This is a genomic window from Psychrobacter sp. APC 3279, from assembly GCF_030407795.1.
In the GTDB taxonomy this organism is placed as follows: domain Bacteria; phylum Pseudomonadota; class Gammaproteobacteria; order Pseudomonadales; family Moraxellaceae; genus Psychrobacter.
Window position 1 is genome coordinate 57,534 of sequence record NZ_JASDCR010000008.1, and the last position, 57,671, is coordinate 115,204.

A 57,671-nucleotide genomic window follows, 5' to 3' on the forward strand; every position below is an offset into this window, starting at 1 on the left:
ATTATCTACCGAAATATCATAGCGATAATTAGACGTATCATTCCAACTGTTTTGAAGCAGCTTTAAGTACGCATCTTTATCTAAACTGGTAGATTTACCTTTTCTAGATAAAGAAATAAGCGCGTCATCTGAAACAAGGCGCGATACCTGATTGATGCTCTGGCTATTCGCTGATGCTTTCATTGCGGCGGCATAGTTCTGTACCAAATCTTCGGTCATAGTTGCCGCTTGTGCATTGATACTGATAGTGCTGGCTACTGCTACGATTGCAGTGATGCTGGCGCTTTTCACCAATAGAGCTAATAGCCTATTTCCCAATAATTTTTTCATGATAATCCTTAGCGATATTTTTTTCGTTAGTGTCATATAGTGACGATTAACGCTCTTTTATCATTTATTTTGGCAGTGTATCTGTATAGATATATCTATATAAGTATACTCATATCCTATGCCGAGCCTATCATCGAATTCTCACAGCCATGTGACACCCTGTGTAATTATTGCGAATAAAAACCCAAGCTATCAAATCAAATAATCTTAAGATTTTATGCTGCAGATTCTAGCCATAATAACTATATGCTTTGTGATACTTTGTAGATCTAGCTTGATAGTCAGCCCATAATGAGCTGACCATTTTTAAACCATCAATCTTTAGAACCATCAATACTTATGGTTAAACTGTCAACGTTAGAGTTTGGCTTCGTTAGGACTTAGGTTCGCTGTTACTGTCTTCATACTGCTCATCATCGCTGAGCTTCATGCCCAAACGCTCTACCCGTCTATCCATCATCTGACGTGCTAACGCTTGCATGTCTTCAACACGGTCAATTTCATCGACAATCTCAAGACCCAACAATGTCTCAAACACATCTTCTAACGTGACAAGCCCTTTAACTTCACCATATTCACCCACTGTAATCGCAATATGAATACGATTTTTTAGCATCAACTCTAACAAGTCAAACAGCTTCATTTTAGAGAAAACAAAAGTGATGTCTCGTTGAAACTGCGTTAACGGCTTGTGCATAGCATGGTTAACTTTAGCCAGTAACATGTCCGTTTTTAGGACAAAGCCTGTAATGTTATCTAGGTCACCATCATAGATTGGCAAGCGAGAAAACGTCAGCTTTGGACGATCAACCAATAGCTCAGCAACAGTTTTGTTCTCTTCGAATGCGAGCATCACTGAGCGCGGGGTCATGATATCTTCGACTTTAATAGCGCCAAACGCGAGCAAGTTACGAATGATACGCGACTCTAGTGGGTCAATTTGTCCTGACTCTTCACCGATACTAGCAAGAGCAGCAAACTCGCGGCGGCTAAATGTTTGCGGCTCTTTACCGCGTACCAATAGTTTTGTCAGACGCTCTGAGAACCAGATTAACGGGTATAGTAGCATGATGATGCCACGAACGAAGTACGCAACCAAACCACTTAGTTGACGCCAGTAAACCGTACCCAAAGTTTTTGGGATAATCTCAGACAAGAACAAGATAGCAAGCGTCATGAGGGCGGAAAACAGACCAAACCACGCACTACCAAAGACGATTGTGGCCTGTGCACCCGCACCGATAGAGCCGAGTGTATGAGCAACGGTATTTAACGTTAAAATAGCAGCTAGTGACTGGTCGATATTGTCTACTTTTAGGCTTTTAAGCATTTCTGCTTTTTTGGGACTGGTCTCTTGCACATCTGCAATAAACGATGGCGTCATGCTCAGCAAAACAGACTCTGCTAATGAACAGACAAAAGAGACGCCAATAGCGAGTAAGACAAAAAATATCAATAAAGAAACGCTAAGCGCAGTTGGTGCTGCCGCCTCACTGGATGTTGATACAGCACCAGCTGCCCACACTGCCTGCGGTAGCATAAATATTGCTAATGCAGATAGTGCCGAAAAAGAAGTATAACCAAATCGAGAACTAGTAGTCATTCTCGGGGGAGGTTCTGCAGATGCGTCTTTACGATGGGCGCGCGGACGACATAAACGAGGTACAAACATAAAAGTGGTGAACAAGTTAGGTAACCTAAAAAGAGTAAAAGGAAGATAATGTCATGAGCAATTTATATCGATTTTCAGAGTACTGTTAATAAAGCAATAGAATGCATCTGTCTATCGTATAAATAGTTACTCAAAGCTGATTTAATCGCTATTTCAAAGCTATACTAAGCTTCAAAAAGCCGTAATATGGTTGAATATATAGCATACTAAATACAGGCAATTATTGCCATTTGATAGTAGCATTGATGATACCATTTCACAATAAGTCACCATTTTTAAGTTTTTGTTTTTTGATGACTTTTATTGCCCTACTATTAACGGTTGTATGACGACATCTTTACTAGCCAATTCATGACAGCTATTTAGCCTGACGCTTTATATAGGTTATCTGAATGTAGTAAAAACATTGTTGTCCTATCCGTTGGCTGATAGTATGCCTTGCGCTAAGAAAAACACGCTCAGCCTATGATTAACAGTTACCAAGTCTGGGATTTTTTGTTACTATGCGTCTAATTTTATTATTGTCTATGACTTACTGAGAGATATTATGAGCTTATTTATTCAAGCTGCCCATGCTGCACCAGAGACTGCAGGTGCTGCAGGTCTATTCGGTCAGATTTTACTGCCTGTTGCGTTTTTTGCGATTTTTTACTTCTTGGTCATTCGCCCGCAGTCTAAGCGTACCAAAGAGCACCGTGCCATGGTTAACGCATTGACCGTTGGTAGTGAAATCATTTTTGCTGGTGGTTTAATGGGTCGTATCAAAGCAATCGAAGGCGATTACGCCGTCGTGAGCCTAAACAACAATACTGACGTCAAAGTACAACGTGCTTCTGTTATTTCAGTATTGCCTGCTGGCACGATCGAAAGCGTCTAATTAGAATGTTCACTCGCTTTTATTAGTGAATACTCAATAGTCGTCACATTAACGAATGTAATGACTAAAAAATGACCGTATATGATTTACGGTCATTTTTCGCTATTAGCGCAGTAAGGTAAAATTGCTATATAAATTAAGCTTACTGTTTAGATGTCCTATCTTTATCCAAGTCAGCCATATGATTTTTGGTGACCAGATAAACAGACATCTGTATTATTTGCTTTACTGTTTTATGCGTTACTATCATCGCGGATGATCGCAATGGTGCATGATGACGGCTGCTGAACATAGCACTCGACCGTTGCTATCGCTAACTTCCCATCTGCTAACTTGTGGCCTACGTCGCCAGTCGTTTATCAACTTAAAGAAGTGATTATGCAATATCCCGCTTGGAAATACTTACTAATTGCCGTCGTGCTACTCGTTGCCGGTCTATATGCTGCCCCCAACCTTTACCCTGACGAACCTGCTGTGCAGATTACGAGCGCAGCCGCAGGAACTCAGCTATCTGAAGGCATCTTAACCGAGTCTCAAAGCTTACTCGAAGAGGCAGGTCTAGATAACCACGATGGTACGTTTGAGGGCAACAGCGCGCTGGTACGCCTCAATAACCCAGTCGATCAGCTAAAAGCGCAAGAAGTGCTACGTCAAAACTTGGGCGAAGACTATGTCGTTGCCCTTAACCTAGCACAGACTACCCCGCAGTGGCTACGCGATATCGGTGCAAGACCGATGAAGCTTGGTCTCGATTTGCGTGGTGGTGTACGCTTTGTACTCGAAGTCGATATGGACAAGGCGCTTGAACAGCGTTTGACCAGCGCCAGTCGTGATATGCGACGTGAGCTACGTGCTGAGCGAGTAGCAATCAAAGGTATCAAAACCGAAGATCGCGGCGTGGTATTGCATTTTGCTGATACTGATACTCGTAACCGTGCCCAAAACGTATTACAAGGCTCGATGAGCAATACGTTTAACTTGCAGTCTTCTATTGATGATCAAGGTCCTGCATTGGTCTTATCGTATAACGATGCGACACTTGACGAAATCAATAGCTACGCGGTCAACCAGAACTTGACGACTCTACGTAACCGTATTGCTGAGCTGGGTGTTACCGAAGCTTTGGTACAGTCGCAAGGCGCTAGCCGTATCGTCGTTGAGCTACCTGGTGTACAAGATACTGCTGAAGCAAAACGTGTACTTGGTCGTACTGCAAACCTTGAGTTCCGTATGGTGGCAGAAGATGCTGACACTTATACTGGTGGCATACCTCCAGCGGGCACAGAAGCATTCCCATTCGAAACACTTGATGGTCCTCCTGTATTGTTAGATCGTCAAGCGATCGTCACCGGGGACAAAGTAACCAACGCACAAACTGGCTTGGATGAAAGTGGTCTACCTGAAGTAAGTATTACCTTGGACAGTGCGGGCGGCAAGCTCATGCAGAACGCTACACGTACAGCGGTTGGTCAACAGATGGCTGTATTGTTCATTGAAAACAAACAAAGAATCACTTACGAAGAAGATCCAGCGACTGGTGAGACAACTGAAGTACGCACACCTTACGCTGAAACAAAGGTTATCAACCGCGCCAACATTCAAGCGGTATTGGGTTCATCATTCCGTATTACTGGTCTAGATAGTAGTGCTGAAGCAGCTGAGCTTGCGCTATTGCTACGCTCGGGCGCACTTGCTGCACCGATGTACTTCGTAGAAGAGCGCACTATTGGTCCATCACTCGGTCAAGAAAACATTGATAAAGGATTGTTCTCTACGCAGGTCGGCTATCTATTAGTCTTCGCGTTTATGATTATCTTCTATCGTTTGTTTGGTGTGATTGCCAACGTTGCGCTAGCTGTTAACGTTATTATTATCATTGCCATTATGTCAATTTTGGGTTCATCACTTACCCTACCTGGTATCGCAGGTATCGTTTTGACCATTGGTATGGCAGTTGATGCCAACGTACTGATTTTTGAGCGAATACGAGAAGAGATTGCCAATGGTGTCCGGCCAAAATCAGCCATCGTGGCAGGTTTTGACCGAGCATTTAGTAGTATCTTTGATGCCAACATTACAACCTTATTGGTCGCGTTTATCCTATTTGCGATTGGTACTGGTCCGATTAAAGGCTTTGCGATTACGCTAGCTATTGGTATTGTCAGCTCGCTATTCACTGCAATTTTGGTGACACGTGCACTGGTACAAATTGCTTATGGTAAGCGTAAATCCATCAAAAGTCTGAGCATCGGTTAGGAGAATATTATGGCGATCGATAATAACAACCCTTTAGAACAGCAGAATAATCCTGATCGAAATGGCTCAAACGGTGACACGACCAATGCAAGTACGCGTCGCCGTAACAAACCGCGTCGTGATGGTAAAGGTAGCAATACTAAAACCAATAATCCTACTACTGCAAAGTCAGGTAAAAGCCCTAGTCATCGCGGAGGTAAAGGTCAAAATGCCAAGGACAGTCAAGCGCTGTCTACCGCTGTTGATTCTGACGTAATATCAGGTGACGCCGCTGATGATGCCGCAGCTGTCGCTGAAGGTGGCATCAAAGCGGTTGGCAACCAGCGTATCATTCCATTTATGAAGATAGAAAAGCCGATGGCACTACTATCTTTATTTATGGTGATCGGTAGTATCATTGCTATCGCGGTAAATGGTCTGAACTTAGGACTTGATTTTACTGGTGGTGTCTCAGCAGACGTTCGCTATGAGCAGCCTGTTGAGCAAGTTGCTGTTGTACAAGCACTAGCAGACAATGGCTTTGATGATGCGGTTGTACAGTATCTAGGTACTCGTGAAGAGCTATTGGTACGTCTACCTCCTCAGTCTGATAACGTCGATGGGCTAAGCGCAAATCTAACGCAAGCATTGGCATTACCTAGCAACACCGCTACGATTAGCAACGTAAATATCATCGGTAGCCAAGTTGGTAATGAGGTTTATCTAAATTCAGTCATGGCATTGGTATTGGCACTGGTATGTATGCTTGGCTATGTTGCCCTACGCTTTCAGTTCAAACTGTCTCTAGGTGCCGTACTGTCACTGTTCCATGATGCTGTCGTAACCATCGGTGTATTTGCACTATTCGGCTTTCCGTTTGATTTGACGGTATTGGCTGCTGTATTGGCATTGATTGGTTATTCATTGAACGATACCATCGTTGTCTATGACCGTATTCGTGAAAACTTCCGCCGTGTTCGCGGAATTACGCCAGAACAGACGATTGATTTATCATTGACCGAGACGCTACGCCGTACGATTATGACCATCTCAACTGTTCTATTGGTCGTACTAGCCATGCTCTTCTTGGGCGGTGATGGATTATACTGGTTCTCAGTAGCTCTATTCATCGGTTTGCTTGCGGGTACTTACTCATCGACTTATATCGCCAGCTCGATTCCGCTGCGCATGGGTCTGTCGCGTGATGACTTTATCGTAAAGGTAAAACCAGAGTTTGAAGAAGAAATCGTTACTTTCAACGATCCAAAAATGTTTGAGCAAGACAACGTCTAGTAAGGTATATTAGATAGATTGATACGTTGAACTAGCGTGTTATCAATCTTTATAGAACTACTAAGTGCACAGCTACAACGTTTAAATAAGAGCACCTGACTCATGAATAATGAGTCTAGGTGCTTTTGTCTTTATAGCTATTTTGTCTCTTATATTAAATGTACTTCCTTATCATTTTACGAATACACCTCTTTATCGTTCACGTATAAACGAGTCACCCATGTCAGCTAATTCCGCAACTTCTCACGCGATGCCACCTATTGATACAAGCTATAAGCGTATTGTCGCGATTGCATTGCCTGTGCTACTGGCCAATTTGGCCATGCCATTGCAGAGCGTTATTGATACGGCCATTGTAGGTAATATGAATGACACGGCGAAACTTGCTGGCATGGGTTTGGCCATACAACTGCTGTCGCTATTGCTTGTTAGCTTTAACTTTTTGCAGTATGCATCATCTGGGCTTGCTGCGCAGGCGTTGGGACAATTAGCTAATAACAGCAATACATCGGCCGTATCAGTGCCCACGCCTTTGCTGTCTATCTTGCAACGCGCGTTACTATTGGCGTTTGTTATTGGAGCAATATTGCTACTCGCAAAACCATGGCTGATTGATTTTGGCTTACAAACATTGTCAGCCAATCCTGAGAGTGGACGCGCGGCGAAAACCTACTTAGATGTACGCTTTTGGGGCGTGATCGCAGAGCTGATGAATTTTGCATTTATTGGTTGGTTTGCAGGACAAGGTAAGACCCGTTATATGCTGTATCAGCAGGGTTTTATTGCCGTACTTAATATCGTACTGACTCTGTTTTTTGTATTTGCAATGCAGATGGGATTGGCTGGTGTCGCACTGGGAACCACTATTGCATTTTGGTTTGGAATACTGATGGCACTGTGGTTGAGCCGTCAACATTTAAAAATATCGTGGTCTGTATTATTCAAAGCGGATCGACAGTATTTTACGAAAGAAAAAATGCTTAGGCTATTTTCTTTAAACAAAGATATCTTTGTACGTACGCTTATCTTAACGCTAAGCTTTGCTTGGATTACTCGACTGTCTGCCCAAAGCGGTGATGTCATACTGGCTGCTAACGCTATTTTATTGCAAGTATTAAGTATATCTGCCTTCGCTTTAGATGGTGTCGCTGTCTCTGCTGAAACATTGAGTGGACAAGCTGCAGGAAGGCGCGATTGGCCACGTTTTCGTATTATCATAAAGCGTACAGGCGTGGTTAGTTATGGCCTTGCTATCATGTTGAGCGCCATTTGGTGGCTTGCAATGCCTACATATTTAGGATTTATGACCAATATTGAGTCAGTGTTTGCCCTTGCCTATGATTACCATTTATATGCTGTATTATTGCCTCTTGTCGGCGTTGGTGCCTATTGGCTAGATGGGATATTTTTTGGTTTAACGGCTGGTAGCGTGATCCGTAATGCGGCGCTGATACTGGCTGCTATTTTCTTCCCGTTAAGCTGGTTGCTCTATCAGCAATGGGATATGACTGGTATTTGGCTTAGCGTGTGGTGTCTATTACTATTAAGACTAGTCATTCTAGGCGGGTTTTTGTACCGTGCCAATCAGACTGGCAGTTATGAGAAACTACAACCTGAAGCTTAGTTAATTTTATATTATATTTTTTCTATCAATTTTTACTTTTTAATTTTGCAGCAATACCGTTTGAATCAATAATTTTTATATCAATAGATTTATAAAAATATCATAAGAAAAATTTAGGATATCGTGTGAATACTCATTCAAATGAACTAAGTCATCAACCTGAAAGTCACTATCAATGGACTGAAGGCTTTAAGAAAAGCTTGCCAGTTGCTATGGGCTATCTGCCTGCCGGTATTGCCTTTGGTGTACTCGCACAGGTAGCAGGTATCCCGATATGGGCAACGATTATGCTCAGTATCGTTCTCTATGCTGGTGCAGCTCAGTACGCTTGTCTGCCTATGCTGAGCGCTGGCCTACCGATTGGCAGTATCGCCACCAATATTGCCGCGATTAATCTACGCCACGTATTCTATGGTATGCCGTTATTACAGTATCTACCAAAAAATAAGCTGGCCAAGACGTATTGTCTGTTCGCTTTGACTGATGAGACTTTTTCGATCATGACAAGCTTACCAAATGAGTCACGACGAGCCCTGATACTTCCTATCAGCCTATTTAACCAAAGCTGGTGGGTACTGGCGAGTACGGTTGGCGTAATGATTGGCAGTACGCTCAGTGATTTGGTGCCAAATTTAGATTTTGCGTTGGTTTGTCTGTTTGCAATTCTCGCTTATGAGCAATTTCAAAGTATCAAACGCTACTTCCCGATTGGTATTGCCGTGCTTGGCTTAATCATTGCTTCGCTATTTACCAGTGACTGGTTGCTACTAGTAGCCATCACTATCTGTATGTTTATGATCTTGGTACGGGGGTTTTTGATAGAGCGTCAAAAGACGGGAGACTCTTATGACCAGTAGTTATCTTATTTTTGCCACGCTTGCCATGGCAGCAGTGACCTTTATCACTCGTGCATTGCCAGCACTGATACCTAGAAAGCTGCTAGATACACCTTGGCTACATCGATTAAATGAGAGTTTGCCATTATCAGTGATGGTGCTGCTTATTTTGACTAGCCTCTCCTATCAAGACCTATCGACGACTGTTGCTTTAAGCGACACTGAATTACATCTATTAATGGCACAAGTCGGTGCACTTATTTTGGTATTGTTTATCTATCATATCAGCCGTCAGCTTTTGGTCAGTATGGTTGTCGGTATTGCAGCAATCAATGGTCTGTTTTGGTTATTTAACAGTTTTTTGGGCTAAAACTGTTTCGCCCATTCATATAAACGCCAGTACCCTTAGCGATATTTTAAACATAAAGAAGCTAGATTCTATTTAGAATCTAGCTTTTTATTATCTGAAAATAATTGCTTTAATTTAGCTTAAAGCTCTTCTACACCCATCATATCAACTGGGGTATCAGCAACTATCTGTACGCCTTTTTTACCAGTTTTGGCAGTATCATTACGCTGCTCTTGCAGGTGATCAAGATACGCTTCATTGATCTGACCAGTGATGTAACAGCCGTTAAATACCGCACAATCAAAGCCTTCTACTCGGCTGTGTTTGGTATCTTTTACCGCATCAATCAAATCATCCAAATCTTGGAAAATCAAACGATCAGCGCCGATGATATCACGTACTTCTTCAACGCTATTGCCTGAGGCAATAAGCTCGCTACGTACTGGCATATCGATGCCATATACGTTTGGAAATTTCACTGGTGGCGCAGCACTAGCAAAAAACACCTTGTTAGCACCAGCATCTCGTGCCATTTGAATAATTTCATGACAGGTCGTACCACGAACGATAGAATCATCAACCAACAGTACGTTTTTGCCTTTGAACTCTAGCGGCACAGCACTTAGTTTCTGGCGAACTGATTTCTTGCGCTGTTGCTGACCTGGCATAATAAACGTACGACCGATGTAGCGGTTTTTCATAAACCCTTCACGGTACTTGACGTTCATTTTTAGCGCCAGCTCCATCGCTGAAGTACGCGAGGTATCTGGAATTGGAATGACCACGTCGATATCATGATCCTCACCCCATTCAGCAAGGATTTTATCTGCCAGTTTCTCACCCATGCGTAGGCGTGATTTATAAACTGAGATATTGTCCATAATCGAATCTGGACGAGCAAAGTACACATATTCAAAAATACAAGGCGTGTATTCTTTTTGCTCGACGCACTGATGCGTATGTAGCTTATGGTTTAAATCAATAAAGATCGCTTCGCCTGGTTTTACATCACGAACGATAGTAAAACCAGAACCTGTCAATGCAACTGATTCAGAAGCAACCATATATTCAGTGCCGCCATTCGGTGCCATACGCTTACCAAAGATAAGTGGACGGATACCATTTGGATCGCGGAATGCAAGTAAGCCATGACCAGTGATCAAAGCGACAACGCCATAAGCGCCTTCACAGCGTTTATAGACAGCTTTTACTGCTTCAAAGATATCATCAGCCGTTGGATGTGTTTTGCCTAGATTCTGCATCTCATGTGCCAGTACGTTTAACAGTACTTCAGAATCTGAGTCAGTATTAAGGTGGCGGCGATCTTCGATGTACAAAGATTTGGCCAAACTCTCAGCATTGGTCAAGTTACCATTATGAGCAAGGGTAATACCATACGGTGAGTTGACATAGAATGGCTGAGCTTCAGCGCTGCTAGAAGTACCAGCTGTCGGGTAACGAACGTGACCAATACCGAACTTACCAACCAGTTTCATCATATGACGATTCATAAATACGTCACGTACCATGCCATTTTCTTTACGTAGATAGAGTCGCCCATCTTGCAAAGTGACAATACCTGCTGCATCTTGCCCGCGATGCTGTAGCATCGTCAAACCGTCATAAAGAATCTGATTGACTGGTTCGTGAGCTGCAACTCCAATGACTCCACACATAATAGCTATATCCTATTTTGACTCATACATTAGTACGACAATAACGGCAAACTTAACGACAGTATATTGCTAAAACCATTCACTGTCGCACGCCGCTAACCTGATGATATTGTAAGAAACTTAACGAGATTTTTCGATAATCTATGTTTGATTATCAGTGACACGTGCAAACATTTAGAAGTATAAAAAGAAGTAAAATAATAGACAGTTAGATAAAATAATAGGCAATTAAACAGTTACGACTGATTGACCTGATCCCAAGCCATGCCTAATACGTCCGATACTAGAGCCTTGCCCATCGGTGCATATGGCATCAGCTCAGGCGCTAGTACTGAGGTTTGCCACTGCGGCATCTGTACTAGCAATGGCGCACTGACGCTCAATACAACCAAGACCATTAGTACGTTTTTGGCAGCACCCAGTACGCCGCCCGCCATTTTGTCCAAGACGCCCAAACGTAAGGTTTTAAGCACGCCTGAGAATACAAACGCCATCAGATGCATGATTGCTAATATGGCAATCACTACCAATAAAAAGGCCATAGCCATCTGTAACACAGGGTTTTGTACGATACCCGTTAATTGAGGCGACACTACTCCTGCCAGCCTAGTAGCAGCGATAAGAGCGATAAACCAACCTACCAAGCCTATTGCTGTTTTAATCAGTCCTACTTGAAAGCCGCGCCATAAGCCAATCAAGACAACGATAGCAATCACAATATCTAAACCACTCATGCTCTACGCCTTATTACCTTATTTATTGGGTTAGCTTTCCATGGCATCGTAATAGCCACCGATTGCCTGAATGCAAGACTGCACCAGTCCAGGACCACGATAGATAAGCCCTGTGTAGAGCTGTACCATGTCTGCGCCTGCTTCGATTTTTTTGACGGCTTTGGCACCACTATCGATACCGCCTACGCCTATCAAAGCGACTTTACCATCTAATTGATCAGAGAACTGTTGCAAAATCTGGGTACTAATATGACTCACAGGACGACCAGATAAGCCGCCCATTTGGTCGCCATCACGCAAGTCTTCGACACCTACGCGGCTCAATGTCGTATTAGTGGCAATCAAACCATCAATTTCAAAGTCTATTAATTGCTGTGAGATATAATCAACTTGCAATGGCTCTAAATCTGGAGCAACTTTAAGCACTAATGGAACATAGAAACCATATTCAGTAGCTAACTGACTGTGACGATTTTTAATTGTATCCATCAGCTGAGTCAGCGCTTCACCACTTTGCAAATCACGTAAGTTTTTGGTGTTTGGGGATGAGATGTTGACCGTGATGTATGAGGCGTGCGGATACACACGTTCTAAGCAATACACATAATCATCGGCGGCTTGCTCTACCGGCGTATCAGCATTTTTACCAATATTGATACCGATATTGCCTTTGTATTTGCAGCGTTTGACATTGTCGATTAGATAATCAACGCCTTCATTGTTAAAGCCCATACGATTGATAATCGCGTCTGCTTGCTTGATTCTAAACAGCCTTGGCTTGTCGTTGCCTACTTGCGGTCTTGGCGTGACGGTTCCTACTTCTATAAAACCAAATCCTAGCTCAGCCAGCGCGTCAATATAATCGCCGTTTTTGTCCATGCCTGCTGCCAGACCAACTGGGTTAGAGAACTGCAAACCCATACAGTCTGTTGGTTGCATTGACTGACCATACGCCAAGCCTAAAACACGCGCTTTATGCGCTTTATCCAATAAAGATAGTGTCATCTCATGGGCGTGTTCGGGATCCATATTAAACAAAAAAGGACGAAGTAAGGCATAAGACATAGTGATGGCAAACCCTGCTTGGAAGAAATAGTGAATAAAAAATGCGAATGAAATCGGGCGCAGCGATTATATCAGCTTAACAGAAATAAGAGCAAAGTTTCAGTCGCTAAATTTCTACATTTAAGCAGTAACCAATACTAATGAATCTCTGCTACATAACGATAAATTGTCGTTTTCTAAGCTAAAAACATAGCACGAAGGTACTCTTAAACATCTACGGTACTGGACGCCCATCAGTCAACGCAATCCAACCACGTATAATGCGATATAAATGCCAGATAAAGGTAAAGGTCATAATCAGCAAACCAAGCCCGGCCAATAATATTGAGCCAATAGCGATATTGCCACTATCCGCCAGTACGCTAACGCCAAAGCCGCCCAATGCAAAGGTAATCAAAATGATGCCAATAACGAACCAAACAATACTGTACCAAAAGGTCTTGATTTGCCAGTCAAAATGCGTGGCTAACCATGACCCGTTAGCATCATGGCGCTTGGCATAATTCATGACAATCGGCACAATCCATAGTAAACCCGCAGTAAAGTAGCTGATCACATATAAGAAATAAGTGATATGGTTATAAGTAATTAAAGAACGGCGCTTATCGTTGCTCATACTGTCCCGCATTATGTGAGGTTTTCCTTACTGGTAATATTTTTATTCAATAGTCATATGATTAACTATTTAATGGAGCCAGATAAATGGCTTTTCAATGATACCAACGATAAAGCATTATTTTGCTGTCGAGGTTTGAGTGTTGAATACTAGACACACAGTGTTATAAGTATCTAAAATTTCTATCACAGTCTGACGCGTTTTAAGAAGTGACCGTTGCTTGTACCTGAATAGCTTTATTGGTCAGATCTTGCTGCATAGATAGCTGTGTAAATTGCCAACCTTGCTGTTCAAGCTTACCCAGTGCAGTGCTGACAACCGCTTGACTAGGATGCGTAAAGCTCAGTTGCACTGCATCACCAGTCGCAACCACCTGAGCACCTGCTATACCTGAGTTATTGAGCAGCGCGTTAATACGACTAGCAGGAGGCATATCAACCTCTCCAGTAGCGTTGTTACCAGAATTCAATGCACTACTATCAATATTACCTGCTTGAGCACGCAACCAAAAATAATCCGCCACTTGTTCCTGATAGTCACTCTTACTATCGCTCGCTGCTTGATGAACGCTATAGCCACCATAGCCGCCAATAAACAACAGTAGAAATACGGACAATATAGCTAATGCTAGCTGATCACGGGGAGGTAATGCTTGCCAACGCGTCGTTAGTACATTTTGATAATTGTTCATACGCTCTGAGAATACATGAGCCTTAGTACTGGTTGCAGAGACAGCTGCATTACGTTTGGTACGGCGTTGTAATCGTTTCATGTTTTGACCTTTATTACCAATACCTTGATGAGTTACGACGCTGCCGCATTATTTGCCATGTCGCTACTTTCTACAATATTGTTTTCTACCACATTGACGGTGACTTGACCACTAAACTGACCTTGCTCATTACTATTCACTTGCGCAAGTTTGGCATTTAAGCCTTGTGCTACCAGTGTACTCGTAAATTTATCAAGACTACCGCGATCTGGGGCAATCAAGGTGAAACTGAGCGCTGATGGCTGCATGACCAGTGACTGTGCATGCAATGAGGACTGTTTAATCAATGGTGATATGCGCGACAGTGCGGCCATATGTGATGCAGGCGCTTGGCTATCACTACGCAGTTTTGGTTGCAGCTGTACTTGCAGTTTGGTGCGCGTACTCAGTGGCTCATCGGCGAACCAAGATTGATACTGTGCCGCAATTGCAGTCTTGGTTGCTGCGGTCGCTTCATTATACTTATACCACTGCACACCATCGGTTGCCATTTGCAGCACTAACGCTGATAGCGCAACCATCATCGCCACTCGCAAATATGGTGATAGTTGTGAGTCAGTAGATTTCATAAAGAAATTAAGCGCGTGACGTTCAGGACTGTCAATTGGCTTAGGTACTGTAGGCAGGGTCGTCAGCAATAGCTGATGATCAGCGATCAGCGCTTTAGTTTGTGGCACTGAATCTGTGGATGATGAGGAATCTAGTGAGTCAACAGATCGGTCAATAGGTGTCTCAATAGAAGGCAAGACCATTACCTCACTTAAATGCGGAAAACGCTCAAACATTAGCGGTAAATAGCTAACGGCCATACCCTGACGCAATGATTGGCGCAGCAGCATAGTCTGCGAATCTTGATAAAGGGTTACTTGTTGACCTGCGCCCTCTTCTGGCGGTGGCAACAATAAAAAATCTGGCAGTAACGCTACTATATTCATACCGGCTAGCTGCGCGCTTTGTTGCCAGGACTCAATGTCGTTTTGTGCCAGTGCATACAGTTGCGTCGTATCAGCATGGCTCAATTGGCGGATGTTTAATTGCTCAATAGGTGTTAATGACGTTTCTTCAAATAAGTACTGCTTGCCGCTATTACCCAGCTGTTTAAGCTGAGCAGCATTGAGCGCCGTGTCTACTTGCAACGCATGACTTGAGGGAAAATATAGACAAAGCGTCTTTTGGCTATTGGACTTATAGTTACCATAGATTGTCTGTAGCTGTTGCCAACCGTCAACCATTTGCCATTGCTGTACATCTTCGTGCCAGACAGCTAGCGGGCTATGCTGCGCTCGTAACCAAACATGTAACACTAAACGTGTCCTCAATTATTGCTGCAGTTATCAAAATATCGTTAATGATTAATGCGGTTTTTGAAATGACTGGATGACTTTATACAATTAATAATTGGCATGCTTCTCGCCAATACCATTTCAAATCCGTTATATTCAATCAACTATGGTCTAGCAAGTTACATATAAACAAAATATTAGAATATCTAGTCTAGTACGGCTGGTCAGGAACAAAACGAGCAACTTCCGTTGCCATGCCAGTCATCACAAACTCCATATCAAACACTCTGGCTTCCGCTAGAGAGAACGACTCTGGATAATCGCCTGTCAGCAATCCCGCGATATAGGCGACGATAGACATATGACAAACAACGACCAAACACTCAGCTTCAATATTGGCAATATCTATCAGAGCTTGGCGAGCATCATCCGAGGGCGTTATATTGTCCTGCACAGATGAGACTACTTGCGGCGCTCGCGACTGGAACGCAGATAAAGTCTGCTGCGCTCTAATATAAGGGCTAACCACAAAACGATCTGGACTATAGTGAGTGGTCACATACTCTGCCGTTTGCGCTGCTTGCTGCTGACCAAAGTCCGTCAGCTGACGCGCGCTATCTGGACGTGTTTCGTCTTCTGCTTGACCATGACGTACTAATATAATTTTCATAACCTTCCTTGGAGCGCTAAGTTCGACTTTCTTAATACTGCCTTCTAATAATATATCTTACTTATCAGTATCGCCGTCTTTGCTCTTAGTATTACTACTAGAGGTTTTCATATGAGCGGTAAGTGCTGCATTACTATGATCATGCGCCATGACAAACTCAACATCGCTACGGAACCCAGCTTCCATCAGATGTAGCGCAACGCCTAAAGCAGCTTTGTCTTCATAAATAACTGCATAGAGCGCATGGGTAATTGGCATATAGATACCCGCTTTGGTCGCCTTTTCATGAACTTGTTGAATGGTATTTACCCCTTCAGCAGTTTGGCCAAGCTTTTTGACCGCAGCATCAATACTCATACCGCGTCCAAGCATATTACCAATACGATAGTTACGACTCAGCTCTGAGCTACAAGTAGCATATAAATCGCCTACGCCAGATAAGCCCAAGAAGGTGAGCGGATTGGCGCCTTCTTCAACGCCGAAACGACTCATTTCTGCCAAAGCACGAGTAAGAATCATCGCTTTAGTATTCTCACCTACTTTGTAAGCTGCCGCCATACCCATGGCAATTGCGTAGATGTTTTTTAGCGCGCCGCCAAGCTCGACGCCGCGTATATCATCACTAGCAAATACTCTAAAGAAGGCACTATGTAATGCTGCTTGCACGGCATGACGCAATGGTTCCGACTCACTTGCGATAACCGTAGCAGACGGCATATTTTTCATGATTTCTATAGCAAGGTTCGGCCCTGACATGACGCCAAAGTTCACTTCTGGCAACACTTCTTTGATGATATCACTCATCATCGCAAAGGTGTCTTTTTCCATACCTTTAGTCAACGACACAATGGACTGACCACTGATAAAAGGCGCGATGTTTTTTAGCGTTTCGCGAAAGGCCAAACCTGGCACAGCAATAAAAATAATGTCTTTGTCTTTGACACTTGCCGCCAAATCATGGCTGTATTTCAATCGATCATCAAGCTTATAGCCCGGTAGATACTTTTTATTGGTCTGTGTTTTAGCCATCGCTTTTACCGTACGCTTATTACGTACCCACAGCGTAGTATCACAGCCATTACGTGCAGCTAAATTTGCCATTGCTGTACCGAAGCTACCACCACCTAAAAACGCCAAACGCAGCTTGGTTGGATTGCTATGAATGTCTGCCATATCCTTTGCCACAGCTGATTCAACAGAACTAGGATTTGACTTTTTACGGCCGAGACCTGACTTGGTTGCCCGCTCAAAAATACCGGCAAGCATACCATTCTGCTTTTCAGACGACTCTTTGTCCGTTTCATTATTAGCACTGGTGTTGTTTTTATTACTATTATTAGGGCTTGTCATGTTCTTTTATCCGTGTTGACTGACGTATTATCAATAGAATCTATCGTGCTCAGCTATTGGCCTTATTATCTTTGAATTACAACTTTGTGAAATTATAATCTTATTAATCGACAGTACTGAGCTACATTACGACTCGAAGCGAACTAGCGGCTCGATATCAATAGGCTTGCGTTTGGACTCATCTTTGGGACTTGTGCCAGTATAAACAAAAGCGGTCACATAATCATCTGCGCCTACACCGAAATACGCTTTTACTGCAGGCTCATTACATAACAGCCCAGTGCGCCAAACGGTACTAAATCCTTGAGCTTTTAATGCCAAAATTAGATTTTGTACAGCAGCACCCACACTTAACATCTGCTCAAAAGGCGGTACTTTTTTGTGCTCTTGCATTTGAGTCACAGCCGTTATGATTAGCGGCGCTCGCAGCGGCATATTTTTAGTTTTAGTGATGGTTTTTTCAGACAACTCTTCGCCATCTTGTAGCGCTTTTGCTTGGGCAGCTTCGAGCAAGGCACGGCCTAATTCATGGCGCGCCTCACCTTGCGTCACGATAAACCGCCACGGACGTAATTTTTTATGATCTGGCGCAGTTGCCGCACACTCAATGGCAGATTCAATCTGTGCACGCGTCGGTGCTGGCTCATCTAGATTGCCCATACTGCGTCTTGAATTGATCCAACCTATCAGCTCATCACTGGTAGATGAGATATCATTCGCTGCTACGTTCTTCACAGACAGTTTGTTGTCTTCTATTTCTTGGCTTTCATTATCAGTATTGTCAGTTGTAGTCATTGTTTTATCCTTATTTATTATTATCTATCACTACTTAATATTTATAATATCATTTTCTTATTTTTTAACAGTTATAGAGCCGTTGATAGCGACACATAGGCAGCCTCAACTCAGCGATAAACTACGCAACATCTTCGACTCGATGATCCATGCGTAGATAGTCTTCTGACTGCATCTCAAGCAGACGTGAGCGAGTACGTTCAATCTCAAACGCCAACTTCTCTCCTTGGTACAAGTCTAGAATCGGCTGCTCTGCCCGTACCAATAATTTCACACGGCGATCATAAAATTCATCGACGAGATAAATAAAGCGGCGCGTTGGATCACGCAAGTCGTCATCTAGTGCTGGTACAGAGTCAACTAAAACAGTACTAAAACGTTTGGCAAGCTCAATAAAATCAGCGGCTGATCGCGGCGCCATACAAAGATGACGGAAGTCACAGAATAAGATATCTTCGGTACAAGCGTTGATTTTCACTTCTCGTCCATTGATAGTAATGGGCTCTTTACTAATTTTCTGATTATTTGACAAGCTCGCAAAACGGTTGGCTAACCAATGGTAGTTCGCCTTAGTAAGCGGCGCTTCGTATAGCTCAGCTTGTTGCAATACGCGCAGACGATAATCAATTCCCGAGTCGATATTCATTACCGTCGTATGACGCTCAACTTCCGCAATGGCAGGCATAAAACGGTCACGATGTAAGCCATCTTTATATAGTCCAGCTGGCTCAATGTTTGAAGTGGCAACCAAAGTAATACCGCGATTGAACAGCATAGTGAACAAATCACCCAATATCATGGCATCAGAGACATTAGAAACAAAAAACTCATCAAAACAGATGATAACCGCTTCTTTATAAATAATATCGGCGACTTTTTCGAGTGGATCGCTCTCACCTTGTAGTTTGTTAAGCTCTCTATGGACACGCTGCATAAAATGATGAAAATGCAGACGCATTTTGCGCTCGATGGTCAACGAGTCATAAAACATGTCCATCATCCACGTTTTACCGCGGCCAACACCGCCCCACATATAAAGACCCGTTGGCGCGACAGGCTTAGATTTTAAAAAGCCAAAAAAACCTTTCTTTTGCGGTGCACTATTGATGAGCTGATGGTATATCTCATCAAGATAGCTCATGGCCTGAAATTGCTGCTCATCCCGAGTAAACTCATCTGTACTGACGGCTTTCTCGTAACGTTGCAATGGAGATAAACTCATAATACGACTCATCGTTGGATTAAATAAATATCAAAATAGTAGGATAATTTAGCATAACGCTGGTGCTACCAAGCAAGCCATGCTAAACCATATCAAAACGGAAACAATCAAGCTGAGTTAGCTATGAATAAACTTAGCTGTTCTGCCCAAAGCTATGCTTGTCTAATAAACCTTTGAGCTCTGATAAGCGACCATGAAAGAAATGACCCGCGCCATCGACCACGCTGATTTCAATGCCTAATCGGTCTGCAAATGCCTGCATATTATCAGGTTCAATTACTTCATCCGCATTACCATAAATCTCAAAAGTTCTATCCGCAGGCAAATTAATATCAGTACTGTCGTTTTTTTCGACTGATGGTGCGATCAGGGCAATTTTCGTTACTTCAAAGTCACCCAATCCCCATATATGTGCGGCTTCAAGCACTTGCTCAGCTACGCGTGCCGTGACATAGCCACCAAAAGAAAAACCACCTAGCCATAGCTTTCGAGCATTGGTTTGTTCAGCAATCCATTGTAGCACGGTCATCGCATCGACCACTTCACCTTCCGCGTAATCATGCTCGCCGGTGGACTGCCCCACACCGCGAAAATTAAAGCGCACCACATGCATACCATTGTCGCGGGCAAAGCGATACATGGTGGTGACCACCTTGTTATTCATCGTACCATCAAATAACGGATTGGGATGGCACAGCAGCGCCACCGTGTCTGTATTTGGGTCATTAGGATTGTCATTTTGCCACAGTGCGTCAACCTCGAGCACGCCAGCAGGAGCAGGAATTAATTGCATAGTATTACTTATTAATAAAAAATGAATGGCTCAATTATCCTAGATACAATTTATATTTCAAGTGATTTGCTGTGTACGGATGCGACTTGTTTTATGTTAGCCCAAAGTTGATACCCAGCAGCTGAGTATATGATTTATTTAAGCACGCTTTTTTTGTCATAAATTGGATAGGTAATACTGCTGTAATACCGCACACAATAAGCGTCTAGACAGGTAATATCTAGATGCGCTAAATTCATGAAGCTTTGCCTATCGCTAAGACGTTCTGTTTATATACATTAGGAATTATTTATGAATACCTTTAACAAAACTGCCAGTTTAGGTGCAATATTGGCCGGTGCGCTCGTTTTAAGCGCTTGTCAAAGCACGCCATCATCGCCAGTGATTCAACGTGCCAACTCTATTTATGAAACCACGGGAATCGCTGATACCAAGGTCAAAGCACAACAAAATGCGATCGATAGTGCTCAAAAAACTTGTCGAAGCAAGCAAGTGATTATCGTTGATGACAACGTAAAATATAACGGTATCTTAAATGAGCGTACTGGCCGTATGGTTGGCCAAGTAGGTGCTGTCGTTGGCTCGATATTTGGCACGGGCACACCAGATTTGTCACGTAGCGATGATTATGAATACACCATTAACTTCCGTTGCCAATAAATATCGTCAATACCATATAAATCAAATACAGTGTCAGGCTCACTCAGCCTACTATTTGTAGCACTTTCGCTTGCCTTCCTTATATCTGAATTATCTTGGACCGACTATATCTAGATAAAAATATCTATCTACTTTTCTCTACACGACAATCTCTTTTAGACGGAAATAGGTTTACGATCTAACCGCTAACATTAAGTGACATACAATTCTTCTCTGATTAAACAGCCAACAAACTGCGATATAGATAATATATCAATCAAAGCTTGTTGGCTTCGCTTTTTGTACTTTCCTTTTTGAGTTAAACTATCCGCTATCGGATTCAGAACATCCTCGTCAGTCTTTATATTTTCATTATCTTTGGTCTAATATTATGCGCAAACCCAATCTTTCAAATATTAAACAGGCCAAAGTATTAGCACCTGCCAAAGATTTGGCTACTCTAGAGGCGGAACTCGCTGAGCAAGAAGACCATTTAGAGGATACGGTCCTACGCCTAAGTGATTATTTATCAGCGGTTGAGATGGTCATTAAACAAACCTTTGATCATAGAGTATGGGTCAAAGCAGAAATTCGTAATCTGTCGAGTAAAGGTGGTCATTACTACTTTGAATTGGCAGAAAAAGATGGTGATGGCAAAGTGGTCGCCAGCTGCCGTGGCAATCTCTGGCGCTTTAAAGCTGCTCGTGTATTAGCTAAGTTTGAACGTGCGACTGGCATGCCGCTTGAGCGCGACTTGACCGTACTCCTTAAAGTATCGGCAGGCTTCCATGCCCAGTACGGCTTTTCAATCACGATTGAAGATATCGACCCCAGCTATACGCTAGGCGACTTGGCACGGCAATATGCAGAAATGGTTGACCGCCTAACAGGTGAAGGGTTATTACATCTCAATCAGCAGCTACCTGCCCCTTTTGATATCGAGCATGTGCTGGTCATCGCCCCTGAAAAGGCAGCTGGATTGGGTGATTTTCAAGCAGATGCCGATCGCTTAGCCAGTACAGGTGCATGTCACTTCCACTATCATAATGCGACTTTTCAAGGTAATCATGCACCCGCCGAGATACGCCAAGCCATCGTTAGCGCCCAGCAGCAGTTTTACGATACTTATCAACGCCTACCAGACTTACTAGTCATCATTCGCGGCGGCGGTGCGGTTGGTGATTTGGCTTATCTCAATGATTATGAGTTGGCAGCTTTGGTTGCTGAGCAGCCTGTCCCTGTCTGGGTGGGTATCGGTCATGAACGTGACAAAGTCATCTTAGATGAAGTGGCGCATACTAGCTTTGACACCCCCTCAAAGGTGATTGCTGCTATCCATAGCCATTTAGCCCAGCTCGTCACTCAGACGCTACAATATCAAGCACAAATCAAGCAAGCGGCTCAGCGTCAATTGAATATTGCTGAGCAACAAACCACTCGCCAGTTAAGCCAAATACAGTCGCAAACGATTGGGCAGCTCACCGCTCTACGAAAAGACAGTGACTATGCATGGCGCAGTATTCAACAAAGTGCACAGCGCCAAGTAAAGCAAGCAGTCAGGCTGACGACTGAGCGATACACACAAACGCAAACCTTGGCACATCAACAGCTCGCGAAAGCCGCGACTAATAGCAGAAGTCATCAAGAGTCAATCATGCAAAACGCACAACAGCAAATTGTGCAAGCACAGCGCGATAGCGAACATCTACGTGATATTGTGCTATTACATCGCCCGTCTCGCGTGCTCAAGCAAGGCTACACCATGCTCACGGATGCTAAAAACAAGCAAACACTCACTAGTAGTACTCAACTGTATCCTGAGCAAACCGTCAATATCATTTTAAAAGATGGCAACGCAAAAGCGCAGATTCTCGATGTCACTATGGATAAAGAAGCGATAGAAACTTTAGACACTTCAACTTAATCACATAATGATATCTACAGATTACTCATCTACTTACCTTTAACAATTAGGAAATTTTATGACTACCCCTACTCGCAGACGCAAAAAAGCCGCCCCAAAAACCTTTAAGGCGGCTTACGATATTTTAAAAACCAATGCGGCGGAACTGCAGCAACAGGATGAGCCTGATATTGATAATCTAATGACAACGGTCGAAGAATCTATTGCCGCTTATCGCGTTTGCGAGACTCGTATCAATGCTGTACAGCAAGCATTGGATGCCGCCTTTGCCGAAGAAAAATCTACCAGCAGTGTTGATAGTTAAACAAAAAACAGCCACTAGATAGCAGCTGTTTGGTCAAACCAAGCGCATCAATCTCATTTGGCACATTTGGCAGCGCAACAGTTTGATATTCGGTTTACTCTGGTTCGTCAACCTCAAAGACTTGGCGCAGATAGGCAAGATACGTGTCGTTATTGATCATGGTCTTGCCTGGGCTATCAGACAGCTTGGCGACTGGCTGACCATTACACTCTACCAACTTGAGCACGATATTAATCGGCGTAATGCCCATATCATTGGTCAGATTGGTGCCAATACCAAAGCTAGTTCTAATGCGACCTTTAAAGTATTGATGCAGCTCCCACGCCTTCTCTAAATTTAACCCATCGCTAAAAGTTAGAATCTTGGTTTTTGGATCTATTTTTAGCTTCTCATAATGGGCAATCGCCTTATCGCCCCAGATGTAAGGGTCACCGCTATCATGACGCAGACCGTCGAATAGCTTGGCAAAATATAAATCGAAATCACGTAAGAACGCATCCATGCCGACTACATCTGTCAATGCAATACCCAAATCACCACGATACTCATGCACCCATGCTTCAAGCGCGGCCTTTTGTGAGTCACGCAGACGCACATCTAATGCCTGAAACGCCTGCATAAACTCATGCGCCATGGTGCCTATTGGCGTCATTCCTAATTGCTTGGCCAAATACACATTTGATGTACCACCGACTATCTTTGGCTCGGCTTTATGTAGCGTCTCCACTACATGTGCCTGCCAGCGTCGACTAAAGCGTCTACGCGTGCCAAAATCCGCAACGATAAATGGCGGCGTCTCCTGACCGTACTGAGTTTGCTTTGCGGCATACTGATGTAATAGCGCTACTTTTGCATCAAGGCGACGTTGTCCTTCTTCTATCACACTGTCATTAGATAACGCATTAAAATACAGCTCATTGACAATGGCCAGTACAAATACTTCAAAGAACATCGCTTGAATCATTGGCCCTTCGATATCGATAAACAGGCGACCTTTATCGTCTGTATTTACCGTAATAAAACGACGTTTTAGCTTAAATAACTCTAGGTAATCAACGAAATCTGAGCGAATAAAGCGCAGGCTACGTAAGTACTCGAGCTCATCTGGCAAAAAGCGCAATTCGCATAAACTGTCTAGTTGCTGCTCTAAATCTTTTTGGATATCAGCCAATGGATAGGCTGCATCTTTGTTATTACGGCAGCGAAAGCGATAAACGCCATGGGTTTGCGGGAACTGATGCAGCATGGCTTGTAACATCGTAAATTTGTACAAATCATTATCAAGCAATGAAGTAATAATAGGTGCATAAGAAACGGTCATGCTATGGCCTTAAAAGTGCAAAATAAGAAACAAACGTCATTTGATAGACAAAGCGACATCATATGTGGACGATAAACAATACACGCCCATTCATTATGAGCCATCGATAAACCGTTCAGTATAACGAAATTTGGTATTTATTTCAGAGTTCACTTTTGATTACCGAAAAATGACATCGAAATGCCAGTAGAATGATTGCGATTACTTAAACCGTTCATAAAAACATTGTATAAGTCTATCCAGACAACCTATTCATAAATGGTTAGCACAACCTACGCTTTTGCACTCATAAACTGCTCCACATAATCATCAACAGGATTGTGCCGCAACTCGCTTGGCGTCCCTGTTTGTATGAGTCGACCACCATTTAGCATACTGATGCGCTGACCTACTTTGACAGCTTCATCGATATCATGGGTAATGAATACGATGGTTTTGTTCAATCGTTCCTGTAATTCAAGTAGTTGGTCTTGCAACTGGGCGCGAATGAGCGGATCAAGCGCAGAGAACGCTTCATCCATTAGCAAAATTGGATTGTCCGTCGCTAAGGCGCGAGCTAGCCCGACTCGCTGCTGCATACCGCCTGATAGCTCATCAGGGTAGTTGTTTTCCAAATTGGATAGCCCTACTTCATTGAGCCAATGTCGAGCCGTTTCATGGCGCTCGTTTGCGCTCATCTTTCGGACACGCAGACCATAAGCGACGTTTTGTATGACCGTCATGTGCGGCACTAAGCCGAAATGCTGAAAAACCATACTGACTGTCTGTTGACGATAATGCTGCAACTGCTTATCGTTGAGCGCTAAAATATTAATAGCCGTAGCAGAACTTTCTTCTACTGCCGTACTTGTATTATCTGTCGCTGATTGTCTATCAGTCATTGTATGAGTCGCATGTTCTCTATTCAGAGCAGTATCTACCCATATCTCGCCACTGGTTGGATCTATCAAGCGGTTAATATGGCGTATCAGCGTTGACTTGCCAGAGCCTGATAGCCCCATGATGCAATGCAACTCGCCTGCCTTGATATCTAGATTGATATCATACAGACCCACTGAATAGCCCGTTTGCTCTTTTACTTTGATGCTATCCATACCCTCAGCCAGCAATGCCAATGCAGACTGTGCTTGCGTGCTACTGGCATTATAAATCTTACTGATATTTTTTAATTGGATATGATTCATCGGTGCTCTCACTATTCATGTGGTTTTTATCATTATGGCTTCGGTCGATTACCATAGGTTCAGTCGTATGCCACTAGACGACTTTTTATCCAATCGGACGTCTGCCTGCTTCGATGGTTTTTTGACGGGTACGCTTACCTTGACCAAATGCTTGCGTAATACGGTCAATGATAATGGCAACGATAACGATGGCCGTACCTGCTTGTAGACCCTGACCGATATTGAGCGTTTGGATAGACTGCAATACATCTTCACCAAGCCCAGGAGCACCAATCATTGAAGCCAATACCACCATGGCAAGTGACATCATCACAGCCTGATTGATACCTGCCATAATACTAGGCAACGCTTGTGGCAATTTAATCCAGAGAAGTAGCTGTAAATGCGTACTACCAAAGGAGCGTCCTGCTTCGACCATTTCATGATTGACTTGTGTAATCCCTAACGTCGTCAGACGAATCAAGGGCGGCAACGCATAAATCACGGTCGCGAATAACGCAGGCACTTTACCAATACCAAACAGCATCAGCACTGGTATGAGATATACGAAACTCGGCATCGTCTGCATGATATCTAGCACTGGCGTCACTATCTTGCGTAGTAGTTTGCTACCTGACATAGCGATACCAATAGGAATACCAATTACCACCGTGACCAGTACCGATACGATAAGCAGTGCTAAAGTATCGATCAGTGCGCCCCATAATCCAAAAGCGCCAATCAAAAACAACCCTGCACCACATGCCAGCGCGAACCAAATCTTGCGAACACCAAACCACCCAAGCACAGTTACAAATGCAATAATCAGCCAAGGCGGGATAACCGTTAATAATCGCTCAATAGGTAGTAGCAGATAAGTAAGCGCCATCGTGCTAATAGTACGGAATACATCGCCATAGTTTTGGACGACGTTTGCTAAGGCATTATTGAGTGGGGTCTCAAGCGACCATGAAGGAAAGCTTGATGCGAGCGCTGACGCATTGATACTAGATGCAGTTGCTTCTGTAGAGATAGCACCCGTTGAGCTAAGGCCTAACTTGGTAGCGAGATTGGTAGCGGCCTCATCGGATAACCATGCTTGCCAAACCTCTGGGTTGTCACGCAAAAACACCATGGCCTGCTCATCGCCAGTGCGTTTGCTTTCGCTCATCTCCAAGATAGCACCGTTGAGCTCATTAGAGGTAAATTGCACCTTTTCAAAGACAGCGGCTAGTTCAGGATTGGATTCGACAAACGGGGTAGAAACGGCAATACCTAACGGCGATACTGGGAATCCTGACACGCAATTCATCTTACCATCAGCGAGCAAAAGGTTTTGCCAACAAGCATCCTCATAAGCTGGGAACTCTAGTGGCGCAAGATCATATTTTGCCATTAGCCCAGTAGGTTGCCAGTAGTAAAATAACAATGGCTTATGCTGTTCAAAAGCGGAGGCAATTTCGGCATCGAGAGCAGCACCTGTACCAGGGTGTGCGTTGTTAAAGAGACTGTCTAGACCGGTAGTTTTTAGCAAACGTGTGTTAAAAATCTCACACGTCCAACCAGAAGGACAGTTCATAAAGCGTGATCTACCAGGATCTTCAGGGTCTTTAAATAGCTCAGTATATTTGGGCAAATCTTGATAGCTGCGTAGTCCTGGGTTCTCTTCCAAGACGTATCTTGGGACATACCAGCCTTGAGTTGCACCGCCTTTTAGCGTATCGCCGATGATGGCCACTTTATTCTGCTCAATGGCTTTTTCCATGATTGGCGAGCGACCAACCCACTGCTCCCCGATGACCTGAATATCGTTCTGTGAGAGCGCTGTATCAAGTGCAGGCCCTGCTCCTGGTACTTCTTCTACTGTGCAGCCGTACCCATCTTCTACGATATGTCTGAGTACGCCGGAGGTAAATTGCCCACTCTCCCAGGTTAGCGCCCCAAATTTAATCGGTGATTCACACGCCGCTGACGCCGATACAGGCAGTAGTATCGCGCTCATCCACAGTAAGCTTAATGCAATCCATTGGCGCATACTCTTTCCTATTATTATGTTGTATCGGCATGAAATCACTATTAAAACAATAGAGCTAAAAAACAGCTGAAAGGTCTATATCATGTTTACCAATGCTAGCTCTAGACCATTCAGCTACTATCTACTGTTGTTTAGACTTACTACAAAGTGTAGCGATTTATAGAAGTGATGACAAACGCTTATTTGTCGATTAATTCAGTATACAAATTTACGATAATTTTAATAAAGCTCTTATAACAAGTCGCTCTTAATTTTAGAAATCTATGTTTATAAATTCATATTTTAGATAAAAAAATAGCACCTATCTGGATAGGTGCTATTGGTTATGATATCGATTAAAAAGGTCACTATTAATTTCTATAGCTACTATAAAATGTCTAACTCAAGAATCGTTATTTTAAAAACAGTGCCATCGCCTTTTTAAACAGTCCACCATAAGGCGGCAATAATAAATTCAGACCATTGAGCTTGGTTTGTACAAAAATCGGCTTCATATGGCTGAGGCGTTCAAAGCCAGCCTTACCATGGTACGCGCCAGTACCAGAATCACCCACACCACCAAATGGCAAGTCATGCTGAGCCACATGTATCAAAACTTCGTTGATACACAGACCACCCGAGACCGTATTGTTACGCACGTTTTCGATACTGCTGTAGTTGTCACTAAACACATATAGCGCCAATGGGCGTGGACGTGAGTTCACAAAATAAATGGCATCATCAAGCGTCTCATAATGCATCAGCGGCAAAATCGGGGCAAAAATCTCGTTTTGCATGAGGTCACTGTCAGGCGCAGGCTCGCTGACGATGACTGGCGGCATAAGACGGGTTTCTATATTGGGTTCGGCGCCAGTTAACGCATGTACCTCGCCACCTGTTAGCGCATCTAGATAGCCTTTTACCCGTTTGAACTGCTCACCATTAATAATGCGAGAGTAATCTGGGTTTTCTTCGATATCAGGATAATGCTTGGTCATCCACTCTTTTGCGAGTTGGATAAAATGGTCATGGTATTGGCGCTGAATCAAAACATAATCTGGCGCAATACACGTCTGTCCAGCATTTAGTGTCTTGCCCATCATCACTCGATTGACGACAGACTCTAGATTGGCATCATCTAGTACGATCACTGGTGATTTACCACCAAGCTCAAGCGTCACTGGTGTTAGATTAGGTGCTGCTGCTGCCATGACTTTTTTGCCCACCGCAGTCGATCCGGTATATAGCAGATGATCAAATGGTAGCTCACTAAAGGCAGCGGCAATCTCAACTTCACCGAGTACCACACAGATCATATCTGGCGAAAAATAACGAGCAATGGCGTCAGCAAACGTCTGAGCAAATTGCGGCGCAGCTTCACTCATTTTGACCATAATGCGGTTACCCGCAGTGATTGCATCAATCATCGGGCCAATTGCTAAAAATAACGGATAGTTCCAAGGCACCATGATACCGACCACACCCAATGGCTGCGGCTGAATTTCATTATGAGCTGGCATATATAGCGCTGAAATAGGCGCACGATGGGCTTTCATCCATTTTTTGCCGTGTTTCTTGGCGTGGCTGATACCGGTAAAGCTAGGAAATAACTCAGCAAACTGCGTCTCTGACTGGCTACGATAGCCAAAATCTGCACTAATTGCCTTTGCAAAACTCTCTTGGTTATCGCTAAGCATCACTTCTAGATTGTCTAGCTGCGTCGTACGTGTGCCCCAATCATTGATTGGCTGGGTACGGCTTAACATTTGCAAGCGTGAAAATTGCGCTTTCATCTCATCGATAGTCTTCGCCGTACTTAGTGCTTCAGGCACACGCTGCAGCGCAAAACCGGTCTCGGTCACTGGCTGCTCATGGGCGCTTTGGTTGCTATCTGTCATTTGTCTTCCTTGTCATAATCATAGTAATAGTCATAAGGTTTGTAGTCACTACATTATATTGGGTTAGAGGCTCTATCTTTCTAGTCAGGTGCACTCTTTGATAACCTACTCTGACTATAAACTTCATCAGATTCCATTCATCACACTTTAATGTAGCGCATCGACTGAGCAATGAACAGCATCTTTAGTTGACTACTGCGTCTGTACTAGCAGCACCGCTATGAACCACTTGCCACGGTTCTATACCTATTATTTCGTCAGCCATTGTTAGCTGTTTATTATTAGCATTTATGCCACTTACAGACATTGCGACAGTATATATCTTTGGGCGATAGTCGCCAAAACTGCTACACTACCGATGAGCATTATTTATTTTAAACTTGATAATAATAAGACAGATACTCTCATGCAAAATGACACACAACTCCTTAATGATACGCTTGTCAGCAAATCTCTCTCAGCGGCCGATTATGTCCCTACTCTAGATGCGATGCTGGCACGCACCCTTGAACGTATCGATCTAAAGAAACGACAAGGGCTGCGTACGCCTGATGAATTATGGATTGTAGATCATAACGACGTCTACACGCTTGGACAGGCAGGCAAAGAAGAACACATATTACAGCGTACTGACACGCCTATCATCAAGACCGATCGCGGTGGTCAAGTGACATGGCATGGTCATGGGCAGTTAGTGATCTATTGGTTGTTTGACTTGGACAGTCTTAAATGGAGTGTGCGCAATCTTGTCTCCCATGCTGAGCAAGCGATAGAAGACGTCATCAACGACTGTTTGCGTAGCTCACCATCTAATAGTGACAATATCAGTGCTCATGCGCGCCGCGATGCCCCAGGTGTCTACCTATATGCAGATACTGCTGCAACAGATGACAGCACCTTTACAGATGACAACTCTCTTGATAATAAGATTATGCTTGGCAAAATGGCCTCGCTAGGCTTTAAGATTAAGCATGGTTTTAGCTACCATGGTATTGCGATTAATTTAAATTGTGACCTGTCTTCATTTAACGCCATCAATCCTTGTGGCTATGCCGGCATGCAAATGTTGCGACTGTCTGATTTTGTAGCCATGCAGACAGATTCAGAGCAAACAAAGCCGGAGGCGCAGACCGAGCAGCAAATTAGCGATTCATTCAGCTATGAGACAGTCACTCAAAAACTTATTGATAACATCGCCAAGCGCCATGCTGGTCTGATTGAGTTGCGAGCTATCGCACCTAAGTAAGTTTTGAGTCCGTTTTTGCATAATCTTTTTTTGCATAATATCTTGCACGCTTAGACTTAAGCATTAAGAGAAAATTCAGTACAAACTTGCTATAATCGCATGCAGTACAAATCGGACGCAGCAACTATCCTTGCTGGATCCCTAGCTCAACCCCTTATTCAAACATTTAAAACAAAAGCAAATTGGAGCATTTTATGGCAGATTTTAACAAAATTTTGGACGCAGGCGACGTAGACGGCGGCATCATCAACGTAGTAGTAGAGATCCCAGCTGGTAGCAGCCATAAAATTGAGTGGAATCGCGAATTAGCAGTATTTGAGCTTGACCGTATTGACCCACAGATTTTTGCCAAACCTTGTAACTATGGTTTCATCCCACAAACACTTGACGAAGACGGCGATGAGCTTGACGTATTGCTACTGACTGAGCAGCCATTACCGACTGGTATTTTCTTAAAAGCAAAAGTCATCGGTGTAATGAAGTTTGTTGATGATGGCGAAGTAGATGACAAAATCGTTGTTGTACCTGCTGATGACCGTGACACGGGCAATGCTTACAACAGCTTAGAAGACCTACCAAAGCAGTTGATCAACCAGTTAGAGTTCCATTTCAGCCATTACAAAGACCTGAAAAAAGCTGGTACGACGGTTGTTGAATCTTGGGGCGATGTCGCAGAAGCGAAAGAAGTTATCAAAGAGTCTATCCAACGCTGGAAAGATCTATAATTATCAAATATTGGCAAAAATGCCAATAACGATAAATAATAAAATACCGCAGTCACCATGGTGGCCGCGGTATTTTTTTGCTTGAATATTGCTTATCTAACATGGTTATAATGAGCATATAACTCATTCGCACTTATACGCCGTAATAAGGACAATCATGTTTAACCCCGACCCTAGCGCAAAACCGGTCAATACCAAGTTGCCAAGAGACGTCATTATGATGGTCGAAAAAAACAACCTAGTAATGGCTATTAAAACTTTGGCGGCAGATGAAAACATCAGGATGGATGAAGCCAAAAGTAGGATTGATGCTTATGAGACCCAGCTAAAGGTAAAGCAACAACAGAAGCTCAATACTATAGCTAGTAAACAAGGCATTCCAAATCAAGCCATCAGCTTTGATAGAGAGCAAGAAGAAGACGAGCCTGGGCCATTGGTAAAAAATCGTGTTAAAACCACCAAACAAAGCCAAGGGTTTAAGGGGCTGCAAGATGGTGTCGATAGTCAGTTAAATGACTTAGGCTATAAGAAACCTCTACTACCTTATTGGCTAAAACGACTGCTCGTGATTGCTGTCTTGATGATAGGAATATTTTGGATATTGTGGCGAGTATTTGGTTAAGTGATTTAGCTAAATAAGAAACTGGCTCGACATATTCCCCATACAGCCACATACCGACTAGCTATAATTTAAGAATGTAGCTAGTCGGTATGCTAATTGAAAACCTGCCCTTGAATCCTTTCAATCGTCCATTAATCTCAAATCACTTAGAACAATCCTTTATATAAGAAGTAACAGCCTACGACGGTCAACAGTACCGCAAAGCATTTTTTTAACAACTGCGGCGATAATGCATGAGCGACTTTTGCGCCTAGCTTGGCGGTGAAAAAGCTCATGATGCTAATGCCTAAAAAAGCATAGATATGGACAAAGCCAATCGTATTGGGCACGTCGACTTGCGCTTGCATACCAAAGAACATAAACCCTAGCGCACCTGCAATGGCGATAGGTAAACCACAAGCGGCTGAGGTTCCAACGGCTTTTTGCATAACCACACCGTAACGCGTGAGGTAAGGTACGGTTAAGCTACCACCGCCAATCCCAAAAATAGCAGAAGCGATACCGATACCCGCCCCTGCTGCTAGCTGTTTAGGCTTTGAAGGCAAGGCTATATGGACATTGCTAGCATCGTTATTTGCTTTCTTTTTGCCACCCATAAACATTTTATAAGCGACCCAAAGCAAAAACACACCAACAATCAACTGAAGATATAATCCAGATATCTGTCCTGCGATCCCCGCCCCTAAAAAACAGCCTATTGCTAAGCCTGGCGTCAGATTTTTGAAAACAGGCCACATGACTGCGCCCTTTTTGTTATGCGCCATGAGCGAGCTTATGGATGTAACGATAATAGTCGCCAGTGAAGTACCCAAGGCCAAGTGCATAATACTGTCAGGACTGTAACCCATTTGCGTAAAGACAATAAATAGCAGTGGTACGATAATAGTCCCACCGCCCACTCCAAATAGCCCCGCAGCAAATCCTGCTAGCGCCCCTATTACTAAAAAAGTTATTAATTCCACAGGATAGTTACTTCTTATTTAGATTTAATGAGATGATAATTATAGTTAAATGACTGCTCAATATTGAACGAGCAATAGTCCATAGGCTTAGGTGTTGGATAATAGGTATTGGATTAAATAAGCTCCACTTGCCCAACTCTAGAATAGGCACGGTTAAAGTAAACCAACCCTTCATCAGTTCCGCCTTGTGGCTCAGCCTGATTGATGGCGACAACGCGGCACATAAAGACGCTATGCGTGCCGACTTCTTGAATTTGTTCAATCTCACAATCAAAGCTGACCAAGGCATCTTCTAACACAGGAGCGCCCGTCTGTAATTGTGTCCAAGAACCATATGCAAACCGTTCTTCTGAACACAGTTTAGAGGCAAAAGCATTGGACAGCTGCTCATGTTGCGCGCCTAACACATTGACACTTAAAATCTTGTTTTCCAGAAAGTAGCCATGTGACCGAGACGTTTGATTCATACAGACAAGCAAGGTCGGCGGTGTGTCTGTGACACTACATACTGCCGATGCTGTAAACCCATGTATGCCCGTTGTACCTGCTGTGGTCACCACATTGACCGCAGTCGTTAGCAAAGACATGGCATCTCTAAAGTCGGTCGCGTCAATCCTATCTTTAATCATTGCTTCAATCCTGAGAAACGTTAAAAAATAACGTTAAAAAATTGTGCTTCAATTTTAGTTTTGCAAAGGAAATTCTTTAAATAGAATTTCCTAAACGGCTAAACTCTAAGCAGTCAGTTCTTGACGAACGATTTGAGCACCAGCGCTTAATGCCGCGAGCTTACCACGTGCGACTTGGCGAGACAAAGGTGCCATGCCGCAGTTGGTCGCAGGATACAGCTTGTCAGCATCAACGAATTGTAGCGCTTTGCGTAGCGTATCGGCCACCTCTTCTGGTGTCTCGATAGTGTTGGTTGCCACATCAATGGCACCGACCATCACTTTTTTACCACGAATCAGTTCAATCAGATCCATAGGTACACGTGAGTTTTGACACTCCAGTGAGATGATATCGATTTTCGACTGTTGCAGTTTAGGGAACGCTTTTTCGTATTCGCGCCACTCTGAGCCCAGTGTCTTTTTCCAATCGGTATTGGCTTTGATGCCATAGCCGTAGCAAATGTGGACAGCTGTCTCACATTTTAGGCCTTCAATGGCGCGCTCTAAAGTCGCAATACCCCAGTCGTTCACATCATCAAAGAATACGTTAAATGCAGGCTCATCAAACTGGATAATATCGACGCCAGCCGCTTCTAATTCTTTCGCTTCCTGGTTCAGGATTTTAGCAAATTCCCAAGCCAATTTTTCACGGCTTTTATAATGACCGTCATATAACGTATCAATCATCGTCATCGGCCCTGGCAAAGCCCATTTGATTGGCTGATCGGTTTGCTGACGTAAAAACTTGGCATCATCAACGAACACGGACTTCGGGCGACTCACCACACCAACGACTGAGGGCACGCTCGCATCGTAGCGATTACGGATTTTGACCGTTTCACGCTTCTCAAAATCGACACCATCAAGGTGTTCAATGAACGTAGTCACAAAGTGCTGACGGGTCTGCTCGCCATCACTGACAATATCAATCCCTGCATGCTGCTGTTCTTGCAGTGATACACGTAGCGCATCTTGCTTGGCTTCAAGCAACTGCTCGCCCTCTAACGCCCAAGGTGACCAAATTTTCTCGGGTTCTGCTAGCCAAGAAGGTTTTGGTAAGCTGCCAGCGGTAGACGTCGGTAATAGTAGTTTCATACGATTTATCTTCTAGTTAATTTATTTTTTATTATGTTGATGGGTGATGCTCAGTTAAGCGGCTTGCTTCCTAGCCGTTTCTTTATCAGCAGCTTCTTTTTCAGCAGTATCGCCTGTTACATCATAGCTTGCAGCCCATTCCTCAAGGATTGCTTGATACGGCTTGATAAAGTGTGTCTCAGTAAATCTGCCTTGGGTCACTGCCATCTGACTGCGTTCGGCACGGTCATAGACCACTTGAGTCAATGAATAGTCTTGGTAATTCAGGCTAGGTTGATACACTTGTCCAGCGCTTGAGTTGGCATTGTAAATCTCAGGACGGTAGATCTTCTGAAAGGTCTCCATAGTACTTATCGCGCTGATAAGCTCAAGATCGGTGTAATCACTGAGCAAGTCCCCTGCAAAATAAAATGCTAATGGCGCGGCGCTTCCTTCAGGTTTAAAATAACGTACCGTTAAGCCCATTTTATGAAAATAGTCGTCGGTCAACGAGTATTCATCTTGCTTGTATTCAATGCCCAATACAGGATGCTGATTGACAGTACGGTAGTAAGTCTTGCTGGTTGACACACTCAGGCAAATCACAGGTTTTTTGTGAAAATGAGCGTTGTAAGCCTCTGAGTTCAATAAGTATTGAAACAACTTGCCATGTAACTCACCAAAATTATCTGGCGTTATGGATGCTAGGTTTTTGTCGCGATGCTCTGGTAACACAATACTAAAGTCATAATCACGCACGTAAGATGAGAAACTGTTGCCAACCATGCCGTCGATACGCTTGCTTTCTTTATGATCCACAATCGTTGTTTTTAGCGTTTCGATAATAGGAAACGTTTGACCATTGCCTTTAACATCCAGATCGACAGAGATGATATCAACTTCAACAGAATAACGATCTGCTGTCAGATTATCCCAATGCGCCAATGCATTGAATCGATTATTGATCATGGTTAACGTTTTGCGTAAGTTCTCTTCGCGGTGCTCGCCGCGTGCCAAATTTGCAAAGTTAGTCGTCAAACGCGTGCTATCTGCAGGCTGATAGTTTTCATCAAAACGAATGTGCTTAATTGAACAATTGAATTCTTTACTCATGGTGATCCGCTACCTTATTTATCTGAGATAAAACCAAATCTGTGTATGGGATGAATCATACCGAAATCTAAACATGAATAAAAACGATACAATTTAAACATAAGATGAATTTTATTCATCTTTCTTGGAATTAAGGATACGTAGGAAATTTAACAGCGGAAGTTTTAAGGGTTCATTTAACGTATAACTAAGCCTTTCACACACTGGCGGCGAAGAAGGCTTTTATACTGCTTAAGAGTGTTTGAGGCATAAAAAAAGGATACCGTAGTATCCTTTTTATTCAAATTCGAGCCTGATAACACATCGATTCTAGTGATGCTCACCAGGAAGAATTTTGGCAAAAGCGCGCTGAGCAAGGTTAGGCTTGCTATCAGTCGTTTGTGCAGCAGTCGAACTTGGGAAAATGCGATAACCAATGGACTGGACACCAACGTTAAAGGCTGGTACTAGTGAATAAGTCGCCGATGCAAATTTGCCCATATTACTAGCAATGCTATTTGGCTTATGAACGATGGCTTTTGCGACCATCATCGCTGCTTCATCAGGCATCAGTGCTGGCATATAACGATATAGCTTGGTTGGCGCAATCATCGGGGTACGTACAAGTGGCATAAAAATATTGGTCACTTTGATGTTATCGCCTTTGACTTCAGCAGCCAAACAGCGACTAAATGCATCTAAGGCCGCCTTTGACGCGACATACGCTGAAAAACGAGGGCTGTTTGCCAATACCCCAATCGAGGATATGTTCACGATTTGACCAGTTTGGCGACCAATCATCGTTGGCAAGAAACCAAGAATAATTTTGACCGCGCCAAAATAATTAATCTCCATGGTACGTTCAAAGTCATGAAAACGGTTGACCGACTCATGTACTGATCGGCGAATCGAACGTCCTGCATTGTTGACTAGTACATCAACATGCTTAAAGTCAGCCAAAATCTTTTCACTGGTTTTTTCAATCTCATCCATATTGGTCAGATCGCATGGATAGTAACTGGCCGCGCCGCCAAGTGTTTCAATATTTTCTTTGACCATTTTTAGCTTATCTTCAGTACGGGCCAGCAAAATAACATGCGCACCACATTCACTGAGCAAAAAAGCCGTACGCTCACCGATACCACTTGAAGCGCCTGTAATGATAATATTCTTGCCTTTGACGGCTTTGGTGATTGCTTTTTTCGAGAGATTGGCCATAAAAAGTCCTTTTCGTTTATTCTATAGTTATTGGTATTCGGTTATAGCATAGCAAAAAAATGTCGTATGGAGTGAACAAAACCATAGTGGGCGTTAGCTAACGGGACTTTTACAAATTTCGTCGTTGACATAAATATTTATAAAGATATTTTTAGCTTATTGTTAAGTCCTAAGTGTTAAATGCTAAGCTTTTTTTTGATCAATTATAAGGAGTACCTGCTTTGATAGACACACTAACTCACTATATTGACTTAATTGCCAAAATGATCGAAGTCATTGGCGTCCTCATTATGTTTTTCGGGCTATTTCTTGCTTTATATAGAGCTTTTCGAGCGTCTGGTCATTTCAATAATGATATTTATGTTGAAATCAGACAGACCGTAGGCAAGTCTATATTGTTAGGATTAGAGGTACTAATCGCCGCTGATATCGTGGCTACTGTCGTTACCGAGCCATCGCTACGCAGCGTACTGGTGCTAGGTTTTATCGTACTGATTCGAACCTTTTTAAGCTTATCGTTACAGGTTGAATTAGAAGGTCGATTTCCTTGGCAAAATAGAAAACCTGCGCCTGATAAACCGTCTGATACTGACAATCATACTGTGCCAATTGATAAAACATAGCTGTTGGACAAAAATGCCATCAAGAAACGATGCATAGAAATGATTAGCACTGATTTATAAAATAATATTTAAGCGATTACTATTCGTGCGCCTGCAAGAAAGTCTCGACCACTTTAAATTGTCCAGCCGTGCTTTCTTCACCATACATCGCCTGTCTAAAGGCGTTAGAGTTTGGAATACCTGTCGTATACCATGCAATATGTTTGCGAGCGATACGGCAGCCTGAGTACTCCCCGTAGAAATCATAAAGCTCTTGCAAATGGGCCAGTACGATCTCTTTTATTTCACTAACGCTCGGTGCCTCTAGACGCTCGCCAGTACGCAAAAAGTGCTCAATATCACGAAATATCCACGGCTGCCCTTGTGCAGCACGCCCAATCATCACCGCATCACAGCCTGTCATCTCATAGACGTGTTGGGCTTTTTGTGCGCTATCGATATCACCATTAGCAATGACAGGAATGCTAATACTTTCTTTGACTTCGCGTATTAGCTCGTAGCGTGCATTGCCTGTATACATGTCTTCACGCGTACGGCCATGAATAGCAATCGCTGCAATACCTGCCTGCTCAGCACGCTTGGCGACTCGTAAGATATTTTCACGACCGTTTTCAAAACCTAGACGTGTCTTTAGCGTGACAGGTGCATCAACGGCATTAACCGTTGCATCGAGCAATCGCGCGACCAGATCTTCGTCTTGCAACAATGCAGAGCCTGCCAGCTTACGACAGACCTTCTTGGCCGGACAGCCCATATTGATATCGATAATCTGTGCGCCATTATCAATTTGATAGCGAGCCGCTTCAGCCAATTTATCCGGCTCAGCACCTGCTATCTGTGCCGAAATAGGCGCAATTTCGTTGTCAAAATTGGCACGGTACAAGGATTTTTTGCGCGCATAAAGGGCCGTATCAGCGATGATCATTTCACTGACCGCATGACCTGCGCCAAATGACTTGCACAGTCGGCGAAAGGGGTTGTCCGTCACGCCTGCCATTGGTGCGACCATCAAACGATTTTCAATCGTCAGGCCACCTATATTCAATGGCTGCAACAATGGATGGTCAGACACTAGCACAGATGTGGGTACAACAGGAAAGTCTATAGACATAAGAAAACGGCTTGCAGTTGATTGAAGTAAGTCAATGAAAACAAGCCGTTATTCTAAGGATTCGTGCACATAATGCAAGCTATTCACGTGAATAACTTGCATACATGATGTTTGATTTCAAACAATTACTCTAATTATTTATCAAGCACACTGCCCTGCTCTAGCGTGATGTCATCATCATGCTCTTGCATACGCCACGGTAGACTATCAGGCGATACATTGAGGAAATGTAAATACTTCTCAAACTGATCAATGATGTCATTAATCACTGATTCAGATTTGTAGCCGTATAAGTCATAGGTCTGACCACCACGGCGTAGATACACCTCAGCGCGATGATGGTGCTCTTGTGGCAAGGTATCTGCGCTGTCTTCAGTATAATAATCAGGCGCATCATGTTCAGATAAGCGAACTTCATACCAAAACTCGACATCGTCACCGCGCTGTAGCTCTAATACGGCTCGGTTATTGACCGCGTCATAGTTGACCTCAGTCGTCCAGCCAGTTTCTGCAAATTTGGACGACACCTCCATCATCGAAGGCATAACCACTTCTTTGATATAGCTAAGAACCTTTTCACGCGTTGGCTTATCGGTCATATAATCAATACGCTCGCGCCATGCAGACGGTTTGAGTAAATGCGGCGGCAGTCTGTTGTCATTACCGAGGCTCTGATTACGATGTCCTTCGATACGCAGCGCACGCCACATACCAAACATAGAGATCAGAATAATAATGGCAAAAGGTAATGCACTAACGATAGCTGCTGTTTGTAGGGCTTCTAAACCACCTGCAAGTAGCAATACTGCTGCGACAGCACCTTCAGTCACTACCCAAAAGCTACGCTGCCACCATGGTGTATCACTGCGACCACCTGCCGCTAGCGAGTCGATTACCAATGAGCCAGAATCCGATGACGTCACAAAAAAGGTAATAATCAATAAAATGGTCAACGACGACACAAATTCAGTAAACGGTAGATTCTCTAACAGTTTAAACAAAGCAATTGCTTGGTTATTTTGTACTTCACTGATTAATGAGGTATAACCATCGACCATAATCATATGTAACGCGGTATCGCCAAACACCGAAAACCAAAAGAATGTAAAGAAGGTCGGTACCAACATCACACCCAATACGAACTCACGAATAGTACGACCACGGCTAATCTTGGCGATAAACAGACCTACAAAAGGTGCCCATGCAATCGTCCATGCAAAAATAAATAAAGTCCAGCTGCCGATCCAATTGCTATTCTCGTATGCCTGCAAGCTAAAGGTACGTTCAACGATATTACCCAAATAGCTACCCGTATTTTCCATAAAGGCGTTCAAGATAAAAATGGTCGGACCGACAACGAATACGAACAGCATCAACGCAGTTGCTAATAGCATATTTAAAATAGATAAGCGTTTTACACCCTTATCCATACCTGCCAATACCGATACCAATGCCGCGGCTGTCACCAAGGCAATGGCAATCACCTGTACGGTCGTATTCACTGGAATAATATCTGGCAATAGATAATTGAGTCCCGCATTAATTTGCGACACCGACAAGCCAAGACTGGTAGCAATACCAAACATCGTACCTAATATCGCAAACACATCAACCGTATGACCAATAGGGCCATGAATCCTGTCACCAATAATCGGGTACAGCGTCGAGCGTATTGATAGTGGTAGACCATGACGAAACGCAAAATAAGCTAGTGATAAACCAACCACACCATAAATTGCCCAAATATGAAAACCCCAATGAAAATACGCAATTTGCATCGCTTCTTTTGCCGCGGCGATAGTTTGCGGATCCGACATTGGCGGACTAGAAAAGTGCATCACTGGTTCCGCTACCCCATAAAACAGTAGTGCAATCCCGTAACCTGCCGAAAACAGCATGGCAAACCATTCAAGGAATCCGTACTCCGCCTCAGCATGATCAGGGCCTAGCTTGATACTGCCATAAGACGAAAACGCCAGTACAATAATGAACATCAAAAACAGTGCCACTGCCAGCATATAAAACCAGCCGAATGTCTCAGTCGTAAAACTAAGCACATCACTAAACAGAGCACCCGCTGCTTCAGGATTAATAGCCGTACCAATGACCAATAGCAGCATAATAATTGCTGCAGGTACAAAGACTGGTAATAAAATAGTCGAACGAGGTAATTTACTCATGAAAGATAATATCCTCAAAAGTTGACGATGCCTTTTTATGAAAATTTTTAATTAAGGCAAAGATTAGAAAATGTGTGTGAATGGTTATAATAATTATCACACTCTTTTCCAAAACCCTAGACAAGCGTTCAACTCGTAACATGACTTTAACGAATGTTACATGACTATTACCAAGAAAATAAAAAAGGCAGCTTGCTAGCTGCCTTTTGATTGTATATGTATTTTTTTAGTGATTTATAATCTATAAATGCTCGCTAATTCGTAAATACCAATATTTTTTTTACCTAAACAGAAGCAATCTGTTTCCTAACTAGGCATCAATCACTGCAGCCAACTTCTGCGCAATATTTGCCAAATCATTACTATCGGCTTGGGTTACTGCATGACGACCCAATTCATGAATGCTTGATGGAATGAGGTGCACATGATAATGAAAAACCGTTTGACCTGCTTGTGAGCCATTCAACTGCATTTGGATAACGCCTTCACGCTCAAACACTTGACGCTGGGCTTGCATAACTTTCTTAGACGTCATTAATACCGCAGCGGCATACTCTGGCTCAAGATCGGCCAAATCTACCGCTTTTTGCTTCGGTATCACCAATACGTGGCCTTCTGCTTGCGGCATGATATCCATAAAAGCGAGCGTTTTATCATCTTCATATACTTTATGATACGGAATATCACCATCTAGCATTTTGGCAAAAATGTTATTGTCGTCATAAGTAGTCTGTTGATTCAATTCAGTCATTATTTCTTCCTTTAAGGGTTTTATTATTAGTTGATTAATAGCTTAATAGCTATTCAAAATAGATAAAAGTGTCTGTCATATAGTGGACGAAATATAGTTTTAGTACAAGTCAGCAATGTGAGTTCAAAGCGAACGAACCTCTAATAACTGAACCTTTTTACAAACTTCAAAAAGATATTTTTCCAAAAAATGAGCCATCCATAAAAAAATCGGATACCAAAAACGATAAATAGGTATAAAACGTTGATATATAAATTATCAAACCATGCCTCTTGATCTATTAGTCCTAAAGTGAACCAGTTTGCATTAGTCAAAAATCCCCATGTACCAATCGCCATAAAAAAAGCAAAGATAAGTGACCAAGCGCAGCTACGTAAAAAAGACATGACACTGCGAATATTTCTAGGATCAATCTGCTGCATTCCCATCCATTTCAATGGCTTCCACAATACGATCGACAATGCCGCTAAGATAGGAACAAACATCATCACTCGAATAAAATGGTAAAACATTGCGGCATCACCAAATGGAGAAGCCAAAAATGCCCATTCATCTCCAAAATATTCTTTCAATACTGTGTCATTGTGACCATCATCGAACCATAAATTAAAAATCTGTCTGTCTTCGCTAATTGGAGGCATCGATAGGTTATTATGTACCCAACCAATGCAAGCATTGACCCAGTCAGGCTGCCACACTAGGCTCAGATCCCTTATCCAGCAGCGGGTATACAATATATCGAAGAGTATGAATGCAAATAAAAATGCCAGTGATAGCGTTTCTAGTCGGTTAGGTGGCAACTTGCCATTGCTAGTAATCTGCTTATGTACCTGCTCTCTTTGCCCAATATCCTCTATGCTGTCTAGCGTTTCATACACTTTGGCAATGGCTTGAAACAATTGGCCATGACGCCCTTTTATCAAAAAATACCAAAATTTGGGGATGCTTAATGCGACACATAGGATTAAAAACCATACCGTATTAAATGCTAGATTCTGCATATCGTTGAATACAGGTATGCGTATACCAATAGAAAACAAACCAACGAAAAACCAAAATAGGCATATGAGTAAGTAGTAGAAGAGGTACTCTTCATAGAGACGATTTGATGTTATCCATTCTTGGATAGATTCATTATCGGAGAACTTTTTCATTAATTCCTTTGCTTATATTTCCATCTAAATTATCGACTATATTTTAGATTATTTTAATAGACAAAATACGATTAATTTATAATAAGTCATTCAACTAAAGATATTATTTTATACGTATAAACTACCATCTCATCTCACTAATTTATTGGCGAGTCATGCCCTTAAAATGTTATATTAACCCTCTATTTTAATAACGCTATGTTTATGGATTTGCCTACTTTGCCAACTCAACCAGATATGGATAATACTGCTGTAACCCTTGATAATCAGGAAGAACACTCTGATATTGAGAGGGAAAGTGGTACTCAAACTATCGATCCAAACGCTATCATATTAGCAGAAGCATTGACTGATAAAGCCATCAGCTGGCAGATACACAATTGTAAAATTATAAAGAAGACTGTCACGCAAGATTTGCCACTGCCTTTTTTGTATCACTATGACAGTTTAGATGATGCGATCAAACAGACGCACCCGCTTACTCCTGAGCTACTGCTTCAATTCAATAAACCCATGTCAGCTCATGAGGCTGCCAAGTTAATTGGTATTGACGATGAGCTGCTGACCAGTCCTTGGCATGTGAAAATTATCGGCTCGTTGGTGGTATTTAGTGAGGCATTGCAATTGGCCGTACGCCTACACTGGACCAATACAGGTAAAGAGACGCAGCAGGTATATACCAAGGATGCCGCCGACGCTATTATTGCCGCTTTTAAAGATTGGCAGTTTTTTGGTCGTGTAGACGTCCTTTATAAAAATAATAAGCAGATACTAATTAGTATTGACGAGCTAAACCCTGATACGCAAGCACTACCTGCCGAGTCACTGTTGACGATTGAAGCTAGCGGCGATTACCAACAGCTACTGGCTACTCATGCGCTTGCAGCCATTGTGAAATTAGAAGCAGACAAAGCTGATCTTCCTTGGTTTGATAAAGCCATATTAGAACGTATTGAGTAGCTATTTTGAATAACGGTTTTTTCGCTCATCGCTTATGATTATTAATTCACTGTTATTAGCATATTGTTTTTAATTATTCATATCTAATGGTATGGTAACGAATTAGTATTATTCACTAGTACTCACTCTCTATAAAAAGCACACTATCCCTATTAAAACTAAGGGTGCACATTTTAACAACCCCGCCTATTTGTAAGGAATATCACATGGATTATCGCTCAAAAACTTCTACCGGCGGTCGTAATATGGCAGGCGCGCGCGCATTATGGCGTGCAACCGGCATGACTGACGGCGACTTTGGCAAGCCAATCATTGCGATTGCTAACTCTTTTACCCAGTTTGTACCCGGCCATGTGCATCTAAAAGACCTTGGACAGCTGGTCGCCCGTGAGATTGAGCAAGCAGGCGGCGTTGCCAAAGAGTTTAATACCATTGCGGTCGATGATGGTATTGCGATGGGCCATAGCGGTATGTTGTACTCGCTACCAAGCCGTGATTTGATCGCTGATTCTGTCGAGTATATGGTCAATGCCCACTGTGCAGATGCGCTAGTTTGTATTTCTAACTGTGACAAAATCACTCCGGGTATGTTGATGGCCGCCATGCGCCTTAACATTCCAGTGGTGTTTATCTCAGGTGGCCCAATGGAAGCGGGCAAAATCTTAGCCAGTACCGTTGGTAAGAGCCACAATACCGATAGTAGTGACAGCAGTGCTGTTCGCAAACTTGACCTAGTCGATGCAATGATGGACGCGGCTGATGATAGCATCAGTGATGAAGACGTCGCCGCTATCGAAGCTTCAGCCTGCCCTACTTGTGGTTCGTGCTCTGGTATGTTTACAGCCAACTCGATGAACTGCTTGACCGAAGCTTTAGGCTTAGCTTTACCAGGTAATGGCTCACTGCTAGCTACTCATTCATTACGCCGCGAGCTATTCTTAGAAGCGGGTCGTACCATTGTGTCGCTTGCTAAACGTCGTTATGAGCAAGATGATGACTCTGTACTACCACGCTCTATCGCTACCAAAGCCGCTTTTGAAAATGCCATGAGCTTAGATATCGCTATGGGCGGCTCAACCAATACCATCTTGCATCTACTTGCTGCGGCCAATGAAGCAGAGATCGATTTTAAGATGGCTGATATTGACCGTTTAAGTCGCGGTGTACCTTGTCTGGCAAAAGTAGCCCCTGCCTCACAGAAATACCATATGGAAGATGTGCATCGTGCTGGCGGTGTCTTTGCATTACTCGCTGAGCTTGATCGCGCTGAGTTATTAAAGACTGACGTGCCGACTATTCATAGTGCAACGATGAAAGAAGCAATCGACAAGTGGGACATCATGAACCCTGATAATCATGAAGCTCGCGCACGCTTCCTTGCAGCACCTGGTGGCGTACGTACCACAGAAGCGTTTTCACAATCAAAAGAGTGGTCAAACCTCGACGTCAACCGTGAGTCAGGCTGTATCCGTAGTGCCAAACACGCCTACTCTACAGATGGCGGCTTAGCCGTACTATATGGCAATATCGCCGAGCGAGGCTGCGTGGTCAAAACCGCAGGCGTCGACGAAAGCATCTTAACCTTTACTGGTCGCGCACGTCTATTTGAATCACAAGACGATGCGGTTGCTGCGGTACTGGCTGACCAAATTGTTGCAGGCGATGTCGTCATCATTCGCTACGAAGGCCCTAAAGGCGGCCCTGGTATGCAAGAAATGCTTTATCCAACGACTTATCTCAAGTCAAAAGGATTGGGTAAAGAATGCGCCCTACTGACTGATGGTCGTTTCTCTGGTGGTACATCAGGTCTATCAATTGGTCATGCTAGCCCAGAAGCTGCTGAAGGCGGTGCGATTGGTTTGGTTGAAGAAGGCGATAGTATTCATATCGATATCCCAAATCGTACCATCAACATGCAAGTAAGCGATGCAGACTTAGCTGCTCGCCGAGAAGCTATGGAAGCGCGTGGTCGTGATGCATGGAAGCCTGTCAACCGTGATCGTCATGTCTCGCCAGCATTACGTGCTTATGCGGCTATGACTACCAGCGCTGATACTGGTGCCGTACGTGACGTGAGTCAAGTGGAGCGCTAGTCTGTAAGCTATCAATGCTCCAGACATACTGATAAAAACATATTAAGCCTGCGCAATGCAGGCTTTTTTTTCACCAAAAAACAACGTAGCTGTCGTTTTGATAACTATTTTTTGCGGTAATTATTTTATTTTGACGTCATGATAAAGAGTATCAGTGACTGACTATCAACTATTGCTGTTAATTGTCATCAATATATAGAATTACCCTCATAAAATCGACCCTTAAAACATAACGACGTGCGTAAACCTTATGATTGAAAAATATAACTTATTCTTATTAATCTGCGGGATTGCCTTTTTACTAGGGGCATTGTTTCCTGTTATTTTTAAGCGCACCTCTATCTCATTACCGATGCTCCAAGTCAGCTTCGGTCTGATGATGGGCTACTGGTGGACGTCTTTATCCTTTTTAGACCCACTTGATAACGGTTTACTCATCGAAAAACTGACTGAGATTGTTGTATTGGTCTCATTGGTTGGTGCTGGTATTAAAATCGATACAGAGTTGTCTTGGCGATTGTGGCGCCCAACAGTAAGACTGCTACTTATCACCATGCCTATTGGTATTTTTGCGATGGCAGTCTTGGGGTATTACGCGTTTGGTTTGAGCCTTGGTGCAGCTATTTTATTAGGTGCAGTGTTAGCGCCTACTGATCCCGTGTTAGCTTCGAGCATTCAGGTGGGACCTCCCAATACAGGAGGAGAAGACACACCGCGTTTTACCTTAACGTCAGAGGCCGGGTTGAACGATGGTCTGGCTTTTCCATTTGTGTATCTAGCGATTAAAATTGCGGAAGCATTCAATGAAGGCAAAGCCTTTACTTACGAGATGCTATGGTCGTGGTTTACTCATGACGTTTTGTGGAAGATTGGCGCAGGTGTAGTGGTAGGTGTGTTGGTTGGTAAAATATTGGCCAAAGTCGTGTTTTCTAAACATACCCGTGAGACTACCATCTCGCAAGGCTATGTGGTTATTGCATTGACGCTACTAGCCTATGGACTTGCAGAGTATGTACACAGTTATGGCTTTATCGCTGTATTCGTGGCCGCATTTGCGTTTCGTCGCTCAGAGTGTGAGCATACTTATCATCAAAAACTGCATGATTTCGCTGAGCAATCAGAAGGCTTACTGATGTCATTGGTGCTAGTTATCTTTGGTATGTTCCTAGGTCAAGGGCTGCAGGCAGGTGTCGAGTTGACATGGCGCGTCTATATCGTCAGCTTTACCTTCCTATTACTTATACGTCCAATCGGTGGATTTATTGCCTTATCAGGATTGAACCTACCCCATACCGAGAAATACGCGATATCGGCTTTGGGTATTCGCGGTATTGGTACTTTGTATTATCTGTCCTATGCGCTCAATCAAGGATTCTTCGCGGATGAAGATGCGCTTAAATTGTGGATTGTCTGTTCGATTGTTATTTTGACTTCTATCTTTATCCATGGTCTTAGCGCATCAAGATTGCTTAAAATGACACCAAACAAGCAGCATTAAAATTAATGCTGCTTATATTTGAAACAGAATCAATTCGCGATTAAAACTAGCATAATTAAAGCATCTCTTCTACCCAGCTTAAGACGGCTTCTGTCAGTGCAAACTGACGAACGTCATTGAGCATGGTGGTATCAAAATTGTGAATAAAAGCAAATGACAATTGGCGCTTAGGGTCGCACCAAGCAACCGAACCGTTATATCCCATATGCCCAAATCCTGATAATGCAGGACTCATCCTCTTATCCGTATCATCGTTGTTAGCATATAAGCTGAATAATCTATGGTAGCCCAATCGCCATTTCATAGCCGCTGGCATAACCGCATCTAAACCCTCAACCTGCGGAGTAGATAACTGCTCAAAAGTAGCACTATCAATCAGCGTTTTCCCTCGCCATACACCGCCATTAGCGAGCATTGCATAAATCGTTGCCAGTGCTTTAGCGGAAGCGACACCATTTGCCGCTGGAATGACCGCCTGTAATGTTTGACGCTTATGATAATCAAGGGCATGTTTGCCAGCAGGTATCAGCGCCGCCTTATAGTTTTTTAGATTGAGCTGACTGGTATTGAAATATAAGCTATTAATACGCGCAGTATTTAAGATAGGCTGTGCGTTATCAGTATCAGAGCTATCTAGCTTTTCATCAAGGCTGTCATCAAGGCTACTTTGCGTCTCAGCTGCACGCTTGTCGTTTATCATTTTCTGCTGCCAGCAATGATAACTAGGTAAGCTTGCATAAGTACGTAAAGTCTCTTTAGAGTCTACTTTTAAGGTTGGTTTTTGACGTCTCGATTTTAATTGAGCACTCGTATCCTCTGATTCTTCAAAATTTTTGGCCAATTTTGCTACCTGATCTACTTTACTATCCGGCACACCAAAATAGCAGCTGTCGGCGATACCCAGAGGCTTCGTTAGATACTGGCGCAGTGCTTCAGCAAACGATAGATTCGTGACTGCCTCTACTAAGCCGCCCAATATCCAACCATAGACCAATGCACTATAGGCGCTGTCATATTTGGTCGCATCTTCGGGAGAGGTAATGGGCATCGCTGCAATGTGGCGCAGCATCGTACCCCAATCAAGCACCATCTCGCTATCGACATCGATACTTTGAATCGAAAACAAATCAGCTTGATGTGACATGACTTGTCGCAACGTAGTTTGGTCTTTGCCGCTTGCAGCAAATTCTGGCCAGTAATAGGCAATAGGTTTGTCATATTCAAGCAGCTGCTGCGAAACCAGTACATGAACCAACGTTGCCAATACCCCTTTACCGGTAGAGAAATTAATGGCCAACGTATCGGGCTGCCACGGCATATCAGGACGCGCCATACCTGTACTGGCTTGCGCAATACACTGACCTGCTTGATACACGACCACAGCCCCGCCAGCAGGTGCATCATCAAGCTGCAACCTTGTCAGTAATTGCTGTAAACTTTTTTGTAAGTCAACGTTTATAGATGTATTAGAATTTTCTGTATTATGATCCATTATTATTACCTTGCTCCAGTGATATGAATTATTGTATTTTTAAGATGATAGTAATACACAAGCTATATAAAATATTCGAACCAGTATAAATGAATTATGAGCCAATAAAAAAGGCCACCCATTGGTCGCCTTTTTTATTATTTGTTTCAATGATATTTTTAAAGTTTACTAACGTCTAAACGTTTAAGACAGCACTAATATTCAATGCCACAAATCTAGTTAACGCGGTACTAGCAAACGATTATGAACTTCTTGTTCAAGCTTGGTCAAACCATGACTGCGACCACGTTCCATAGCCGTATCCATCTTACGTCCACGTAACCATCCTGCCCGCAGCGCTATTGCAGCTCCTACTCTATTACCCGACCCACAGTGCATAGCGATTTTTTTGCCATGGTGCTGGCGCAATACATTATCAAATGCCAATATCTTAAGCTGCTTTAGCTCTTTAGCACCGCTGATAGGCAGCTGTTCGTAGTGCATACCTGCTTGCTCAACTGCTGATGCCTCATCAAAGCTTAACTCGTCATCAGGCTGCAAGTTGATGACCAGCTCGACGCCCGATTTCGCTAAAGCCGCAACTTTTTCGTCATCTAATGCACCGCACACGATAGTGTTTGCATCTGGACGAAAATAAGGCTCAAAGATATCGGCCAAATCAACGCCATTATCGGCACTAATATAGATGTTAGCGCCGCTATCATTAGCGGCGACCGTATCGGTTGCTATCGAGCTATCTGTTTGATCTACGTCTATCGCGTTTTCTTCTGAAGGCATGTTTTGTGAAGTCATAATAATAAAGATGTACGTTAAATATGGCTGTTAAAATAGAAGCTTTAAGATGCTTATGCTACTTGCTGTCGCTCTTTAGGGTTACAACACCCGCCAAATGCGGTTTATTGTTTTTAGAGCTATACAGTCCAAACTCACAAGTATCATCTACAGTTGTAAGCTGGGCTACTGGCTCAGCAATCAGCTCTACTTCAGCTGGCAAAAAGATAGGCAGCTTAAATGAAACGTCAATTGTGTAAGCATCAGGCAAGTCACCCATTAGAGCAAGGCACTTAGCCTTTGACCACATACCGTGTGCAATCGCTTTAGGAAAACCAAACGCACGTGCTGATAGTGGATGCAAATGAATTAAGTTAAAATCGCCTGAGACAAATGCATAACGACGACCGATATCTTCTGGCACTTCAAAAATGCTATGAACACCTTCTTCGTTTACTTCAGGCTTGACCATGACCGGACGCGGCGCGCTCTTTTTATCTTTACTGCTAGGTTTTTTGCTACGTGATAAATAAGTCGACGTGCCTTCCCAGATGACTTCATCTTCTGACTTTACAATAGTGACAAAGTCAAACTGCTGACCTTGGGCATGATCGCGCAGGTTATCAAAAGTGACCGACATTGCTACCGTTTCACGCTCTCCAATCGGACGATACTGGGTGACGCTATTATCGACATGGACAAGACCTAACATAGCAAATGGGAATGGCTCTTTGACCATCATGTTCATCTGCAGCGTCTGTGACAATACCGAAAAGTAAGTCGCTGGCACTTTCCCATCATCAGCAAAACCGCAAATTTTGCGATAGTCGTCTAGGTTTTCTTGATCGATATGCAAGTCATCTACATAGTAAGTAGATTGTGGCAACTGGTCTCTACTGACTTTGCCACCATTACCGATAGGCAATAAGCTTTTGACAATATTTGCATAAGTGGTGTGCGCTTTTGGCAACGCATCATAATGTTTGTCTGACATAAGTACATCCTAAGTGTGGCTTGAACAAGTTCTTTAACGTATATAAAGACAATCTGCAGTCATTGACTAAAGCCTACTATTAAATCATCTAATAAGCATTAAATTTAATCAACCTCATGAGTATCTTTAATAGCAAAAAATAGTTTGGCTATTGGTTCTTGTGTTTTTATCATAAAAAAGCCACCCTTGGGCAGCTTTATTACACTTTATCAGAGATTATTTCGTAAGCATATGTGATACAAACGAGAAATAATAGCTCATATGATACAACTACTGTCTCTATCTGTACCTTGTTTCTCACATATACTTATTAATTAATCAACATTATGCACCAAGTAAGCTTTGACCACAGACGCGAACCGTGTTGCCATTTAGACCGCCAGACGCAGGTGACGCGAACCATGCGATAGTCTCAGCCACATCTACTGGCAGGCCACCTTGGCTCATTGAGTTCATGCGGCGACCAGCTTCACGAATAGCAAATGGAATGGCTTCTGTCATTTGGGTTTCGATGAAACCAGGAGCGACTGCATTGATCGTCATGCCTTTAGCATTGTCTTCTAATTGCTTGGCAGTTGCGTTAACCAAACCAATTACCCCAGCTTTCGAAGTGGCATAGTTGGTCTGACCCATGTTGCCCGCGATACCTGAAATTGATGACACACATACGATACGTGCGTTTTCTTTCAACACATCGTTATCTAACAAGTAGCGGTTCAATCTAGCGATACTGCCCAAGTTGATATCAATGACCATGTTCCACTTTTTCTCATCCATCTTAGCCAACGTCTTATCGCGAGTCACGCCAGCATTATGGATGATTGAATCTAGACCACCACGTTTTTGAGCAGCGTCAGCGATTTCTGCACCAGCATCTTCACTAGTGATATCTACTGTCAAAGCAGAACCACTGATTTCGCTAGCAACTTTTTGTAGGTCAGCTTGCTGCTGTGGTACATCTAGACAGATAACATGCGCCCCTTCACGAGCCAATACACGAGCGATAGCTTCGCCAATACCGCGACTTGCGCCAGTCACTAGCATAGTTTTGCCGCCCAAAGGCTGGTTCCAGTCAACATCGACTGAGCTGCCTTTACTGACACGTACTACTTGTCCTGATACATAAGCTGAACGAGCTGAGGTAAAAAAGCGTAAGGTTGAATCTAGGTTTTGCTCTGCGCCTTCTTCAACATAAATCAGCTGCGCTGTGATACCGCGCTTCAACTCTTTACCCACTGACTTCACAAAACCCTCAAGCGAGCGTTGAGCCATTGCTGTTTCAATATCAGTGATGTTCTCTGGCGTACGACCAACCACAACCACACGGCCTGATTTTTCTACGCGGCGTGCAACTGTATGGAAAAACTCATAAAGCTCTTTTAGCTGTTCAGCATTGCTGATATTACTGGCATCAAAAAGTAGTACTTTGAATTGATCATCGCTGCCCGTGTTGGCTTTTGCCTCTACGCCTGCATCAGCAAGTGCGTCTTTGATATCATCGCTGCTATTCACATATACTTCGGCATGGACGTCTGACAGGATACGGGCAACAGACTCACTGACACTCTTATCATCACCAGTAGCACGGCCAACCAATACACTACCACGCACTAGACGCTCGCCGCTTTCGAAACGATCAAGCGTCGTTGGCATTGGCAAACCTAAATTTTTTGCTACCTTTTTGCCAATAGAAGATTGAACAAAATCACCGTAACGGTCTGACATAATATAATCCTTATAATTAATGATTCGTATAATAATAAAAAATGCAATGAATCTATTATATAGAGACATCGTAATTATTTAAATTTAGTAAATCGCCTCAAAACTAGCCTAACTATACACTTCCCTTATAAACAAGTCCAAAAACAGATAATGTCTACAACAATCTGTAAACAAGTCAGTATACAAGCCAGTCGTTTTTAGCAGCGTTAAGCGCTACTATAACATGTTAAAATCTGACCTATAGGTTATGGCATACTTAATTATTGATAACAATATATTATCAAACGTACTGTTATGCAATGCTAATATTTCTTACTAGCCAGTCTATTAGAGCGATGCGTCATGGTCATGAATCTACTACCGACCTCATACAAGCGTCACATAGTTTGCTAAAGAGATACATTAAGTGAATAAAAAACGCCTTATGATAAACAGCTGTATTGCGTAATAAATGATAATATTTGCTTGTATAAAATAACTTAACTATTTTTTATTGTTACCTATCACTTTTTACTTCTACCCATACTTTTTAAGGATAATATTATGAGTAATAAAAACAATCATCCAGATAGCCCTGTTGTTGAAAGTACAGTTGTTAAAGCAACGGATACAAAATCAGATACAGCAAAAAAAGAAACCGCTGCAAAAAACACCTCGACTAAAGACACTAACGCTAAAGAAACTGCTAGCAAAAAAGCGGTCGATGAAAAAGTAGAAACCGCTGCTGCCAAAAAATCTGCTCCAGCTAAAAAAGCCAGCGAAACCAAACCAGCTTCAAACCTAAACCGTGTTGCTATTTTAGGTGGTAACCGTATCCCATTCGCGCGCTCAAATGGATCATACGCTGATGTTAGCAACACAGACATGCTAACAGCTGCATTGGACGGCTTGGTTGAGCGTTATAACCTGCAAGGCGAAACCGTAGGTGAAGTGGTATCTGGCGCAGTCATGAAACTTAGCCGTGATATCAACCTTACTCGTGAAGCGACATTGAATACCGCGCTGAACCCGCATACGCCAACTTATGATATCTCACAAGCTTGCGGTACTGGCTTACAAGCGACCTTTGCTTCTGCTAACAAGATTGCACTTGGTCTGATCGATTCGGCAATCACTGGCGGTGTAGATACTACTTCTGACGCTCCTATTGCTGTCGGCGATGGCTTGCGTAAAGTACTGATCAAACTTGGTGCGGCAAAAGACAACAAACAACGTCTAAAAGCATTAATGGGCTTAAATCCAAAAGACTTAATCGACTCACCGCAAAATGGTGAGCCACGCACTGGTCTATCAATGGGCGATCATCAGGCGATTACCACGCTTGAGTGGAATATCAGCCGTGAAGCGCAGGATGAGCTTGCATTTAACAGCCATCAAAACCTAGCACGCGCTTATGACGAAGGTTTCTTTGACGACTTGATCACGCCGTACAAAGGCCTGACTCGTGATAACAACTTGCGTCCAGATACTACATTAGAAAAACTGGGTAAATTAAAGCCAGTTTTTGGTAGAAAAAATGCTAACCCAACGATGACAGCTGCCAACTCTACGCCGCTTACTGACGGTGCTTCTTGTGTACTACTAGGTACTGATGAGTGGGCAAAAGAGCACGGTCTAAAGCCACTTGCTTATATCGTCCACCAAGAAACCGCAGCGGTAGACTTTATCGGTAAATCTGGCACCACAGAAGGCTTACTAATGGCACCAGCTTATGCGGTACCACGTATGCTTGAGCGCGCTGGCCTGACTCTACAAGACTTTGACTTTTATGAGATTCATGAAGCCTTCGCTTCACAAGTACTATCAACTCTAGCTGCTTGGGAAGATGAGAAATTCTGTGAAGAGCGCTTAGGCTTAGATGCACCACTAGGGTCTATCGATCGTAGCAAATTAAACGTAAACGGTTCATCACTAGCGGCAGGTCATCCATTTGCAGCAACTGGTGGTCGTATTTTAGCTACTGCTGCTAAATTATTGGATCAAAAAGGTTCAGGCCGTGCACTTATCTCTATCTGCGCAGCAGGTGGTCAAGGTGTGACTTGTATCCTAGAAAAATAAGCTTGGTCACTTTTAAGTGAAAAAGATACGCTGACTTATTATTTTAATCAGTACATATCTATCAATAAAAAAATGCCCTTTAATTTATTTAAAGGGCATTTTTTATTGTCTGTACTTTGCTATGATAGAAACGACCTAGATAGTAGCCTCTTAAAAAAGCCGATACGCAAAACAAAGGTAATATTTATGGGTAAGACAAAAATTTTATTAAGAAAAATGAGGCAAGTCATTTTTGGCTCTGAAAAACTGGTGATGACAGAACCGCTTACAACCGCTGATTTTCAATCTCTAACGACTGAGGATGATTTAGATCGGTACAAACAAGAACAAGCCATTCTTTCTGAACGCATAGAAAAAGACATTCTTGATGATGAACTGCGTCGAAAAATGCACCAAGACTTAATCGATACATATGATGAAGAACTAGAAAATGAAATAGATGACTATGCACGTGATTTTCGTTTTAACGGACGTGAGATGAGCGAGCAAGAAAAACTGGATCGACGTACCTACTTCCATGAATTGGTAAGACTACAGCGAGAACTAATAAAATTACAAGACTGGGTAGTTGCACACGGTGAGCGTATTGTCGTTATTTTTGAAGGGCGGGATTCTGCTGGTAAAGGTGGTGCCATTAAACGCATTACCCAACGATTAAACCCACGCGTTTGTAGGGTAGCTGCCCTACCTGCTCCCACCGAGCGCGAGCAAACGCAGTGGTACTTTCAACGTTATGTAGCACACTTGCCAGCAGCAGGCGAAATCGTATTGTTTGACCGCAGTTGGTATAACCGCGGTGGTGTTGAGCGTGTCATGGGATTTTGCACCGATGCACAATATGAAGAGTTTTTTCAATCAGTACCAGAGTTTGAGCGTATGCTCGTACGCTCAGGCATTCGCTTAGTAAAATACTGGTTTTCTATCACTGATGATGAGCAACATGCACGATTTATGAGCCGAATATATGATCCGCTTAAGCAGTGGAAACTCTCACCAATGGACCTACAGTCGCGCAGACGCTGGGAAGATTACACCAAAGCAAAAGAAACCATGTTTGAGCGTACTCATATTCCTGAAGCACCCTGGTGGGTTGTCGAAGGCAATAACAAGAAGCGGGCGCGATTAAATTGTATCGCCCATTTGCTCGACCAAATCCCTTACAAAGAAGTGCCTCGTGACGAAATTGAGTTACCCAATCGCAAACGCGATGATGAGTACTACCGCGAACCTATTCCCGATGATATGTATGTACCGCCTCGTTATTAAGCGACTAGCACCTACTACTATAAAAAATTAAATACACTTGATATAAAAAAGCAGCCTTACTAAATAATAAGGCTGCTTTTTTATATTAATAAGTTAAAAACCACAGCCAAACTTATTAAAGATACAGGTGTGATTTCTAGATATTACCTAGTTATTAATAGATACTACATAGTATAAGTCGATTGCAAGCTATCGATTTTTCCAGCTAGCAAACGCTCAACTTCATTCTTGATTCTTTGGCCAGAGACATCACTGCCAATTTGTACAGCAAACCCTGCTGGGCGACTGCCTTGACTCTTAGAGTTAATCCAAACCACCTTACCATTCATTGGTAGGCGTTCACTAGAGTTAGGTAGCGTGATAGCAATAAACACTTCATCACCCAATTGCTGAGGTTTGTCAGACGGTACAAATAAAGCGCCATTACTGACAAATGACAAATAGCTGGCATATAACATTTCGATACTTTCATAATGACAGGTTAAAATCCCGCCACGTCCTGGCATTGCCATAGTCAGCTTCCTTCATCAACTGGGTTTAATATGTTTATATAAATAATCGATAGTATATAGTTAAGAACAATTGCAAATTTTCGAACACTAACTAAGCGTTAAAACATGGCTCTATAAGCTTGCTAACTCTTGCATTAGCTTATCATAGGCAAATTTTTCTTGCACATTTTGTTGCAGCGCAATTTTGGTCTGCTGCACACTGTTAGCAAATGCCTCTAACCCGCTATCAGTAGGCTGATAAGTAGCCAATATCGTTGATAGATTGACATCCTTTTGTAGTTCAACAAGGCCCAAACAGACACGGCGCATATCAAGGAGCATCAGCTCAGACAGCTGTATAAATTCTTTAATATTAAGCTGACCTTGCCAATAATCACTTGCCGCCACGCCACTACGTTTACCACTACGTAGCGCCTGCCATGTGGTCAGCCATAAGCTGCGCTTGCTATACCACGGTGCTTGCGCTAAGGCGATAGCAGCTAATGGTGCACCATTGGCTAGTTGTATCAACTGCTCAATCGCAGCGGTACCGACGGCTTCGCGGTTAATCGTATGACCTAGCGCCTGCGTTACATAATCGACAGCAACAGTCGGCTCAATCGTCTGTAGTGCCAACTGTTGCACACGACTCTTAATCGTTGGCAACAGCTGAGCAGGTGTATCACTAATCAAAAACAGATGCACTTGCGCTTGTGGCTCTTCCAATGTCTTAAGCAGCGCATTGGCAGCGGCCACTGTCATTTTTTCAGCGTGATCTAGTACACAGATGCGCATCCCTTGCCCGCCTTGATAAATAAAAGGCTGCAAAGCACGAATATCATCTACTTTGATCTTAAGTGCGCTATTGCTAGTAGCTTTAGCGCCTTTTTTATCTTTTGTACTGCTTGATTTTTCTTGAAGCGCATCGCTTTCGGCACTGATAGGCATACTAACGAGTGGTAATACTTGTAGGCTCGGATGAGTTCCCGATTTGAGCCACTGACAGCTCTCACATACTTCGCAAGCACCTAGTGGGTGCGCGCCACGCTCACGGCACAATAGCCAAGCGACCAATCGCCATACAAAGGCACGTTTACCCATACCTTGCATACCAGCAGCGAGCAATGCATGCGGCAAAGACTGCTGCTTAAGTACGCGCTCGGTCAACTGTAACCACAGTACTTTTTGCCATGGCAGTAGTGGCGCAAAATACATACGGTCTGTGTTATCTAGTGTGTCCATATTTCCTGTCAAATTATTCATGGTTATGGCTCTATCACATTGATTAGATATTTCAGGTGTAGCCACAACAACGATACTTTAGCGTTGTAGGAAGCTTAGAATCACACGCAACTTTGCTCAGACTATTACTTAGTAGGGTTTTGAAAGTTATCTAAGCTCATCGCGTTTAGACGGTCTAGATCCTCTTGTGTATCGACACC

General features: G+C 43.2%; 51 protein-coding genes (2 of these 51 cut by a window edge). 18 read left to right on the forward strand and 33 right to left on the reverse strand.

Annotated elements, in window-relative coordinates; genetic code table 11:
- Both QL898_RS05675 and QL898_RS05680 read right to left on the reverse strand, forming a co-directional pair.
- On the reverse strand, positions 1-330 hold the 5' portion of the coding sequence (locus QL898_RS05675) for a hypothetical protein (RefSeq protein ID WP_101205368.1). The gene continues 165 nt to the left of window position 1, outside the view; the window shows 330 of its 495 coding nt (coding positions 1-330); the start codon lies at positions 328-330; its stop codon lies off the left edge, out of view.
- 373 nt (positions 331-703) lie between these two features.
- Entirely contained in the window at positions 704-2,002 is a 1,299-nt protein-coding gene (locus tag QL898_RS05680) for a hemolysin family protein (RefSeq protein WP_290176170.1), read from the reverse strand.
- A 547-nt stretch (positions 2,003-2,549) separates the two neighbouring features.
- Between QL898_RS05680 and yajC the strand changes: the two genes are divergently transcribed.
- From yajC to QL898_RS05710, 6 genes are all read left to right on the forward strand, one after another.
- On the forward strand, positions 2,550-2,879 hold the full coding sequence (yajC, locus tag QL898_RS05685; RefSeq protein ID WP_057759529.1) for a preprotein translocase subunit YajC: 330 nt from the start codon (positions 2,550-2,552) through the stop codon (positions 2,877-2,879).
- Between the two features lie 378 nt (positions 2,880-3,257).
- On the forward strand, positions 3,258-5,135 hold the full coding sequence (secD, locus tag QL898_RS05690) for a protein translocase subunit SecD (protein ID WP_101205370.1): 1,878 nt from the start codon (positions 3,258-3,260) through the stop codon (positions 5,133-5,135).
- 9 nt (positions 5,136-5,144) lie between these two features.
- Positions 5,145-6,407, forward strand: a complete 1,263-nt coding sequence (secF, locus tag QL898_RS05695) for a protein translocase subunit SecF (RefSeq protein WP_290176124.1) — start codon at positions 5,145-5,147, stop codon at positions 6,405-6,407.
- 220 nt (positions 6,408-6,627) lie between these two features.
- Complete coding sequence (locus QL898_RS05700; protein WP_290176125.1) at positions 6,628-8,031, forward strand: MATE family efflux transporter; 1,404 nt, start codon at positions 6,628-6,630, stop codon at positions 8,029-8,031.
- 125 nt (positions 8,032-8,156) lie between these two features.
- The gene (locus QL898_RS05705) at positions 8,157-8,888 is read left to right on the forward strand and encodes an AzlC family ABC transporter permease (protein WP_290176126.1); all 732 of its coding nucleotides are present in this window, start codon (positions 8,157-8,159) and stop codon (positions 8,886-8,888) included.
- The gene (locus QL898_RS05710; protein ID WP_290176127.1) at positions 8,878-9,237 is read left to right on the forward strand and encodes an AzlD domain-containing protein; all 360 of its coding nucleotides are present in this window, start codon (positions 8,878-8,880) and stop codon (positions 9,235-9,237) included. The genes QL898_RS05705 and QL898_RS05710 overlap by 11 nt, the downstream gene beginning before the upstream one ends.
- Positions 9,238-9,356: 119 nt before the next feature.
- On the opposite strand, the gene purF is transcribed toward QL898_RS05710, so the two are convergent.
- The 11 genes from purF to QL898_RS05765 all read right to left on the reverse strand — a co-directional run bounded on the left by purF (position 9,357) and on the right by QL898_RS05765 (position 20,192).
- Complete coding sequence (gene purF / locus QL898_RS05715) at positions 9,357-10,892, reverse strand: amidophosphoribosyltransferase (RefSeq protein WP_101205374.1); 1,536 nt, start codon at positions 10,890-10,892, stop codon at positions 9,357-9,359.
- Between the two features lie 236 nt (positions 10,893-11,128).
- Positions 11,129-11,626, reverse strand: a complete 498-nt coding sequence (locus tag QL898_RS05720; protein WP_057759516.1) for a CvpA family protein — start codon at positions 11,624-11,626, stop codon at positions 11,129-11,131.
- A gap of 30 nt (positions 11,627-11,656) precedes the next feature.
- A complete protein-coding gene (locus tag QL898_RS05725) occupies positions 11,657-12,691 on the reverse strand; it encodes a quinone-dependent dihydroorotate dehydrogenase (protein WP_114700991.1) in 1,035 nt (344 codons plus the stop codon).
- A gap of 214 nt (positions 12,692-12,905) precedes the next feature.
- The gene (locus QL898_RS05730) at positions 12,906-13,307 is read right to left on the reverse strand and encodes a hypothetical protein (protein ID WP_227526596.1); all 402 of its coding nucleotides are present in this window, start codon (positions 13,305-13,307) and stop codon (positions 12,906-12,908) included.
- 202 nt (positions 13,308-13,509) lie between these two features.
- Positions 13,510-14,079: a type II secretion system protein GspM gene (gene gspM, locus QL898_RS05735; protein ID WP_290176128.1), complete on the reverse strand. Its 570-nt coding sequence runs from the start codon at positions 14,077-14,079 to the stop codon at positions 13,510-13,512.
- A gap of 32 nt (positions 14,080-14,111) precedes the next feature.
- A complete protein-coding gene (gene gspL, locus QL898_RS05740) occupies positions 14,112-15,383 on the reverse strand; it encodes a type II secretion system protein GspL (RefSeq protein WP_290176129.1) in 1,272 nt (423 codons plus the stop codon).
- A gap of 190 nt (positions 15,384-15,573) precedes the next feature.
- Positions 15,574-16,032, reverse strand: coding sequence for a histidine phosphatase family protein (locus tag QL898_RS05745; RefSeq protein ID WP_290176130.1), 459 nt, complete (start codon positions 16,030-16,032; stop codon positions 15,574-15,576).
- Positions 16,033-16,089: 57 nt separating this feature from the next.
- Positions 16,090-17,382 carry an NAD(P)H-dependent glycerol-3-phosphate dehydrogenase gene (locus QL898_RS05750; protein WP_290176131.1) on the reverse strand — a complete coding sequence of 431 codons (1,293 nt, stop codon included), beginning with the start codon at positions 17,380-17,382 and terminating at the stop codon, positions 16,090-16,092.
- Positions 17,383-17,508: 126 nt separating this feature from the next.
- Entirely contained in the window at positions 17,509-18,177 is a 669-nt protein-coding gene (locus tag QL898_RS05755) for a nitroreductase (RefSeq protein WP_290176132.1), read from the reverse strand.
- A gap of 121 nt (positions 18,178-18,298) precedes the next feature.
- A complete protein-coding gene (zapE, locus tag QL898_RS05760; protein WP_057759500.1) occupies positions 18,299-19,399 on the reverse strand; it encodes a cell division protein ZapE in 1,101 nt (366 codons plus the stop codon).
- 133 nt (positions 19,400-19,532) lie between these two features.
- Positions 19,533-20,192, reverse strand: coding sequence for an alpha/beta fold hydrolase (locus tag QL898_RS05765; protein ID WP_290176133.1), 660 nt, complete (start codon positions 20,190-20,192; stop codon positions 19,533-19,535).
- Between the two features lie 291 nt (positions 20,193-20,483).
- Between QL898_RS05765 and QL898_RS05770 the strand changes: the two genes are divergently transcribed.
- The 3 genes from QL898_RS05770 to xseB all read left to right on the forward strand — a co-directional run bounded on the left by QL898_RS05770 (position 20,484) and on the right by xseB (position 23,059).
- Complete coding sequence (locus tag QL898_RS05770) at positions 20,484-20,852, forward strand: hypothetical protein (RefSeq protein ID WP_290176134.1); 369 nt, start codon at positions 20,484-20,486, stop codon at positions 20,850-20,852.
- Positions 20,853-21,222: 370 nt separating this feature from the next.
- A complete protein-coding gene (xseA, locus tag QL898_RS05775) occupies positions 21,223-22,755 on the forward strand; it encodes an exodeoxyribonuclease VII large subunit (RefSeq protein WP_290176135.1) in 1,533 nt (510 codons plus the stop codon).
- A gap of 58 nt (positions 22,756-22,813) precedes the next feature.
- The gene (gene xseB / locus QL898_RS05780) at positions 22,814-23,059 is read left to right on the forward strand and encodes an exodeoxyribonuclease VII small subunit (protein ID WP_101205385.1); all 246 of its coding nucleotides are present in this window, start codon (positions 22,814-22,816) and stop codon (positions 23,057-23,059) included.
- A 94-nt stretch (positions 23,060-23,153) separates the two neighbouring features.
- Here xseB and pncB read toward each other — a convergent pair whose 3' ends face one another.
- From pncB to QL898_RS05800, 4 genes are all read right to left on the reverse strand, one after another.
- Positions 23,154-24,380, reverse strand: coding sequence for a nicotinate phosphoribosyltransferase (gene pncB, locus QL898_RS05785; protein WP_290176136.1), 1,227 nt, complete (start codon positions 24,378-24,380; stop codon positions 23,154-23,156).
- A gap of 272 nt (positions 24,381-24,652) precedes the next feature.
- Positions 24,653-25,564: an ATP-binding cassette domain-containing protein gene (locus tag QL898_RS05790; protein WP_290176137.1), complete on the reverse strand. Its 912-nt coding sequence runs from the start codon at positions 25,562-25,564 to the stop codon at positions 24,653-24,655.
- 85 nt (positions 25,565-25,649) lie between these two features.
- Positions 25,650-27,578: a glycine betaine ABC transporter substrate-binding protein gene (locus QL898_RS05795; protein ID WP_290176138.1), complete on the reverse strand. Its 1,929-nt coding sequence runs from the start codon at positions 27,576-27,578 to the stop codon at positions 25,650-25,652.
- Positions 27,579-27,970: 392 nt separating this feature from the next.
- Entirely contained in the window at positions 27,971-29,350 is a 1,380-nt protein-coding gene (locus tag QL898_RS05800; RefSeq protein WP_290176171.1) for a coniferyl aldehyde dehydrogenase, read from the reverse strand.
- Positions 29,351-29,861: 511 nt separating this feature from the next.
- On the opposite strand from QL898_RS05800, the gene lipB reads away from it, so the two are divergent.
- The 3 genes from lipB (at position 29,862) to QL898_RS05815 (ending at position 32,048) form a co-directional block, all read left to right on the forward strand.
- Entirely contained in the window at positions 29,862-30,701 is an 840-nt protein-coding gene (lipB, locus tag QL898_RS05805; protein WP_201547378.1) for a lipoyl(octanoyl) transferase LipB, read from the forward strand.
- 194 nt (positions 30,702-30,895) lie between these two features.
- Positions 30,896-31,426 carry an inorganic diphosphatase gene (locus tag QL898_RS05810; protein ID WP_057759479.1) on the forward strand — a complete coding sequence of 177 codons (531 nt, stop codon included), beginning with the start codon at positions 30,896-30,898 and terminating at the stop codon, positions 31,424-31,426.
- Positions 31,427-31,583: 157 nt separating this feature from the next.
- Entirely contained in the window at positions 31,584-32,048 is a 465-nt protein-coding gene (locus tag QL898_RS05815) for a hypothetical protein (protein WP_290176139.1), read from the forward strand.
- Positions 32,049-32,194: 146 nt separating this feature from the next.
- On the opposite strand, the gene QL898_RS05820 is transcribed toward QL898_RS05815, so the two are convergent.
- The 5 genes from QL898_RS05820 to QL898_RS05840 all read right to left on the reverse strand — a co-directional run bounded on the left by QL898_RS05820 (position 32,195) and on the right by QL898_RS05840 (position 37,062).
- Positions 32,195-33,010, reverse strand: a complete 816-nt coding sequence (locus QL898_RS05820; protein ID WP_201547379.1) for a sulfite exporter TauE/SafE family protein — start codon at positions 33,008-33,010, stop codon at positions 32,195-32,197.
- Positions 33,011-33,123: 113 nt separating this feature from the next.
- Positions 33,124-33,639: a flavin reductase gene (locus tag QL898_RS05825; RefSeq protein ID WP_201547380.1), complete on the reverse strand. Its 516-nt coding sequence runs from the start codon at positions 33,637-33,639 to the stop codon at positions 33,124-33,126.
- Positions 33,640-33,744: 105 nt separating this feature from the next.
- Positions 33,745-34,773, reverse strand: a complete 1,029-nt coding sequence (locus QL898_RS05830; protein ID WP_290176140.1) for a methionine synthase — start codon at positions 34,771-34,773, stop codon at positions 33,745-33,747.
- Positions 34,774-34,827: 54 nt separating this feature from the next.
- Positions 34,828-35,865: a DUF1852 domain-containing protein gene (locus QL898_RS05835; RefSeq protein WP_290176141.1), complete on the reverse strand. Its 1,038-nt coding sequence runs from the start codon at positions 35,863-35,865 to the stop codon at positions 34,828-34,830.
- 309 nt (positions 35,866-36,174) lie between these two features.
- Positions 36,175-37,062 carry an SDR family NAD(P)-dependent oxidoreductase gene (locus tag QL898_RS05840; RefSeq protein ID WP_057759469.1) on the reverse strand — a complete coding sequence of 296 codons (888 nt, stop codon included), beginning with the start codon at positions 37,060-37,062 and terminating at the stop codon, positions 36,175-36,177.
- Positions 37,063-37,283: 221 nt separating this feature from the next.
- On the opposite strand from QL898_RS05840, the gene QL898_RS05845 reads away from it, so the two are divergent.
- Positions 37,284-37,685 (forward strand): DUF1622 domain-containing protein, encoded by a 402-nt coding sequence (locus QL898_RS05845; RefSeq protein ID WP_290176142.1) that lies wholly within the window; start codon positions 37,284-37,286, stop codon positions 37,683-37,685.
- A 79-nt stretch (positions 37,686-37,764) separates the two neighbouring features.
- Here the strand turns inward: QL898_RS05845 and dusB are convergent, their stop codons facing one another.
- The 4 genes from dusB to QL898_RS05865 all read right to left on the reverse strand — a co-directional run bounded on the left by dusB (position 37,765) and on the right by QL898_RS05865 (position 42,881).
- The gene (dusB, locus tag QL898_RS05850; RefSeq protein ID WP_290176143.1) at positions 37,765-38,796 is read right to left on the reverse strand and encodes a tRNA dihydrouridine synthase DusB; all 1,032 of its coding nucleotides are present in this window, start codon (positions 38,794-38,796) and stop codon (positions 37,765-37,767) included.
- Between the two features lie 134 nt (positions 38,797-38,930).
- Positions 38,931-40,976: a BCCT family transporter gene (locus QL898_RS05855; protein WP_191115093.1), complete on the reverse strand. Its 2,046-nt coding sequence runs from the start codon at positions 40,974-40,976 to the stop codon at positions 38,931-38,933.
- Between the two features lie 310 nt (positions 40,977-41,286).
- Positions 41,287-41,727: an HIT domain-containing protein gene (locus tag QL898_RS05860; RefSeq protein ID WP_290176144.1), complete on the reverse strand. Its 441-nt coding sequence runs from the start codon at positions 41,725-41,727 to the stop codon at positions 41,287-41,289.
- Between the two features lie 140 nt (positions 41,728-41,867).
- A complete protein-coding gene (locus QL898_RS05865; RefSeq protein WP_290176145.1) occupies positions 41,868-42,881 on the reverse strand; it encodes a hypothetical protein in 1,014 nt (337 codons plus the stop codon).
- A gap of 204 nt (positions 42,882-43,085) precedes the next feature.
- Here QL898_RS05865 and QL898_RS05870 point away from each other — a divergent pair, with 204 nt between their 5' ends.
- From QL898_RS05870 to QL898_RS05880, 3 genes are all read left to right on the forward strand, one after another.
- Positions 43,086-43,841 (forward strand): hypothetical protein, encoded by a 756-nt coding sequence (locus tag QL898_RS05870; protein WP_290176146.1) that lies wholly within the window; start codon positions 43,086-43,088, stop codon positions 43,839-43,841.
- Positions 43,842-44,047: 206 nt separating this feature from the next.
- A complete protein-coding gene (ilvD, locus tag QL898_RS05875) occupies positions 44,048-45,934 on the forward strand; it encodes a dihydroxy-acid dehydratase (protein WP_057759459.1) in 1,887 nt (628 codons plus the stop codon).
- A gap of 250 nt (positions 45,935-46,184) precedes the next feature.
- Positions 46,185-47,432, forward strand: a complete 1,248-nt coding sequence (locus QL898_RS05880; protein ID WP_290176147.1) for a cation:proton antiporter — start codon at positions 46,185-46,187, stop codon at positions 47,430-47,432.
- A gap of 55 nt (positions 47,433-47,487) precedes the next feature.
- Here QL898_RS05880 and QL898_RS05885 read toward each other — a convergent pair whose 3' ends face one another.
- The 4 genes from QL898_RS05885 to QL898_RS05900 all read right to left on the reverse strand — a co-directional run bounded on the left by QL898_RS05885 (position 47,488) and on the right by QL898_RS05900 (position 52,414).
- A complete protein-coding gene (locus QL898_RS05885; protein ID WP_290176148.1) occupies positions 47,488-48,924 on the reverse strand; it encodes a serine hydrolase domain-containing protein in 1,437 nt (478 codons plus the stop codon).
- 219 nt (positions 48,925-49,143) lie between these two features.
- Entirely contained in the window at positions 49,144-49,716 is a 573-nt protein-coding gene (locus tag QL898_RS05890) for a sulfur transferase domain-containing protein (RefSeq protein WP_290176149.1), read from the reverse strand.
- A 58-nt stretch (positions 49,717-49,774) separates the two neighbouring features.
- Entirely contained in the window at positions 49,775-50,689 is a 915-nt protein-coding gene (locus QL898_RS05895; protein WP_290176150.1) for a MaoC/PaaZ C-terminal domain-containing protein, read from the reverse strand.
- Between the two features lie 324 nt (positions 50,690-51,013).
- Entirely contained in the window at positions 51,014-52,414 is a 1,401-nt protein-coding gene (locus QL898_RS05900; RefSeq protein WP_290176151.1) for a 3-oxoacyl-ACP reductase, read from the reverse strand.
- 543 nt (positions 52,415-52,957) lie between these two features.
- Here QL898_RS05900 and QL898_RS05905 point away from each other — a divergent pair.
- Both QL898_RS05905 and ppk2 read left to right on the forward strand, forming a co-directional pair.
- Positions 52,958-54,472: an acetyl-CoA C-acetyltransferase gene (locus QL898_RS05905; RefSeq protein ID WP_290176152.1), complete on the forward strand. Its 1,515-nt coding sequence runs from the start codon at positions 52,958-52,960 to the stop codon at positions 54,470-54,472.
- Between the two features lie 186 nt (positions 54,473-54,658).
- Positions 54,659-55,738, forward strand: a complete 1,080-nt coding sequence (ppk2, locus tag QL898_RS05910; RefSeq protein WP_265089146.1) for a polyphosphate kinase 2 — start codon at positions 54,659-54,661, stop codon at positions 55,736-55,738.
- 164 nt (positions 55,739-55,902) lie between these two features.
- Here the strand turns inward: ppk2 and QL898_RS05915 are convergent, their stop codons facing one another.
- The 3 genes from QL898_RS05915 to kdsB all read right to left on the reverse strand — a co-directional run.
- Entirely contained in the window at positions 55,903-56,250 is a 348-nt protein-coding gene (locus tag QL898_RS05915) for a PilZ domain-containing protein (protein ID WP_101205408.1), read from the reverse strand.
- A gap of 111 nt (positions 56,251-56,361) precedes the next feature.
- Positions 56,362-57,492, reverse strand: coding sequence for a DNA polymerase III subunit delta' (locus QL898_RS05920; protein WP_290176153.1), 1,131 nt, complete (start codon positions 57,490-57,492; stop codon positions 56,362-56,364).
- Between the two features lie 104 nt (positions 57,493-57,596).
- Positions 57,597-57,671 carry the final stretch of a 3-deoxy-manno-octulosonate cytidylyltransferase gene (gene kdsB / locus QL898_RS05925; protein ID WP_290176154.1) on the reverse strand. Its footprint extends 738 nt past the window's final position, so only the last 75 of its 813 coding nucleotides appear in the window; its start codon lies beyond the right edge, outside the window; it ends in the stop codon at positions 57,597-57,599.

Bases quoted from the DNA above. Each gene is read 5' to 3' on its own strand.
- QL898_RS05765 (WP_290176133.1), bottom strand. From the start codon at position 20,192: ATGCAATTAATTCCTGCTCCTGCTGGCGTGCTCGAGGTTGACGCACTG.
- QL898_RS05700 (WP_290176125.1), top strand. From the start codon at position 6,628: ATGTCAGCTAATTCCGCAACTTCTCACGCGATGCCACCTATTGATACA.
- QL898_RS05815 (WP_290176139.1), top strand. From the start codon at position 31,584: ATGTTTAACCCCGACCCTAGCGCAAAACCGGTCAATACCAAGTTGCCA.
- QL898_RS05915 (WP_101205408.1), bottom strand. From the start codon at position 56,250: ATGGCAATGCCAGGACGTGGCGGGATTTTAACCTGTCATTATGAAAGT.
- QL898_RS05755 (WP_290176132.1), bottom strand. From the start codon at position 18,177: ATGACTACAACTGACAATACTGATAATGAAAGCCAAGAAATAGAAGAC.
- QL898_RS05725 (WP_114700991.1), bottom strand. From the start codon at position 12,691: ATGTCTTATGCCTTACTTCGTCCTTTTTTGTTTAATATGGATCCCGAA.
- QL898_RS05920 (WP_290176153.1), bottom strand. From the start codon at position 57,492: ATGAATAATTTGACAGGAAATATGGACACACTAGATAACACAGACCGT.
- yajC (WP_057759529.1), top strand. From the start codon at position 2,550: ATGAGCTTATTTATTCAAGCTGCCCATGCTGCACCAGAGACTGCAGGT.
- QL898_RS05900 (WP_290176151.1), bottom strand. From the start codon at position 52,414: ATGTCAGACCGTTACGGTGATTTTGTTCAATCTTCTATTGGCAAAAAG.
- zapE (WP_057759500.1), bottom strand. From the start codon at position 19,399: ATGAGTTTATCTCCATTGCAACGTTACGAGAAAGCCGTCAGTACAGAT.
- xseA (WP_290176135.1), top strand. From the start codon at position 21,223: ATGCGCAAACCCAATCTTTCAAATATTAAACAGGCCAAAGTATTAGCA.
- QL898_RS05795 (WP_290176138.1), bottom strand. From the start codon at position 27,578: ATGCGCCAATGGATTGCATTAAGCTTACTGTGGATGAGCGCGATACTA.
- ilvD (WP_057759459.1), top strand. From the start codon at position 44,048: ATGGATTATCGCTCAAAAACTTCTACCGGCGGTCGTAATATGGCAGGC.
- QL898_RS05860 (WP_290176144.1), bottom strand. From the start codon at position 41,727: ATGACTGAATTGAATCAACAGACTACTTATGACGACAATAACATTTTT.
- QL898_RS05810 (WP_057759479.1), top strand. From the start codon at position 30,896: ATGGCAGATTTTAACAAAATTTTGGACGCAGGCGACGTAGACGGCGGC.
- QL898_RS05880 (WP_290176147.1), top strand. From the start codon at position 46,185: ATGATTGAAAAATATAACTTATTCTTATTAATCTGCGGGATTGCCTTT.
- gspM (WP_290176128.1), bottom strand. From the start codon at position 14,079: ATGAAACGATTACAACGCCGTACCAAACGTAATGCAGCTGTCTCTGCA.
- QL898_RS05710 (WP_290176127.1), top strand. From the start codon at position 8,878: ATGACCAGTAGTTATCTTATTTTTGCCACGCTTGCCATGGCAGCAGTG.
- secF (WP_290176124.1), top strand. From the start codon at position 5,145: ATGGCGATCGATAATAACAACCCTTTAGAACAGCAGAATAATCCTGAT.
- QL898_RS05770 (WP_290176134.1), top strand. From the start codon at position 20,484: ATGAATACCTTTAACAAAACTGCCAGTTTAGGTGCAATATTGGCCGGT.
- QL898_RS05865 (WP_290176145.1), bottom strand. From the start codon at position 42,881: ATGAAAAAGTTCTCCGATAATGAATCTATCCAAGAATGGATAACATCA.
- lipB (WP_201547378.1), top strand. From the start codon at position 29,862: ATGCAAAATGACACACAACTCCTTAATGATACGCTTGTCAGCAAATCT.
- QL898_RS05825 (WP_201547380.1), bottom strand. From the start codon at position 33,639: ATGATTAAAGATAGGATTGACGCGACCGACTTTAGAGATGCCATGTCT.
- QL898_RS05830 (WP_290176140.1), bottom strand. From the start codon at position 34,773: ATGAAACTACTATTACCGACGTCTACCGCTGGCAGCTTACCAAAACCT.
- dusB (WP_290176143.1), bottom strand. From the start codon at position 38,796: ATGTCTATAGACTTTCCTGTTGTACCCACATCTGTGCTAGTGTCTGAC.
- secD (WP_101205370.1), top strand. From the start codon at position 3,258: ATGCAATATCCCGCTTGGAAATACTTACTAATTGCCGTCGTGCTACTC.
- QL898_RS05895 (WP_290176150.1), bottom strand. From the start codon at position 50,689: ATGTCAGACAAACATTATGATGCGTTGCCAAAAGCGCACACCACTTAT.
- QL898_RS05790 (WP_290176137.1), bottom strand. From the start codon at position 25,564: ATGAATCATATCCAATTAAAAAATATCAGTAAGATTTATAATGCCAGT.
- QL898_RS05870 (WP_290176146.1), top strand. From the start codon at position 43,086: ATGGATTTGCCTACTTTGCCAACTCAACCAGATATGGATAATACTGCT.
- QL898_RS05745 (WP_290176130.1), bottom strand. From the start codon at position 16,032: ATGAAAATTATATTAGTACGTCATGGTCAAGCAGAAGACGAAACACGT.
- xseB (WP_101205385.1), top strand. From the start codon at position 22,814: ATGACTACCCCTACTCGCAGACGCAAAAAAGCCGCCCCAAAAACCTTT.
- purF (WP_101205374.1), bottom strand. From the start codon at position 10,892: ATGTGTGGAGTCATTGGAGTTGCAGCTCACGAACCAGTCAATCAGATT.
- QL898_RS05905 (WP_290176152.1), top strand. From the start codon at position 52,958: ATGAGTAATAAAAACAATCATCCAGATAGCCCTGTTGTTGAAAGTACA.
- QL898_RS05730 (WP_227526596.1), bottom strand. From the start codon at position 13,307: ATGAGCAACGATAAGCGCCGTTCTTTAATTACTTATAACCATATCACT.
- ppk2 (WP_265089146.1), top strand. From the start codon at position 54,659: ATGGGTAAGACAAAAATTTTATTAAGAAAAATGAGGCAAGTCATTTTT.
- QL898_RS05885 (WP_290176148.1), bottom strand. From the start codon at position 48,924: ATGGATCATAATACAGAAAATTCTAATACATCTATAAACGTTGACTTA.
- QL898_RS05800 (WP_290176171.1), bottom strand. From the start codon at position 29,350: ATGAAAGCGCAATTTTCACGCTTGCAAATGTTAAGCCGTACCCAGCCA.
- QL898_RS05680 (WP_290176170.1), bottom strand. From the start codon at position 2,002: ATGTTTGTACCTCGTTTATGTCGTCCGCGCGCCCATCGTAAAGACGCA.
- QL898_RS05835 (WP_290176141.1), bottom strand. From the start codon at position 35,865: ATGAGTAAAGAATTCAATTGTTCAATTAAGCACATTCGTTTTGATGAA.
- QL898_RS05720 (WP_057759516.1), bottom strand. From the start codon at position 11,626: ATGAGTGGTTTAGATATTGTGATTGCTATCGTTGTCTTGATTGGCTTA.
- QL898_RS05750 (WP_290176131.1), bottom strand. From the start codon at position 17,382: ATGACAAGCCCTAATAATAGTAATAAAAACAACACCAGTGCTAATAAT.
- QL898_RS05890 (WP_290176149.1), bottom strand. From the start codon at position 49,716: ATGACTTCACAAAACATGCCTTCAGAAGAAAACGCGATAGACGTAGAT.
- pncB (WP_290176136.1), bottom strand. From the start codon at position 24,380: ATGACCGTTTCTTATGCACCTATTATTACTTCATTGCTTGATAATGAT.
- QL898_RS05855 (WP_191115093.1), bottom strand. From the start codon at position 40,976: ATGAGTAAATTACCTCGTTCGACTATTTTATTACCAGTCTTTGTACCT.
- QL898_RS05840 (WP_057759469.1), bottom strand. From the start codon at position 37,062: ATGGCCAATCTCTCGAAAAAAGCAATCACCAAAGCCGTCAAAGGCAAG.